The sequence below is a fragment of the Trinickia dinghuensis genome, assembly GCF_003367175.1.
In the GTDB taxonomy this organism is placed as follows: domain Bacteria; phylum Pseudomonadota; class Gammaproteobacteria; order Burkholderiales; family Burkholderiaceae; genus Trinickia; species Trinickia dinghuensis.
On sequence record NZ_QRGA01000014.1, the window covers coordinates 172,262 to 229,932 of the forward strand.

Genomic DNA, 57,671 nt, shown 5'->3' on the forward strand with positions numbered 1-57,671 from the left:
TTGTCCGTCGCAGACGTCGGGCAGCGCGCGGCCCTTGACGACGCTCACGGCGTAGTCGAGATAGGCGCGCTCCGCGTAGTGGCCGAGCGTCAGCGACTCGCCGTCGGGCGCGGCGGCCGGTGCGAACAGATCGTCTTGTTGATCCATCGAGAATAGTGTCCGTGTTCAGGAGAGTGGGGGAAGACCGAGCGCGGCGAGGCAGTGCCTCAGATATCCGCTTCGACTTCGTTGCCTTTCTCTTCGAGCCAGCTGCGGCGCGCCGCGGCTTCGCCCTTTCCCATCAGCATCGTCATGCGCGAGACGGTGCCCTCGTAATCGAGTTCGCCGAGCGAGATCGGCATGAGCCGCCGCGTATCGGGGTTCATCGTCGTATCCCAGAGCTGCTCGGCGCTCATTTCGCCGAGGCCTTTGAAGCGGCTGATCGTCCACTGCGTTTCACGCACGCCGTCCTTGCGCAGCTTGTCGAGCGTGGCTTCGAGCTCGCCCTCGTCGAGCGCGTACAGCTTCTGCGCCGGCTTCTTGCCGCGCGCGGGAGCATCGACGCGAAACAGCGGCGGCCGCGCGACGCAAACATGCCCGCGTTCGATCAATTGCGGAAAGTGCTTGAAGAACAGCGTGAGCAAGAGCACCTGAATGTGCGCGCCGTCGACGTCGGCGTCCGACAAGATGCAGATCTTGCCGTAGCGCAGATTCGACAAATCGACGGTGTCGTCCGGGTTGTGCGGATCGACGCCGATCGCGACCGAGATGTCGTGCACCTCGTTGTTCGCGAACAGCCGGTCGCGTTCCGTCTCCCAGGTATTGAGGACCTTGCCGCGCAACGGCAGGATCGCCTGGAATTCCTTGTCGCGGCCCATCTTGGCCGAACCGCCGGCCGAATCGCCTTCGACGAGGAACAGCTCGTTGCGCGAGATGTCGGTCGATTCGCAATCGGTCAGCTTGCCCGGCAGCACGGCGACGCCCGAGCTCTTGCGCTTCTCGACCTTCTGCCCAGCCCGCGTGCGCGCCTGCGCCTGCCTGATGACGAGTTCGGCGAGCTTCTTGCCCTGATCGACGTGCTGATTGAGCCACAGCTCGAGCGCGGGGCGCGCGAACGAGGACACGAGCTTGACGGCGTCGCGGCTATTGAGGCGCTCTTTGATCTGCCCTTGAAATTGCGGATCGAGCACCTTCGCCGACAAAACGAACGACACGCGCGCGAAGACGTCCTCCGCCAGCAGCTTGACGCCCTTGGGCTGCAAGTTGTGCAGCTCGACGAAGCTCTTGACGGCTTGGAAGAGCCCGTCGCGCAAGCCCGATTCGTGCGTGCCGCCCGCCGGCGTCGGAATCAGGTTCACATAGGACTCGCGCATCAGCGGCCCTTCTTCGCTCCATGCGACAACCCACGCGGCACCTTCGCCTTCGGCGAAGGAGTCTTCGTTCGTGCGGGCGCTATCGGCATAGCGTTCGCCTTCGAACAGCGGGATCAACAGCTCGCTGCCGGCCATGCCTTCGAGCAGATAGCCGCGCAGGCCGTCTTCGTATTTCCAGCTCTGGCGCTCGCCCGTCTTTTCATTGACGAGCACGACCTCGACGCCCGGCAGCAGCACGGCCTTCGAGCGCAACAGACGCTGCAGTTCGCCGAACGGCAGATTCGCCGAATCGAAGTATTTCGGATCGGGCAACGCGGTTACGCGCGTGCCCGAGCGCTTCTCGCCTTTCTGGGCCGCGCGCACGGTCAGCGGCCGCACGACGTCGCCGTGCCCGAATCCGACCTCGGCCACCTTGCCGTCGCGCCAGACGGTCACATCGAGCCGCGACGCCAGTGCATTGGTGACCGACACGCCTACGCCGTGCAGACCGCCCGAAAACGTATACGCACCGCCGGCGGCCTTGTCGAACTTGCCGCCCGCGTGCAAACGCGTGAAGACGATCTCGACCACGGGCACGCCTTCGTCGGGGTGCAGGCCGAACGGAATGCCGCGCCCGTCGTCCTCGACCGACACCGATTGGTCGGCATGCAGCGTGACGAGAATCTGACGGCCGTGGCCGCCGAGCGCTTCGTCCGAGGCGTTGTCGATGACTTCCTGGATGATGTGCAGCGGATTTTCGGTGCGCGTGTACATGCCCGGCCGCTGCTTGACCGGTTCGAGCCCTTTGAGCACCTTGATCGACGCCTCGCTATACGCGGCGTTTGGCTTTTTCGTGGACATGGTCTCGTGTAGGTCGTTTAGTCGCGGCGTATTTTACTGGTTTCGTTTGTCTCGGCAATTCGACGGGACGGCCAATCCGCCGAATGGCCCGCTCGCCGGCCCCTATCCGCGGGACGCTAGCAACCGCCGAAGTGCCCGCAAGGCGAGCGCCGCCCTGGCCGCTTACTTACGTTTCGCTTCGAGCTCTTCCCAGCGTTCGAGCGCGGCGAGCAGTTCGTCGTCGATCGCCGCGTAGCGCTCCGTCAAGCGCGCGCCCTCCTTGGCGTCGCGCGCGAAGATCGAACCGTCCTCGAGTTGCGCTCCGATCGATTTTTGCTCCGCCTCGAGCGCGGCGATCGTCTCGGGCAGCGCTTCGAGTTCGCGCTGTTCCTTGAACGAGAGCTTGACCGTGCGCTGCGCATTGCGGCCGGCCGCGCTTTCCTTGGGCGCAGCCTCACGCGGGGCGGCCTTCGGCGCGTTCTTGTCGGCCGCCTCCTTCGCCAGACGCTCTGCGCGCTCGCTTTGCGTTTGCCAATCGGTGAAGCCGCCGACGTACTCGCGCCACAGGCCGCCCCCTTCGGACGCGATCACCGACGTGACGACATTGTCGAGAAACGCGCGATCGTGGCTCACGAGCAGCACGGTGCCGTCATAGTCGGCCAGCAGTTCCTCGAGCAGTTCCAGCGTGGGAATATCGAGATCGTTCGTCGGCTCGTCGAGCACGAGCACGTTCGCGGGCCGCGCGAACAACCGTGCCAGCAGCAGCCGATTGCGCTCGCCGCCCGAAAGCGACTTCACGGGCGAGCGCGCCCGTTCGGGCGCGAACAGGAAATCGCCGAGATAGCTCATCACGTGCTTGCGCGTGCCGTTGACCTCGATCCAGTCGCTGCCCGGGCTGATCGTGTCGGCCAGGCTCTTTTCCTGATCGAGTTGCGCGCGCATTTGATCGAAGTAGGCCACCTGCAGGTTCGTGCCGACGCGCACCTTGCCTTCGTCGGGTGCGATCTCGCCGAGAATGAGCTTGAGCAGCGTGGTCTTGCCGGCGCCGTTCGGGCCGATGAAGCCGATCTTGTCGCCGCGCATGACGGTGGACGAGAACCGATCGACGACCGCGCGCTCGCCGAAGCGTTTCGTGACGTCCGTGAGTTCGGCGACGATCTTGCCCGAGCGCTCGCCCTGCCCCACGTCGAGCTTCACGTTGCCTTGAACGTTGCGGCGCTCTTCTCGCTGCTGCCGCATCTCGACCAGCCGCGCGATGCGCCCGACGCTGCGCGTGCGGCGCGCCTCGACGCCCTTGCGGATCCAGACTTCTTCCTGTGCCAGCAGTTTGTCGAACTTTTCGTTCTCGACGCGCTCGACTTCCAGTTGCTGGGCCTTGCGCGTCTGATACGCCGAGAAGTTGCCCGGATACGACAGCAACCGGCCGCGATCGAGTTCGACGATGCGCGTGGCGACGCGATCGAGGAATGCACGGTCGTGGGTGATGAAGAACAAGCCGGCGCGCGAATTGACGAGCAGTTCCTCGAGCCAGCGGATGCCGTCGAAATCGAGGTGGTTCGTCGGCTCGTCGAGCAGCAGGACGTCAGGGTCTACGACAAGCGCCTGCGCCAGCGCGACGCGCTTTTGCATCCCGCCCGATAGCGCGCCGACGCGCGCATCGCCGTCGAGGTTCAACTGCGCGATCGTGGTCGAGACGCGCGTGCGCCAATTCCATGCATCGGTTGCATCGAGCGAGGATTGCAGGACGTTCATGCGCGCGAGCAGCGCGTCGTGCTCGGCACCCTCGGGCGTGGCAGCAAGGGCGTGCGCTACGGCATCGTATTCGTCGAGCGAAGCCCGCATGTGGGCCAGACCGCCCGCGACGGAATCGAAGACGGAGGCTTGCGGATCGAATTCGGGTTCTTGCGGTACGTAGACCGTGGACAGATCCTGCTGACGCGTGACGAGGCCGTCGTCGGGCTGTGTAAGGGCGGCAACGATCTTGAGCAGCGAAGACTTGCCGGCGCCGTTGCGCCCGATGAGCCCGACGCGTTCGCCGGCTTCGAGCGAGAAATCGGCGTGATCGAGCAATGCAACGTGGCCGAACGCGAGCTGCGCATCGACGATGGAATAAAGCGACATGAAAGAGCGCGCCTGCGAAAAATCAAACGCCCATTGTACCGGCGGCGGCGCTCGAGCCGGTGTGTGCTGGCCGTTCGGCATAATCGCGCCCGGCGCGAGGCCGACCGACACAGGTTGCCAAACAGTGAGACAATCCGCCCCGCCGCCTAGGCGGCCCGGGATCGAATCGGTTCGACGGGCCGCTAAGCAACGACTTTTCGAAATGAATTAGGGTAGGACGCCGTGAGCGACGTTATCGACTACAAGAGCTGGGTTTGCGTGATTTGCGGGTGGGTGTACAACGAAGAGGAAGGGCTACCTGACGAGGGCATCGCGGCAGGCACGCGTTTCGCCGATATTCCCGAGGACTGGCGCTGCCCGCTGTGCGACGTGAGCAAGGGTGAATTCGCCGTCGTCGAGTTTTGAGTTCGGGCCGGCGCTTCCGCCGGTTGCAGCACGATCCGCATAGGCAAACGCTCGGCTTTGATATACTCTGCGCGCGCCGGTACATCCGGGCTCACCGCCCGGAAAGCAGATCCTCCCCGTAGTTCAATGGATAGAACAAGTGCCTCCTAAGCGCTAGATACAGGTTCGATTCCTGTCGGGGGGACCATTTTCGGACTCAAGCCGGCCCGAAAGCTCGATCTCATAAGGCCCAAGGACTTTTCTGCTATTCGTGGTGTGCCCACAGCAGTTGGAGTTCCCAGGACGCACACCTGTAATGCCCTAAACGCCTGGCTCCAAGCGCGGAGCATCGCCGGATCACGCCACAGCATGCGCCATAGCATGTGGGACCTGCTGGTCCGTCACGTAGGTTCCGGGCATGGCTGTTCGCTTCTTGTTCGACGCGATCAGCCATCGTAAAACCCCGCTACTCCGGCGCCGCCGGTAGCTCGTCGTCTTCGGCGGCTACGCCGCCTCCGACTCATCGCCACCGGCCAAGGTAATTGTCGTCTAGCATGGCGAACAGAACGTCGCAGCGTCGACGTGCCAGTGCGATAAGTGCTTGGTTATGGCGCTTGCCCTGTTGGATTTTGCGAGCAAAGTAAGCCCGTGAGATGGGATCTCGCAAGACTGCGAAGGCGGATAGGAATAAGGTGCGCTTGAGCACCTTATTACCGCGTCGAGATGGATGCTCACCGCTGATGGATGAGCCTGAGCGCCGGGTGACCGGAGCAAGGCCAGCGTATGTGGGCAGCCGAGGCGAAGGCTTTGTGAGCAACTTCGGTCAGGAGTCGGGCCGCGGTCCTGACGCCTACTCCCGGCATGCTCGTTAGGACAGGCTGTCATCCTCCGGCACAGAGGGGCCTATCGACTTCGGGCATAAAGGAGCCGGAGCGTTTTCGGCATATAGGAGCCAGGCAGAACCGAGCCTCTCGATTGTGATACGCATTGCAGGCTTAGTTGTGGGGCGTGATACCCCAAGGGGGCTGCGATGGGCCAGCGGAGAATCAAGATGCACCAATATCGACAGGTTCTCGTGCGCATGCGCCACGGGGTAGCGCCCGTGAACTGGCGCGCTATGGCTTCATGGGCCGACGCAAGCTCGCAGCATTGCGCGAGTTGCCGGAACAACGCGGCTGGGTTAGGCGCGATGCGCCGCTACCGGATGACGCCGAGATCGCCGCGGCACTGGGGCCGCCGGTCGTGAATGCTGCGATCTCTGTCCTGACAACTGCCGATCTGAGCACGCATCTGTTCCTCGCAGCGCGGGGATCAGTCAGTAGCCAACGAAGCTCGACAGTTAGCTTTCGGCAACCGATAAAGCGAAAGTAAATACCTCGAACAACGTGCTCCGCTCCGCAATATACGAGATAGCCATCCAAGAATTGATGGACTTTCGCGATCCACTAGTTCACAACGCTTTGCTGTAGCGCCCTCAAAACTATTTGTGAGATGTGGCAGACAACCAGACCATGCATAGCACGTGGAGTGAGACAACGATCACTGGCATCTACAAAAAGATCGAGTAGAACATCACCAACTGAAGCTGCGCCTCCTCAAGTATAGATCACCAAAAACTAGCGCAACAATCGCGACGCCGGAGAATCAGACAGAATGAAGTGACGACAGAAATAATTTTCCATCAACCCACCAGATCACGACTTTCTGCTTCACAACTCAGCTAAACTATTCTCCACCAAAAAATAGCTCATTTTGAGCGGCGGAAGGTCCCCCGAATCGGGACACTGAGAGGAGCCCATGGATTACGTGGCGGCATTACGCGTCGGCCAAAACGACATCAAAGCATTGATCAACCTCGAGCCGGGGCGCAAGCAGCGGGTGGCCCCCTTACTAAGCATGCGAGGGACCGACGAGCGACATTTGGATTCATTTACAAATAATTGGGGGAGCACCCCCTTCTATCTCGATGTATCGCGATTTGATACAGATTCAAATGACCGCTATATAGTCGAACACGAACTAAATTTAGCCGCGAATGCGTTCATCGAAAAGCGAAATTTCTATGATGCAACGGCCGCAAAAAACTCTGCTTTGATTCCGGTGGTAGGGTGGGCGGATGCTGACTCTTCGCGCGACGTCGTGCAATGCGCGATCATGCTGTCAGCGCGCTATTCCAAGATCGCGGTCCGGATGGATGTGAATCGTGACAGTCCCAGGCAGTGGCCTATCGCTCAGAATGTGCTCAATTCAGTGCCGGATCCCAGTGCCGTCGATGTCATCGTTGATTTTCGCAAACTCACCGACTTTCCGCTGCTCACCCGCGGTGGCTGGCTCGAGAGTCTTGTCCAGCATATCCGACGATACGGCGTCGGCCGCATTGTTCTTGTCAGTACCTCATTCCCAGATGACAAACCACCATCTGGAAGCTCTCGCACGCGCGCTTGTTTAGACCTTGCGTGGCAGTTAGCATTCCGCGGCGCACTGCCCGACGTCGAACTGACCTACGGCGATTACGCCGGCACCAATCCGACAGGCGTAATGGACTTCATCCCTGGAATGCCGGTGATCCCGTTCGCCAATTACTTCACGCCAGTTGAATGGTGGCAAACGAGGCAAGGTGGAGACAAGGAATTTCACCACTACCCAGCGATCGCTCGAATGATAAGGGCGTTGCCGGGCTACCACGGCGACGAATTTTGCTGGGCGAACCGGGAAATAGCCCGCATTGCGAGTTCGGCGACGAACTACGGAAACAACGGGACGTGGAACGGCTTCAGGGTGAATCAGCACATCTGCGCTGTCCTCGAATATCTTGCGTCTCACCGCACCTTAACTGGTGGCGCCGGGCCAGACGACGACGACCTATAAGCTCGCTTCTCCATAGCGAGCTTTTAGCCTAACGAGAACCTCTTCCCGCAACGCTTCGAGCGGCACCGTATCAGCCACGCGGTGCCGCGCCTCACGAATTCTTTCGCGCCGAACGACGGGGACGCCTTGCTTGACACAGAGCGCATCCAACTCTTCCCGCCACAGAAGGCCACTTAAATCGTACGCGGCAACGTTCCGGTTCTTACCTGCCGGACGCAACACCGCGATAGAGGAATATTCGTCAACGATTAAGATACCGACGGTAGGCCCTGACTCGCCGAGTGCGCGAACAGCATGCTTCCTGTGGCAACACAACCAGACTTCGTCGAACACTCGCAAATACGCCTCCATCTGCTGAGGCCAACGTTTGAACGTGTCAGATTCCGACTTAACTTCGAACCCGCAGAGAAGCCCATTTGCATGGACGAGATCCGCCCGGCACGTCTTGTCGACGATACATAACTCATCGATAAAGACATCCCCAGGAAGGTGCTGCTTCGTCGTAGCAACCCACGAGCGCAGTAGTTGTCGAATGGTTTCCGGTGAATGCATGGCGGCGAAATTATAGCGACCGTCCAGATGGAATCAAGAGGTATTGCGGGGGCAAAAACCCGTCCCTACACCACACCTCAGCCGCTTCACCACAAGTATAGATGAGGCGAAGAAACGGGCCGGCCTACGAGGTTACCAACACCCCCGACGAAGGAAGCTCCTCGTAAGACGCCTTTGCAACGTGGTAAGCGCCATAGTAAGCACGGCTGCACACCGCGCGGTAGGATGCCTCCTCCGCGGCCGCCCCCAGCATGGCGCACGCACAATCGACCAAGTCCTTTGGCGTGGCGCTCATACTGCTCGTGCCTCGAACACAACATCGAAAACGACGTCTTTTTTGCACGCCCGGCCAGCGCCTCTTCTTGTGCCAGTTCGATATTCATTTCGAACGCCTCCGATTCCGACACGGGCACCGGAAACGCGAATGTTATACCTCGAAAGAAGCCTTCCACATTCGTCACACGCGGATGGACTTCCGGGCAAATATGATGCCGCTGCAATACGATGCCTGCTGCGTCCAAGTGCCGCGACATCCTCATGAGAGATGCCTGCCGCACGAAGCATCTTGCTGGCCTCTATCATTTCGTCCATGTCGCTTTCGTCGCAGCGGATGTTCATGTTGCTCGCCTTCTCCAGTCGCAAATCCGGTCGAGCCGAATGAACGTTGGGCAACGTCTTTCCCCCGATCGCCCGATCAGGGCGGCCTCGCGAACCTGTCGTTTCCTGATTTTCCAGCCACGTACCGATCTTCTCCCTAGTTGCGGCCGTGGCGCAAGCTACCCGGCCTTCGTTGACAGGGAATCTGTTAAAGCTGCTTCCGACATGCGTAGTCGCCATGCTGTGACTCCTTCCGATGTTTTTTTCCAGTCGTATGGAAGCTCCTTTTACGTGACTAACCTCCCGCCGCACAAATCACCGCAAAAAAATCAGACAAAATCCCCTCGCCCTCTCCGTGCTAGGATCACCCGATCACGGAAGCGCCTCATGAACCCGACGACAGCCCACCTATTCGACGCCGAATTCGCGCCCCGTATCGCGAAAGCGATTCGAGACGTCATCGGTCCCCAAGCCCGCATTCAGCTCGATGCGTACGGCGGCCCCAGCCAGCCGACCACGCTCAAGATCACCGCACCGATCGCCGATCGCGTGCGCGGAGCCCGCCATCCGCTCAACCTGCATATGACCTGGGACGAGTGCGAGATCGCCTCGCTGATGGAAAGCAGCGGCCCGCAGCGCTTCGCGCACTACCTCGAGGCACTGCCGCGGAAGCTGGGCGCCTGGCAAGCCGCGCGCGATTTCGACTTGGCCACGCGCTCGCAGGCCGAACCGTTGGTCTTGCTCGGCAACCTCGATTTAGAGGGTTAGAACGCTAGCGGATTGGAGGCGAACCGCATCGCCGAGCGACGCCGCGCCCCGAGCAGCAGCGAGCGCCCGTCGGATGCGGCAAGCCTTGGCAACCTAATGCCGATGGTGCAGCCAATCATGCGCTTGCGCCCAGCGCATCAGATCGGCGAGAGGATGGTCGGTGCGATAGCGTGTCGACACCGCCAGCGCGGCGCAGGCGAACAATGCCAGCACAAGCAGCAATCCGATCGACGAATCGAACATGGCGCCCTCCGCTTTGACCCTGACGCTCCCATTCTAGGCGCGCCGAGCCCATCCGCGAATGTGCACCGCCGCACGACCTGACGCCCATCGCTGCGATAATTGGGGCCCCCACCCCACTGAAACAAACGCCAAAGGAGCCGCCGTGAGCGAGCCGACTTCCTCTTCCGCCAGCGCCATCCGCCGCGTCGCCTTCATCGGCCTCGGCGTGATGGGCTATCCGATGGCCGGCCACCTAGCCAAGGCCGGGTTCGACGTCACCGTCTACAACCGCACCCAAGTGAAAGCCGAGCAATGGGTTGCCGAATACGGCGGCCGCGCCGCACCCACACCGCGCGAAGCAGCGCAGGGCGCGGAACTTGTGCTGACTTGCGTCGGCAACGACGACGACCTGCGCGGCGTGACGCTCGGCCAGGACGGCGCCTTCGCCGGCATGGCAAGCGGCGCGCTGTTTGCCGATCACACGACGGCATCGGCCAACGTCGCGCGCGAACTCGCGAAAGCCGCCGGCGCACTGGGCGTAACGTTCATCGACGCCCCCGTCTCCGGCGGCCAGGCTGGCGCCCAAAACGGCAAGCTGACGATCATGTGCGGCAGCGACGACATCCAAGCGTTCGAACGCGCAGCCGTCGTCCTCAAGCACTACGGGGTGGCCGTCACGTGCCTCGGCGCCGTCGGCGCGGGCCAATTGACGAAGATGGTCAACCAGATATGCATCGCGGGCATGATCCAAGGCCTATCGGAAGCGATCAACTTCGGCCAGCGCGCGGGCCTCGACATGACGCGCGTGCTCGAAGTCATCGGCAAAGGCGCGGCCGCGAGCTGGCAGATGGACAATCGCGGCAAGACGATGATCGAGGGCAAGTTCGACTACGGCTTCGCCGTCGATTGGATGCGCAAGGATCTCGGCTTCTGTCTCGACGAAGCGAAACGCACGGGCACGTCCCTGCCGGTGACGGCCCTCGTCGACCAGTTCTACGGCGACGTTCAAGCGCTCGGCGGCAATCGTTTCGATACGTCGAGCTTGATCTGGCGTCTACGCAAGCTGCACGAGCCCCGCTGAGACAGCGCGCCGGCCGAGCCGATCGTCGGGCTCGGCCGCCCGGCCTCAGGCCCGTCAGCCCCGCCGGCCCGCTCCGGCCAAATACACGGCTTCGCCGTACGCGGCGACATCCCTTGTAGTTTCGTTGGATCGATGGAACACCCATCCTAGCGGCGCCACACTCGCACAAACAGTTGCGTCGGCATACCGGTATCGGCGGTAACTGCCTAGTGAGGCCATACGCCCGAGGCAATACGCTTCGTGGTCCGATCCCTGCTCGAGCGCGGTGATAAACTCGGCACGCGAACCACCGCCGCATCGCGGCACATCGTGCCGCACCGCCCAACCCGTGAAGAATAAGGAGGCATTCGATGGCTGAGTTCAGAATTTGGTCCGACGACTTCCCGAGCAACGGCTTCATGCCGCGCGCTCAAGAGTGCAGCGACAAAGCGTTCGGCGTCGACGGCGACGGCGGCAACCTCTCGCCCTCGCTCCAATGGGACGCGCCGCCCGAAGACACCAAGAGCCTCGCGCTGACCGTCTACGATCCCGACGCCCCGACCGGCAGCGGTTTTTGGCATTGGGTCGTCGTCAACATTCCCGCCGACATCCGCTCGCTGCCGCTCGGCGCGGGCAAGGCCGACGGCAGCCTGCTGCCCGCGGGCGCCATTCAAGTGGGCAACGACTACGGCACGCAAGGTTTCGGCGGCGCGGCGCCGCCGCGCGGCGACAAGCCCCACCGCTATATCTTCCGGGTCCACGCGCTAAAGGTCGATCGCTTGCCGATCACGCCGCAAACGACGAATGCCGTCGCCCGCTTCATGACGCATTTGAACGAGATCGACTCGGCCACCTACACCGGCCTTTACGAATTGAAGTAAAGCCGCGCAAGTCGCCATGCGGGCGCGGTGTGCGGGCATAATCGTTGCGTCCGCAACCGAATCCGCCCGCCGCCGCGGGCGGTGCGCCCGCAAGCGCGGTCGCGGGTTGCGCGCTTAAAATGCGAGGCTCGTCCCCGCCGCCCGCTACCCGACTCTCTCCCCGATGGAAGCAGAACACGGAATACCCATTCCCCAGCGTTACTGGGCGATCGTCGTCATCGCGCTGGGCATCACGCTCGCCGTGCTCGACGGCGCCATCGCCAACGTCGCCCTGCCCACGATCGCGCGCGATCTCCACGCAAGCGCCGCCGATTCGATCTGGGTCGTCAACGCCTACCAGCTTTCGATCACCATTTCGCTGTTGCCGCTCGCCTCGCTCGGCGACCGCATTGGCTACCGGCGCATCTATACGGTGGGCCTCGCGCTGTTCACCGTCGCCTCGCTCGGCTGCGCGCTGTCCACTTCGCTGACAGCGCTCGCGCTCGTCCGTGTCGTCCAAGGATTCGGCGCCGCCGGCATCATGAGCGTGAACACGGCGCTCGTGCGCACGATCTACCCGGCCAATATGCTCGGACGCGGCGTCGCGATCAACGCGATGGTCGTCGCGATTTCCTCGGCCGTCGGGCCGACCGTCGCTTCGGCCGTGCTGTCCGTCGCCTCGTGGCCGTGGCTGTTCGCGATCAACGTGCCGATCGGGATCGTCGCCGTGATCGGCTCGCTGCGCGCGCTGCCGACCAATCCCGGGCATGACTCGCCGTACGATTATTTGAGCGCGGTGATGAACGCTATCGTGTTCGGCCTGCTGATTTTCACGATCGACGGATTCGGTCACGGCGAAGCGGCCGGCTGGATCGTCGCCCAAGTGCTCGGGCTCCTCGTCGTCGGCTACGTGTTCGTGCGCCGCCAATTGACGCGCCCGGCGCCGCTGCTGCCGATCGATCTGCTCAAGATTCCTGTTTTCGCGCTCTCGATTGCCACGTCGGTCTGCTCGTTTTGCGCGCAGATGCTGGCCTATGTCTCGCTGCCTTTCCTGTTTCAGAACGTGCTCGGCTTCGATCAGGTTCAGACGGGATTGCTGATCACGCCCTGGCCTTTCGTAATCGTCTTCGCGGCACCCGTCGCGGGGGTGCTGTCGGACAAGTATTCGGCCGGGATACTCGGAGGCATCGGGCTCATGGCCATGACGGCGGGCCTTGTGCTGCTCGCGACGATGGGCCCGCATCCGAGCGTTTTCGCCATCGTGTGGCGCATGGCGCTGTGCGGCGCGGGCTTCGGGATCTTCCAGTCGCCCAACAACCGGCAGATGCTGTCGGCCGCGCCGCGCGAGCGCAGCGGCGGCGCCAGCGGGATGCTCGGTACCGCGCGGCTCACCGGACAAACGGTCGGAGCGGCACTGGTCGCGCTGATCTTCGGCGTCTCGCCGAATCACGGGCCGGTCGTCGCGCTGGCGGTGGCAGCCGCCGTTGCCGGCGTCGCGTCGATCGTGAGTTTGATGCGCCTGCGCGCATCCGGCCCCGCCGAATCCGCGTGACATGAGACGACACGTCGCCGGGTACGCCGGCTAAGGCGCCGGCGCACGCGCAGGCATCGACGCCCCCGGGACAAACCCGCACCCCGCGGCACTTGCGCCAAAACCGGATGTCCAACCAGTTGGCCCGGGGCGCGTGTCGTGGCCGTCCGCGCCCGGTTCGTTCGCTTTCCTCATACGGCATGCCTACGTGCAACGCCGTGATGGAGCCGCCATGTCGCTCATCGTCGCTGGACGTTTTACCGCGTTCGCCGCCGCCGAATCAGCCGCCCGGCAGCTGTTCGCGCAAGGCTTCCTAGAAGAGGACGTGAGTCTGTTCTTCGTCAACCCGCGCGGGCAGCACGCGCACGCGGCCGCCGACAGCCTCCACGCCGTCCCGCATACCCTGCGCCCGGCCGCGCACCCGGGTCGCGGCGCGATCGTCGGCGCCGTCGCGGGCGCCGTCATCGGCGTCGCGATCTGCGCACCGCTGTCGATATCGTTCATCGCGACTGTGACGGCAGCGGGAGTAGGCGCTTACGTCGGCGCGATGCTCGGTGGCCTCGTGGAGGCACGCATGCGCACCGTGCCATCGCACGGCGCGGCAACCCAACACACCGCCCATCACGAAACGCGCGACTCCGGCGTGCTCGTCGCCGTGCACGTCTCGCCCGATAATCAAGCGCTGGCGGCCCAAGTGCTCGACGCCGCCGGCTCGCTCGCGGTCGAACGCGCCTCCGGCCACTGGCAGCAAGGCCGATGGGCCGACTTCGACCCGACGGTGCCGCCCGTGCCCCTGACCGAGTTCACGCACCGCCAAGCATAGGCGGTGCGCGCGGCACGCAGCAGACAGCACCCAGCGCCGGCATTGCTCCGCACCGCGCCGCGTCGGCGGTCACTCGGCGCTGCTGATTTTCAGGCGGTTCCTCACCGCATGGACGCCGGTCACGCCCTCGGCAACCTGCGCCGCGCGCGTCTTTTCGTCGCTCGACGGCACCGTGCCGGTCAACCAAACGGTGCCGCGCCGCGTCTTGACGTGAATGTGCGTGGACTTGACGTCCTTCGCCGTCACGAGCGCGGCTTTCACTTTCGTCGTCACGGTACCGTCGTCGATGTGCTGGCCGATCGACTCGGAACTCGACGACGGTGCCGCGGCACCCGTCGTCGAGGTATCGGACGCGGCAGTTTGTGCCGATACGCCGGCGGCAAGCGTCAAGGAAGCAACAACGGCGGCGATTTTGAGTAATGGGAGTGCTTTCACGGTTTCTCCTGCTCAAAGATGGAAGGAATTGCCGAACATAGACACGCAAAACCGGGAAGGGATACCGACCCGCGTTCCGCTCGTCCAAGGTGGTCCGCAAGCTACGTGCCGTGGGAACCGGCGCGCGCACGACTGCGTGTCGGCAGCCCTCGTCTTCGCAGTCGCAGCAAACCACGCCGCGCTTTTGCACTGCAGTCTGTAAAAGCTGCCGCGTTCACGCCGCCGCGGCACGCTTCCTGCGCTTCCGAATCGTCTGCATCGCCCGCGTGGCAACACCTGGTATGGCCGTTGCTTTAAAGCTAAGACTATTCCACTGGACTTTTGCCATGCCACCGACTCTTGAACTGCGCAGCAAACAACATGTGGCACTCACGCCGCGCCTGCAGCAATCGGTACGGCTTCTGCAGTTGTCCTCGCTGGAGTTTCAGCACGAGCTTCGTCAAGCGCTGGACAACAACCCCTTTCTCGAATACGACGATCCCATTGCCGAAGAGGGCGAAGCCCCGGCCAATGGCGCGCATGAAGGCGGCGCGGCGGAACTGCAGCCCGGCGTGGCTGCCGATGCGCCCGCGCCCGCCGAGGCCGTCGATCCGTACGACGGCATCTCGAACCCCGATACGACGACGGCGGCACCGGCCGACGATCCGATCGGCGATTTCGGACAGGACTGGACCACGCGCGGCGCTTCGCGCAACAACGATTCCGACGATGTCGATCCCGGCGCCTGGGCGCACGCGCAGCCGACGATGCATGAGCATCTGCATAACTTGCTGCAACTCTATCCGCTGAACGAGCGCGATCAAGCGGCCGCGCAGATCGTCATCGAGGCCCTCGACGACGATGGCTACATGCGCGAATCGCTCGACGAACTCGCCGGCGCCTTCGAAGCCGATCCGGCGCTCAGCGAGGAAGAATTGCGCGTGGCGCTACGGCTCGTGCAAACGCTCGATCGCCCCGGGGTCGGCGCGCGCTCGCTTTCGGAATGCCTTGGCCTGCAACTCGATGCGATGTCATCCGACACCCCGGGTCGCGCGGCAGCGCGTGAGATCGCCGAGCATCATCTCGAACGGCTGGCGCGACGCGAACATGCCGAGTTGCAAAAGCAGCTGGGGTGTTCGGCCGAGGAATTGCGCAAGGCCTGCGCACTGGTACGCCGGCTCGACCCGAAGCCGGGCCAGTTCTATTCACGCGCCGACGACAACTACGTCATCCCGGACGTCATCGTCCGCCGAGTGAAGGGCCGCTGGGTCGCGTCGATCAACCCCGCGGTGCTGCCGCGTGCGCGCATTCATCGCGTCTATGCGGAGCTGTTCGCGCAATCGGGCGGCACCGGCTCGCCGCTCGGACAGCAGCTGCAGGAAGCACGCTGGCTGCTGCGCAACGCCGAGCAGCGCTTCACGACCATACAGCGTGTCGCCCAGTGCATCGTCTCGTACCAGAAGGCGTTCTTCGACTACGGCGAAATCGCGCTGAAGCCGCTCGTGCTCAGCAAGCTCGCGGAAGAACTCGGTCTGCATGAATCGACGGTCTCGCGCGCTTCGAGCAACAAGTACATGGCGACGCCGCGCGGCATTTTCGAGTTCCGTCACTTCTTCCCGCGCGAGCTCGCGACCGAAACGGGCGGCCGCTGTTCCGCCGCTGCCGTGCGCGCGCTGATCAAGGAGATGATCGATCAGGAAGACGCACGCAATCCGTTGTCCGACGTGGCGCTGGCCAAGTTGCTCTCGCAAGAGGGGATGATCGTCGCGCGCCGCACCGTCGCCAAGTATCGCAATCTGCTCAAGGTGCCGCCCGCGCAATTGCGACGCCAGGCATAGCGAAAGGGCCGAGCCGAAAACAAGCCGAGAAGAGCGAACCTGAGAGAGAACGAAAAAGTAGAAAGAGACGGAAGAAGTAAGAAGGGCCGGCTAAGAAAAAGCCGGCCCTTTTCGTTCATGCTCGATGCGGCGTCAAGCCGCGATATCGGCCAGTTTGACGGCCTTGCGCGTGACCGATGCCGCCGTCGTGACACGCCGCAAGTCGACCAGGAACGCATCGCGCCAGGTCGATAGATCGCCCGAGCGCAGCTGCGCCATCATGTCGGCATGCCGTGCCTTGCGATCCGGGAGCGGCATCGACAGCGCGCGCTCGAGCGCTTCCGCCATCTGCGTGAGATCGAACGGATTCACGACCAGCGCGCCGGGCAACTGCTCGGCCGCGCCGGCGAACTGCGACAGCACGAGCACGCCGGGATCCTCCGGATCCTGCGATGCTACGTACTCCTTAGCAACGAGATTCATGCCATCGCGCAGCGGCGTCACATAGCCCACTTGCGATAGGCGGAACAGCGCCATCAGCAGATTGCGTTCGTATTTTCGATTCAGGTATTGAATCGGCGTCCAATCGAGCTGAGCGAAGCGTCCGTTGATGCGGCCGGCTTCCCCCTCCAGCGTTTGCCGGATGCGTTGATAGGTCTGCACGTCGGAGCGCGTAGGCGGAGCGATCTGCACGAGCGAGACGCGTCCATGCCAATTCGGCGAGGCGAGCAGCAACCGTTCGAACGCCTGGAAGCGCTCGACGAGCCCTTTGGAGTAGTCGAGACGGTCGACGCTCATGATGAGCTTGCGCCCGCGCATCGCATCGCGCAGCGTATTCACTTGCTTGCGATCGGCGAATTGCTGCGCGGCGCTGGCAATCGCATCGGGATAGATCCCGATCGGATACGCACCGACCTTCAGCACGCGCCCGAACGCGTGGATCATGCCGTCGTCGCTCGCAGTGCCGAAGCCGCCGCGCTCGATGTAGTCGACGAACGATTGACGGTCCGCCTGAGTCTGGAAACCGAGCACGTCGTAACTGCACATCGCTTTGACGAGTTCTTCGTGCGGAGGCACCGTGCGCAGCATCTCCGGCACCGGAAACGGAATGTGCAGGAAGAAGCCGATTGGATTGCTCACGCCGAGTTCGCGAAGCGCACGCGCGAACGGCAACAGGTGATAGTCGTGAACCCAGATGATGTCGTCGGGTTCGAGCATGGCCTTCAGCTGCTTGGCCAGCGTCGTATTGACGCGCAGGTAGCCGGCGTACTCTTGCCGGTCGTAGCGGGATAAGTCAGTGCGGTAGTGAAACGTCGGCCATAAGGTCGCGTTCGAAAACCCTCGGTAATACTGATCATAGTCGCGTCGTGTGAGGCCGACGGTCGCATACGTGACCTTGCCTTGTTTCTCGATCTCCGGCGCCTGCGATTCGCCGATGATCTCTCCGCTCCACCCGAACCAGACGCCGCCCGTTTCCTTCAGGGCGTCCAGCACGCCGATCGCGAGCCCCCCTGCCGCGGGGCGGCCCTCCTGCGTCGGCGCGACGCGGTTTGACACCACGATAAGTCTGCTCATTGCGGCTCCACCTCTTCGGTTGGCATTCTCTTGCGCGGCGAACCGTCTCGCCGTCGCTCGGTGTAGGGCATGCAAGGTGCGTGCCGCATCTAACGTCTAATGAATGCGATTGCGATTCGCTTGCCATTCGTGCGATCGACGCGAGCCGGCAGCGCGGCCCCATGCGCAACGCCGCGCTACGCCGTTCCGGCAAGCGCATGCGAGCGAATCGCGCGATACGGACCGCTAGGCGCGAATGCGACGAACGCACGAACGCACACCGCGCGAGCGGGAGCGCGCATGCGGGCAGAACCTCGGCGATGCGACGTCTAGGCGTCTTGCTCGGAGCCTAGGTCCCGCTGATAGTCGAGCCCTTCGGCTCGAGCGCCGCCCTGGTTGTGATCGCCGTCGGCCGGCGTGTCGGGCGCGGCGCGGTTTTGCCCCGATGGATCGTGTTCGGACTGTGATCGAGCCGGAAAACTGCCATTATTTTTTGCTTCGCGCTTGAGCGAATGGCGCGCAGAGCGCCGCAACGCGGGGTGTCTCATGGATCGATCTCCAAGAGCTAGGGCAATGCCCGGGCAGGCAAAGCAGTTTTCATTTAAGTCTAGGATGCCGAACGGGCGAACGCGCGGTAACAATTGCGACAGATTTGTAACCGGTACAGCCGCAGGGTGTTTCCTCAGTGCAGCGGAGGCACGTCGGTCGGCACGGGCGGCGGATCGCCGATAGGCGGATGCCGCGGCTCGGGCGGCTCGCGTTCGGGGACAGGCCCCGGAACGGGCGGCTCTTGCGGCGGCACCACGGGCGGATCGGGTTCGGGGGTGTGCAGATGAATCGGAGCGCTGCGCAATACGGGCATCGAAACGTCCCTCGTCGAGCAATCAAGAAGTTAGGTGTGCTGACGAGCAAGTTTTTTGCCAACTAGGCTGTGATGCGGCGACGGCTATCCCGCCGCCGCGCGGGCGTTCGCGCATGGCGCATCGCGTGTCGCGCCGATCGGCGGCGTCAGTTGCCCGCCGCGGCATCGCCCGTTTCGCCGGCCGCATCGCTCTCGCTCGCGGCCGATTTCGCGTCTTCGCCGTACTCGACGAGCCGGTTATAGAGCGTCTTCAGGCTGATTCCGAGAATCTCGGCCGCACGCGTCTTGACCCCGCCGCACTGCTCGAGCGTCGCGAGAATCAGTTGGCGATCGGCATCGGCCAGCGACGTGCCGAACGGAATCGTCACGGCCGTACCCGTCGACGGCTTCGACAGCGAGATTTGCAGCGGCACCGCCGCCGTGCTGTCGGCATCCGGAGCGGCCATGATGAATGCACGCTGCACGTAGTTCTTCAGTTCGCGCACGTTGCCCGGCCACGGGTACGACTGCATCATGTCCCGCACTGCCGGCGGAAACTGCTTGCGCGAGCCGTGGCGCTCGTTGAGCTCGTCGAGGAACGCCTGCGCGAGCAGCCATGTGTCGCCGCCGCGCTCGCGCAGCGGGGGCAGGCTGATCGGAAATACGTTGAGGCGGTGATAGAGGTCGAGCCGCAGCTTGCCTTCGAGCACGGCCTCTTCGGGATCGCGGTTCGTGGCCGCAATGACCCGTACGTCCGTTTCGATTTCCTTGGTCGTGCCCACGCGCATGAACATGCCTGTCTCGAGCACGCGCAGAAACTTGACCTGCAATTCGGCAGGCATCTCCGTGATTTCGTCGAGGAAGATCGTGCCGCCGCTCGCGCGTTCGAAGTAGCCCTTGTGCTGGCGGTCCGCTCCCGTGAACGAACCACGCTCGTGACCGAACATCTCGGATTCGATCAGGTTCGGCGAAATCGCGCCGCAATTGACGGCAAGGAAAGCATGCTTGCGGCGCAAGCTCAACTCATGAATGGTCTGGGCCGCGACTTCCTTGCCCGTGCCCGATTCGCCGACGAGCAGCACGGATGCGGCGGTCGGCGCCACGCGCCCGATCTGATCGTAGACCGATTGCATGGCCGGCGAATTGCCGAGCATCAAACCGAAACGCCCCATGCGGCGCAGCTCGCCGCGCAGCGTACCGATCTGCGCCTTCAAGTCGCCCGCGCGCGGCAGACGGTCGAGCACCGACTTCACGCGCTGCATGTTGATCGGCTTGACGAGGTAGTCCGAGGCGCCCATCTTGAGCGCCGTCACCGCGGACTCGACCGTCGCGTGGCCGGTAATGACGATGATTTCGACGCCCGAGCGCGGATCGAGATCCTCGAACAGATCGACGCCGCTGCCGTCCGGCAACTGCAAATCCGTGAACACGACGTCGGGCGTCTGGCGCACGAGCTGAATGCGAGCCTCGCGCAGATCGCCGGCCGTCGCGGTCGTCAAGCCATCGGCGGCAATGATCGATACGAGGGCTTCACGGGTTCCAGGATCGTCGTCGACTATCAGCACATGTGGCATCTGTATTCGCTGGTCAGTGATGAATAACAGTTGAAAAACGGGGGCGTGATTCGACGTTCGGGGCAAACGCCGCCCGCCCGCGCGGCTCGTCACTATATTGTGCCTAGACGAGACGAGTCAGGCGAGCAATTCGGCACACCGAAATGAATCGAGCGCCGCCGGAACAGGCGGCGCCTTGGGCCGGCCAGCGGGTGCGAAACCGCGTCAGCTATGCCCGTGAGGGAAAATCCATGCGTCGCGCGTACCGCCGATATGTCCGAAAGTGCCGTGACCCACACCGTTAGGCACGACGCCGTGCGGCAATCCGCGCTCGGACATCGCGGGCGCGGCGGCCGCTCCCGCCGCTATCGCGACAGCGCCGCCTTCGCCCTCCCACCGGCTCAGTTCGCCCGCGAACCGCGCCTGCGACGCACGATGCTTTTGCGCCCAACGCCACGCAATCACACCGCCGACCGCGACAAGCGCACCAAAAATTCCAATTTTAGGACGAGCCATATGATCCCCCTAGCATTACCAATGCGAGGTAAAGCGGTGCCCTCGCGCCGTCCGGATACTAGTCGGATCGATCCGGGCCCACCGAGTTCCGCTTACCGTCGATTTCGGCCAGCCGCAGTTTTCATGCCAGCGGCGGAACCGGCCAAGCGGGTGCGCCAAGCCCGGGTTGCATGGTTAAATACCCTTTTGGAACTACCCACGCGCATTGGCGCCGAAGAAAGAAACGCATCTCTTTTCGTTTTTCTCAGGCGGCAATGCCCAACGGATTTCATTCACATGCCCGAGTCTACCGATGTTGAAACGCCGGCCGCGGCGCGGGACGATGACGCAGCGGCACGATTCGCGAAAAACCTCGCCCGCGATGCGGCGGGGCTCGAATCGTACGGCATGCTTTATGGTTCTTCGCCGTCGATGCTGGAGTTGTACGAGCAAATCGAGCGCGTGGCGTCCACCGACGCGACGGTGCTGGTGGTCGGCGAATCCGGCACCGGCAAGGAGCTCGTGGCCCGCACCATCCACGACCGCAGCTCGCGCAAGAACAGCCCGTTCGTCGCCGTCAATTGCGGCGCGATTCCCGACAGCCTGATCGAGGCCGAACTGTTCGGCCACGAGCGCGGCAGCTTCACCGGCGCCGTGCAGGGCCGCGCCGGCTACTTCGAGCACGCGAACGGCGGCACGCTGTTCCTCGACGAAGTCACCGAGATGATGCCCGTGCGCCAGGTCAAGCTGCTGCGGGCGCTCGAGACGGGCACCTTCTATCGCGTCGGCGGTACCGAACTGCAGCGCACCGACGTGCGCGTCATCGCCGCGACGAATCGCGACCCGCTGGTGGCCGTAAAGGAAAACGGGTTGCGCGAAGACCTGATGTACCGTCTCGCCGTCTTTCCGCTGCGGGCGCCGCCGCTGCGCGAACGCGAAGGCGATCGCGAATTGCTCGCCCAGCACTTCCTCGCCGAACTGAACGCGCAGGAAGGCACGAACAAGGCGTTCAGCAAGCGCGCCAAGGAGACGCTGCGCACCTATTCATGGCCCGGCAACGTGCGGGAGTTGAAGAACAGCGTCTACCGCGCATTCATCCTTGCGGAGAAAGCCGTCGAGATCGAGCATCCGCGGCTCGCCGCTCGTTCGAAGAAGGCCGTCACCCAAGGCGACGCGATGAGTATCTGGGTCGGCACGCCGCTCGCCGAAGCCCAGCGGCAGATCATCCTCGGCACGCTGAAACACTGCGGCGGCGACAAGCGCCGGGCGGCGAAGGCGCTCGGCGTGAGCCTGAAGACGCTCTACAACCGTCTCGGCGCCTACGAGGACGAAGACGACGGCCCCTCCTCGTCGGACACGTAGCCTGTTGCCTATAGCAGCGTAAAAAAACGAACGCGCCGCACGCGTGCCCTTGCAGTGGGACGCATGCGGCGCGTTCGGTACGTCTTCGCGATGTGCTTTCGCGCAGAGGCGCTTACGACTCGACGTCTTCGAGGCTGAAGATTTCGGTCTGGTCGTTGTACGAGAAAATCTCGCCGTAACGGCCCCAGTTGATGACGGCATCGAGCGTCTCCTCGGCGGCGCTGTCCGAGAGGAAATCTTCCAGCTCCTGCTCGAAGCGCACGCGCGGCGCGCGATGTCCGGGCCGCTCGTTCAGCACCTTCTTGACTCGCGCGGCCAGCGGCACGTGCCGCAGCAGATGCTCGGCGAACATCATCTTGCGCTCTTGCGTGCCGAATTCGGCGAACACGCGCGCGGGCGGCGTAAGGAAGATGTCGCCTTCGCGCACATCGGCGAACCCGAGATGCTGCAGCACTTCCGCGATCGGGAACAGATCGTCCACCTCGAGATGCAGCGACCGCGCGATTTCCGGCATGTCGGCACGGCCGTGGTACGGCGGCGCGGCCAGCGTTTCGATCAAGCCGGCCATCAAGTTGGTCGAAACGCTCGGCAGCCAGCTGCCGAGTTCGAGCCCCTTCTTCGTCGCTTCGTCGGTACGACGCGCCGTCATCTTCGCGTAGATCTCGTCGACGAGCCTTCTGAAGGCCGGGTCGAGACGGTTGCGCGGGTGCGCGAACGGCACCTTGATCTCGGCCAGCACGCGCCCCGGATTCGACGAGAGCACGAGAATGCGGTCGCACATGAACACGGCTTCTTCGATGTTGTGCGTGACGATCAACACGGACTTGATCGGCATGCGCCGCTGCGTCCACAAATCGAGCAAGTCGGTACGCAGCGTCTCGGCCGTCAGCACGTCCAGCGCCGAGAACGGCTCGTCCATCAGCAGCAGCGTCGGGTCCACCACGAGCGCGCGCGCGAAACCCACGCGCTGGCGCATCCCGCCCGACAGCTCGCGCGGATAGGCGTTTTCGAAACCGTCGAGGCCGATCAGGTCGATCGCTGCCAGCGCGCGTTCGCGGCGCTGGCGCGCGCCGACGCCGAGCGCCTCGAGCCCCGCTTCGACGTTTTGCAGCACCGTGAGCCACGGAAACAGCGCAAAGGTCTGGAACACCATCGCCACGCCTTCGGCCGGGCCGGACAGCGGCTTGCCGAGGTAGCTCACTTCGCCGGCGGTCGGCTCGATGAGGCCCGCGATGATGCGCAGGAGCGTCGATTTGCCCGAGCCCGAACGCCCGAGCAGCCCGACGATCTCCCCTTCGCGCAGCGACAGATTGACGTCGTCGAGCACGAGCAGCTCGCCTTGCGCCTTGGCGAAGCCGCGACGCACGCCGTTGACGTTGAGGACTTCCTCGCCCAGACGCAGGGCGGCCGGGGCCGTGCCGGCGAACGGTGCGGCGCTTAGGTCAGCTTTCGGATTTTGCATTGCGCTTCACTCTTCGGAATTGAGCACTGGGTGGGCGCGCCGCCGAGGGACGGCGCGCCTTGACGGCATAGGGTCAGTCGAGGCGCAGCTTCGCTTCCGCATAGGCGTACATCGGACGCCACAGCAGACGATTGAACAGCGTCACGAACAGCGACATCACGGCAATGCCGAGAATGATCTTCGGAAAATCGCCGGCGGCCGTGTACCGCGCGATATAAGCGCCGAGCCCGTGCGCGGCGACCTTCGTGTCGCCCCACTGCACCAGCTCCGAGACGATGCTCGCGTTCCACGCGCCACCCGATGCCGTGATCGCCCCCGTCACGTAGTACGGGAAGATGCCCGGCAGCATCGCCTGGCGCCACCACTGCCAGCCGCGGATACGGAAGTTCGTCGCCGCTTCGCGATAGTCGTTCGGATAGGCCGTCGTGCCCGCGATAACGTTGAACAGGATATACCACTGGGTTCCCAGCACGATGAGCGGCGACAGCCAGATGTCGGCGTTCAGGTGGAACCGCACGATGACGATGACGAACACGGGAAACAGCAGGTTCGCCGGAAAGGCGGCGAGAAACTGCGCGACCGGCTGGACCTTCTCGGCCAGGGCCGGCTTGAGACCGATCTTCACGCCGATCGGCACCCAGATCAGCGACGACAGCACGATCAGCACGATGACGCGCGCAAGCGTAATGAAGCCGAGGACGAAGACATGCCCGACCTCCGCGCCCGTTACCCCCGTACGCACGTAAGCCACGACGCGCCATACGACGTAGACGGTGCCGACGAGCAGGATCACGCCCCAGACGATATCGCCGACGAGCGAGCGCTTGCCGCTGCCCGCCAGGCGCTTGAACCGCCCGGTGTCGACGCGCGGCACGCGCAGCGGCAGACGCGCCACCTTCGCGAGGATCCAGCCCGCCGGCACGAGCAGCCGGTGGATGAGCCGCGTGCGGCGCACGAGGTCGAGCACCCACGATTCGGGGGCATCGCCCGAGCTCGTCGTTTCCATGCGGAATTTGTCGGCCCAGGCGACCAGCGGGCGGAACATCAGCTGGTCGTACGCGAGAATCACGACCGTCATCGCCAGGATCACCCAGCCGATCGCGCCCAGATTCTTTTCCGAGATCGCTTGCGCAAGATAGGCGCCGATCCCGGGCAGCGTGATCGTGTTGTTGCCGACCGTGATCGCCTCGGAGGCGACGACGAAGAACCAGCCGCCCGACATCGACATCATCATGTTCCAGATGAGGCCCGGCATCGTGAACGGCACCTCGAGCTTCCAGAAGCGCTGCCACGCCGTCAGGTGAAAGCCGCGCGAGACTTCATCGAGATCGCGAGGCACTGTACGCAGCGACTGGTAGAAGCTGAACGTCATGTTCCACGCCTGGCTCGTGAAGATCGCGAAGATCGCCGCGAGTTCGGCGCCGAGCACGCGCGCCGGGAAGAGTGCGAGGAAGAACGTCACCGTGAACGAGATGTACCCGAGCACCGGCACGGACTGCAGGATGTCGAGGATCGGAACGAGCACCATCCCCGCGCGACGGCTCTTGGCCGCCAGCGTCCCGTAGATCAGCGTGAAAACGAGCGACGCGACCATGGCGGCCAGCATGCGCAGCGTCGTTCGCAGCGCGTACTCGGGCAGCATTCCGGGATTGAGCGAGATGACTTGCGTCTTGAGCGTCGAAATCGGCGCCATCGTCTGGTGGAAGCCGATCGCGGTCATCGCGATCACGCAGATGATGAGCGGGAACGCGACGAAGTCCCAGCGGTTCGGCGCCAGCCGCCACGCGGACGCGTTGGCGGTGCGGTTCAGATTGAAGCCGAAATCCATTAGTAGGTCCCTTTTACGCCGCGCGGCGAACGGTAAGCGGACATAGGCAGGCCGACTGCGCAGCCGGGCATGGCCGGCGAGCCGGCGCGGCGGTGCGCGCACGGGACGGCGGAACGATCCGAGACACGGAATACAGGCATGAGCGTATGGTTGCGGTGATGCGCTTTTGAGCGCAAATCGTTGACTGCCGAGCCGCCTAACCCTTACTGTCGGCCCTTGCTGCCCTTTCGACGGCACGACACTACTACAACCTATGTTTCAGGCACAACCGCGCCGGCCACAAAATTCGCCCAGGCGCAAAAAATGCGTGTCGACGCCGAGGAAACGCGAAATTATGCCGCGAAGAGGCGGTGCCGGGAACCCGCCGCGGTCGAGGGCCGAGACCGCGCTCGCGACGAAATCGGCGAACGAACGGTACTTCGGCAAGAGCGCGTATGATCGGTTTCTCGTGGCGAGTGAACCTACCGATCGACAAGGGAGATGCGCATGAAAGGAAATCTGGTCATCGTCTGTCGCGACCAGGATGCGACCGCCTTCGACGAACTCATGGCCGAATACGGCGCGTTCCAGACCAGGCTGTCGTCCACCTCATGGTATTTGAAGCTCGATACCGAGCCGGAAGAGATCCAGGAGGAAATCCTCGCTCGGCTCGGCAAGTACACGACGCACTACATCTTCGAAGCGAACAGCGTGACCTACAACACGGTGGACAGCGAGGCGGCCGCCGCGCTCGACTCGTTGTTCGCCGAGTGACGGCGGCGGCATAGCGTTCCAGCACGGGGCCCGCCGGCCAGCCGGCGGGCCGGCGCTACCAGGCGCTCGCCGATTGGGCCGCGGAGCGCGCGGCGGCGGTATGCGGGAACGTCATCGCCACGCGCAGCCCGCCGTCTTGCGCATTGCCGATCTCGCACACGCCGCCCTGCCGCCGCACGAGCCGCTCGACGATGGCAAGGCCCAGGCCGCTGTGGCCGTTGCCGCCGCGTGCCGGATCGAGCCGCACGAACGGCCGGCTCGCGTTGACGAGGTCCTGCGGCGCGATCCCGCGGCCGTGATCGCTGACCGACAGTTCCCAGCCGGCCGGCGTGCGCGCCGTCGCCACGACCACGGGCGGCGCGCCGTAGGCGTGGGCGTTATCGAGCAAGTTCGAGAGAATCCGTTCAAGCGTCGCCGTCGGCAGACGGAAGCCCTTGCCTGCCGCCAGTTCGGTGCGCACCGCCGGATTGCCCGGGGCGACCGCGCGATAGGTCCGAGCGATGCGCGCGCATTCCTCGTCGACCTCGACGGGCTCGCTGCGGTCGGAGCCGTCATGCGCGAACACTAGGAACTGATCGACGATGTGCGCGAGCGCGTCCACGTCGCGCACGACGCCGTCGCGCAGCTTCGCTTCCTCCATCATCTCGGCACGCAGCCGCAGACGCGCCAGCGGCGTCTTCAAGTCGTGCGCCACGCCGGCGAGCATGACGGCGCGGTCCTGTTCGGTCCGCGACACCTCCCTCACCATCTGATTGAAGCCGCGCGTGAGTTCGCGCAGCTCGCGCGGCCCGCGCTCGACGATCGGCGGCACGCTCTGCCCGCGCCCGAACCGTACGACGGCCTGCGCCAGCGCAGTCAGCGGCTCCTGCAGACGCCAGGCGACGAACAGCGCGCACATGACCGCGAGGGAGAAGATGATGCCGAGCCATTCGAGCATCTGATCGCGCGGGCGAGGCGGATGAAGCGACGTCATCGGCACGACGATCCAGTCTTGATCGGCGGCCTCGTGCACCCAGAGGGTCGGCGGATGGTGCGGCGGCCCGATCCGCACCATCGAGCCCTGCGGCAAGCGATCGCGAATCTCTTGGGCGAAACGCTGAAGCGGTTTCGGCAGATCCTGATTGGCGGGCGGCACTTCGGGGCTGGCGGGATCGACGAGCCGCACGCGCGAGGGCAGCGGCACCGACGGCGTCCGGACGACGTGCTGGCGCACCGCGTCGATCAAAAACGCCTCTTCCTCGACGGCATAGCGCGCCTGCGACTGGCTGCGCTCGACGCGTATCAGCACGAACCAGGCGAAGTGCGAGATCAGCAGAACGGCGACGACGAGCAGCGCGAGCCTGCCGAACAACGAATCAATTGGGCGCCGCATTCGGTTCGCCGTTGGGGACGAAAACATAGCCGCGGCCACGCACGGTTTGGATGAAGCGCGGCGTCGACGGGTCCGATTCGAGGATACGCCGCAGCCGCCAGACCTGGACGTCGATACCGCGATCGGTACCGTCGTACTCGGGCCCGTGCAGCAACTCGAGCAGCCGCTCGCGGGTGAGCGTGCGCATCGGGTGGTTCACGAAGATCTTCAGCAGCGCGAATTCGCTGCCCGAGAGCGTCAACGGACGCCCCTCGAGATTGAGCGTGCGCGCCTGGAAATCGAGCTGGAAGCGGCCGAACACGAACGGCTCGCGCTGCTCGGGGGCCGCCGAGGGAACCGTCCGGCGGCGGCGCAGCACGGCCTGAACGCGCGCCAGCAGCTCGCGCGGATTGAACGGCTTGCCGAGGTAGTCGTCGGCGCCCAGTTCGAGCCCGACGATGCGGTCGACGTCGTCGGCGCGCGCGGTCAGCATGATCACGGGGATGTCGTCGCCCGTCGCGCGCAGTTTGCGCAGCGCGGTGAGACCGTCCACGCCCGGCATCATCAGATCGAGCACGATAAGGTCCGGCCGCTCGCGTTCGAGCCGGCGCTCGAGCGAGGCGGCGTCATGCAGCACCGAGACCTCGATGCCTTGACGGACAAGGTAGTCGCGCAGCAGATCGCGCAGTTCGGCGTCGTCGTCGACGACCAGGATTTGGGTAGCCATGGACGAAAGTTTAACGCGAGCGGCCCCCTCGCTGGGGTGGAGGCCGGGCCAAAGGGTTACGGACCGTTACCGCGAAAGTCGCCCGTAATGGTGCGTAATAGGGGGGCTGCTCGGCGTAACACGCCTCCCGCTCCGGAAGTCTAGCCTGACGTTACCGAGCCCCACCCCTGGTTGTCGGGCTCTCCGTTTCACTTTTCCGGAGCATGAAATGAAACAACACTCGATTTCCCGCCTGTCGTCGCGCTGGGTGGCGCTTGCCGCCGCAGCGCTCGCGCTCGGTTTCGGCACGGCCTACGCCGCCGAAGGCGCCATGGGCGCCGGCGGCTGGCATCACGGATGGCACGGCCGCCATCACGACGACGGCATGATGCTCATGATGGAGCTCGGCAAGCTGCACAACGAACTCAAGCTGACGCTCACGCCCGCTCAGGAACAGGCTTGGCAGAGCGCGTTGCAGACGATGAAGCAGGCTCACGAGGCCGCGCGGGCGGATCACGAGGCGGCGCGCAAGCAGTTCGAGGCATTGAGCCGGCAAAGCGTGATCGATCTGAACGCGATGCACGACGCGCACGAAAAGCTCGAGAGCCAGCAGCACGAACGGCGCGAGCAAGTGACGGCGGCCTGGCTGAAGGTTTACAACAGCCTGAACGATCAGCAAAAGAAGGTGGTCAGCGACGACATCAAGTCGCGCTTCGCCCGCATGGAGCATCGCCGCGAGTGGATGAAGCAAGGGCATGACGGCGCCGCCAAGCCGGCGCCTTCGCAAAACTAGCCGGGCAAAAGCAGCACGCTCCACGGGCCGCACCGGCTCTCGTCTACCTCTCTCTTTACCCCTAAGTGCGCGGCCCCCTGTCGCACACCTTTCGTCGCCGCGCCTTCCCTCGAAGCGCGCGGCTTTTTTCGCTCCGCATCGCACGCGTTCACGCCGTCGGCCTCGCGGCACCGGAATCCCGCCAGGGGTTTGCCGAGAGTGGCACCGCAGCCGGCTTCAGGTAAAATCCGCGCTTTTCCCGGCCTGCCGTCCAAGGACCGCACTTTTCCACCATGTTCTTACAAGGCTACGGCCCGCTGATCCTCGCCGGCACTTGGCAGACCGTCAAGCTCTCGGTGCTGTCGCTCGCGCTGGCCTTCGTGCTGGGGCTCGTCGGCGCGGCCGCGAAGCTTTCGAAAAACCGGCTCTCCCACGGGGTCGGCACCGTCTACACGACGCTCGTGCGCGGCGTACCCGATCTCGTGCTGATGCTGCTGCTGTTCTACAGCATCCAGATTTGGCTCAACAATTTCACCGACCTCGTCGGCTGGGACGAAATCGACATCGACCCGTTCGTGGCGGGGGTCATCGTGCTCGGCTTCATCTACGGTGCGTATTTCACCGAAACCTTCCGCGGCGCGTTCCTTTCCGTCCCGCGCGGCCAGCTCGAAGCGGGCACGGCATACGGCATGACGCCCTGGCAGACGTTCTCGCGCATCATGTTCCCGCAAATGATGCGGTTCGCGCTGCCGGGCATCGGCAACAACTGGCAGGTGATGGTCAAGGCCACCGCGCTCGTGTCGATCATCGGTCTGGCCGACGTCGTCAAAGCCTCGCAGGACGCCGGCAAGGGCACGCTGCGCTTCTTCTTTTTCACGTTGATCGCCGGGGCGATCTATCTCGCGATCACGACGGTTTCGAATCTCGTGCTGCTCTGGCTCGAGAAGCGGTACTCGATCGGCGTGCGTAAAGCCGAGCTATAACCATGATCGAGCTGATTCACGACTACTGGCGCAACTACCTTTTCACCGACGGCTATCAGACGACGGGCCTCGCCATCACGCTCTGGCTGCTCGCCGTATCCATCGGCATCGGCTTTTGCCTGTCGGTGCCGCTCGCGTGCGCGCGCGTGTCGAAGAACAAGACGGTCTCGGGCGCCGTCTGGCTCTATACCTACATCTTCCGCGGCACACCGCTCTACGTGCAGCTGCTGTTGTGCTATACAGGTCTGTACAGTCTCGACATCGTGCGCAATCACGAATTGCTGAACGCGTTCTTCCGCCAGGGCATGAACTGCACGCTGCTGGCCTTCACGCTCAACACCTGCGCTTATACGACGGAAATCTTCGCCGGCTCGATCAAGGCGACCGCCTATGGCGAAATCGAAGCGGCGCGTGCATACGGCATGTCGACGTTCACGCTCTACCGGCGCGTGATTCTGCCGTCGGCGCTGCGGCGCGCCTTGCCGTTGTACAGCAACGAAGTGATTCTGATGCTGCATGCGACGACGGTCGCGTTCACGGCCACCGTGCCCGACATCCTCAAGATCGCGCGAGACGCCAATTCGGCCACCTATCTGTCGTTCCCAGCGTTCGGCATCGCGGCCCTGCTCTACCTGTGCATCTCGTTCGCGCTCGTCGCGCTGTTTCGCCGCGCCGAAAAGCGCTGGCTCGCCTACCTGCGCCCGCAAGGCAAGTAACTCATGCATAAGCTTTTCATCGACGATCTGCACAAGCACTACGGCAGCAACGAAGTCCTCAAGGGCGTTTCTCTCGAGGCCAAGGCCGGCGACGTGATCAGCGTGATCGGCTCGTCGGGCTCGGGCAAGAGCACGATGCTCCGCTGCATCAACTTTCTCGAGCAACCGAGCGCCGGGCGCATCTACGTCGACGGCGAAGAGGTAAAGACGAGCAAGGACAAGGCAGGCGGGCTGCGCGTGTCCGATCAGAAGCAACTGCAGCGGATTCGCACGAAGCTGTCGATGGTGTTTCAGCACTTCAATCTTTGGGCGCATATGAACGTGCTCGAGAATGTGACCGAAGCGCCGATGCACGTGCTGGGCCTTGCCCGCAAGGAAGCCGAGGAACGGGCCCGCATGTATCTCGAGAAAGTGGGGCTCGCGCCTCGGCTCGAGAAGCAGTACCCCTCGCATTTGTCGGGCGGCCAGCAGCAGCGTGTCGCGATCGCGCGCGCGTTGGCGATGAACCCCGACGTGATGCTGTTCGACGAGCCGACTTCCGCGCTCGATCCCGAACTCGTCGGCGAAGTGTTGAAGGTCATGCAAAAGCTCGCCGAGGAAGGCCGCACGATGATCGTCGTCACGCACGAGATGGGGTTTGCGCGGAACGTGTCGAACCACGTCATGTTCCTGCATCAAGGGCGCGTGGAAGAAGAAGGCGCGCCGCAGGAAGTGTTCGGCAACACCAAGAGTGAACGGCTTCGGCAGTTCCTGGCGGGAAGTCTGAAGTAGGACGCGCGTAAGCGCGACAAGCGAGTTTGCCGCTCAATCACGGCAAACTCGCGGAAACGATGAGCAAGCCTTCCAGGAATTCGCTAGCCGCGAGCGAGTCGCATCCCTGCGTCGTACCGGTGACAGCCGTCACCCTCCAACTATCCCCGCATCCCCACTCGAAACGTCAAACGTATCGGCCCCCCCCGCCGACGCCCCCGCTCGGCCATGTCGAGGATCCGCACCGGCGCCCGCACCATTCGCGATCATCATCCGAATCGCTACCGCACATCGGTACCTTCTCCAATATTTCCCGTCAATCCACAAATTCCTCGACGATAACTTCACGCAACATGTGCGTCCTTTGTGGGACTACGGCCCGCAAGGCCTCGCGGGCCTCCGCGTCAGCCTGTCCCAGCATATGAATATGGCAATTAAGAGACATCTTCTAGCAAGACTACGATTTGCTTGGCCACCGGGATGTATTTTTGCTAAATTAGTAACCAAAGTAGCAAAACAAAGTTCTGCAAATGTAGTTTTACTTCAAACGAGGAGACACCGCCCCACGAGCGGCCTCGGACCAGAGCGCAGCCCGTCCGGCCCACCAAGCCAGCAGCCCGCCCTCGCGCGTTCCGATGGATCTCCCTGATACCGATTCCCGCCCGGGCGATGCTCTCGCGCCCGGGCGCTATTAGCAGTAGTGGCATCACACTTGACAGGGTAAATGGAGGAGAAGATGAAGAAAGTTATGCTCGCCGCAGCGCTCATGTCGGCTGGCGTCATCGCTCACGCGCAAAGCAGCGTGACGTTGTACGGCCGTATCGATGCAGGTCTCGAGTACATGTCGGGCATCCCCAACGCCACCGGCGGCGGTTCGAGCTCGCGTTTCCGCGCGGAAAGCGGTGACTGGGGCACGAGCCTGTGGGGCATGAAGGGCGTGGAGGACATCGGCGGCGGCAACCAAGTCGTGTTCAAGTTGGAAAACGGCTTCAACGCGATGACCGGCGGCCTGCAGAGCACTCTCTTCAATCGTTGGGCGACGGTCGGCCTGTCCAATGAGAACTACGGCACGTTCACGATGGGCCGTATGCTCTACATCTCGAACGGCGTGTGGGACTTCGATCCGTTCGGTCAATCGAGCTGGTCGTCGGCATCGCTCGTGCGTGGCCGCAACTGGCCGCAGTCGAGCAATAACGTTGCGTATCAATCGCCGAAGTGGAACGGCTTCGACTTCTACGGTCAGTACTCGCTGTCGAACGACACGAACTGGAACGGCAACAACGCAGCGGGCCAAGGTCGTGAAGACGGCCTGCAACTGACGTACACGAACACGCTGTTCCAAGTGCGCGGCATTTACGACGAAATCCGCAACCCTGCAAACGGCACGCTCAACGGCACCGACGGCGCATTCTCGTACTCGCGCGAGTACACGGCCGCCGCGAACGTGTTCCTCGGTCAATTCAAGCTGCAGGGCGCATACCAAGCGATCCGTACGTCGGGCGCCAAGGGTCTGGGCATCGGCACGCCGTCGTCGCTCGATCACGAATGGGGCGGTGTCGTGTGGCAAGCCACGCCTGCTCTGGCAGCGATCGGCGCGGTGTATCACGTCAACGGCAACAACGGTGCCGGCAACGCGACGATGTATACGATCGGCGGCTCGTACAACCTGTCCAAGCGCACGCTGCTCGACATCCAAATCGCATCGGTCCACAACAGCAAGAACGCCAACTTCAGCTTGGAAGCGAACGGTGTCTCGAACCCGGACAACCCGCTGGCCGGTCACAGCCAATCGGGCGTCTACGCCGGCATTCAGCACTCGTTCTAAGCGAGCGGCGTAGCCTAAAAGAACAGACTTAATCGAGTTTTACAGTTTCAAGTTTCACGCTGCTGCGAGAGGCGCGTATCGGTGCGGTGTCCCGTCAGGGCATCGCACCGTTTTTTTTGTGTCTTCGTTTTTGTGTTGTGCTGTTTTGTTTGGCGCCGTTGTGCCGGCTTGTGCCGTTGTACCGGCGCACAGCGGCGCGGTCGGTGCGGCTACCCGCAGATCCTCGCGCAAACCGAGGCGAGCGAACGCCATCCGCACGCGCGGCGGCCGCCCCTGCTCGTCGACGTCACGTTACGGCACGGCTCATCAAAGAGCCTCGCCCGTCAAACCGCCGCTTCGTTTTCCTCGCCCGTACGGATCCGGATCACGCGCTCGACTTCGGTAACGAAGATCTTGCCGTCGCCGATCTTGCCCGTGCGCGCCGCGCCGATGATCGCGTCGATGACCTGATCGCATTGCGCCGCCGCAACGACCACCTCGATCTTCACCTTCGGCAGGAAATCGACGACGTATTCGGCGCCGCGATACAGCTCGGTATGCCCCTTCTGACGGCCGAAGCCCTTGACCTCGGTGACGGTCAGCCCCGTCAGGCCGACCTCGGCCAGCGCTTCACGGACTTCGTCGAGCTTGAACGGTTTGATGATGGCGGTGATGCGTTTCATGATGGTGCCTCGTAGGAGTCCGACAGACAGGTATAGATGCGAACGATTGGATCGATTCTACCCCGCGGAGCCGACGGCCCCGCGGCGCCGCAGGTTCATTGAATCGGTTCGGTGAAGCGCGAGGTGATCGGATAGCGCCAGTCGCGCCCGAACGCGCGATGCGTGACGCGGATGCCGATCGGCGCCTGGCGCCGCTTGTATTCGTTGAGCTTGATCAGGCGCGTGACGCGCGCGACGTCTTCGCGCGCATAGCCGGCCGCGACGATCTCGGCCAGCGACTTGTCCTCTTCCATGTACATGCGCATGATCGCGTCGAGCACTTCGTAAGGGGGCAGGCTGTCCTGGTCGGTTTGGTTCTCGCGCAACTCCGCCGACGGCGCGCGCGTGAGAATCCGCTCGGGAATCACGTCGCGCTTGGCGAACGACGCCGCACCGTTGCGGTAGCGGCACAGCCGATAGACGAGCGTCTTGGCGATATCTTTGATGACGGCGAAGCCGCCCGCCATGTCGCCGTAGAGCGTGCAATAGCCGACCGCCATCTCGCTCTTGTTGCCCGTCGTCAGCACGAGCGAGCCGAATTTGTTCGAGAGCGCCATCAACAGCGTGCCGCGAATGCGCGCCTGGATGTTCTCCTCGGTCGCGTCCTCGGGCAAGCCTTCGAACTCGTTCGAGAGCGCGCCGCGAAACGCATCCATCATCGGCGCGATCGCGATTTCGTCGTAGCGCACGCCGACGCGCCGCGCCATCTCGGCGGCATCGGACGTGGAGATATCGGCCGTATAGCGCGACGGCATCATCACCGCGCGTACGCGCTCCGCACCGAGCGCATCGCAGGCAACCGCGAGCACGAGCGCCGAATCGACGCCGCCCGAGAGCCCGATGATCGCGCCGGGAAAACCGTTCTTGCCGATGTAGTCGCGCACGCCGAGCACGAGCGCAGCATAGACTTGCGCTTCGAGCGATTCCGCCGCGGCCACTTCCGCGGCGAGCGGACGGCCGTCTTCGAATTCGACGATCGCGTGGCCCTCGACGAACTGCGGCATCCGCGCAACCATCCGGCCTTGCCCGTCGAGCACGAACGAGCCGCCGTCGAAGATCAGTTCGTCCTGCCCGCCCACGAGGTTCACGTAGGCGACGGGCAGGCTCGTTTCCGCGACGCGGGAGCGCACGATGTCGACCCGCGTCGCGTCCTTGTTCATATGGAACGGGGAGCCGTTCGGGATCAGCAGCACCTGCGCGCCCGCCGCTTTCGCGAGTTGCGCGGCCGAAGCGTGCCACGCGTCTTCGCAAATGATGACCCCGTACTTCACGCCGTCGAGCGAGAAAACGAACGGCGTAATGGCCGATGCGAAATAGCGCTTTTCGTCGAACACCTCGGTGTTCGGCAAATCCTGCTTCATGTAGGTGCCGGCGATCTTGCCGTCGACGATCAGCGAAGCCGCGTTGTAGGTATCGACGGGCGCCGCCCCGCGCTCGATCGGCCGGTTTGCATTACCATGACCGCTCGCCGCATCGGCGCTGCGGTGCGGATGGCCGACGAGTACGTGAAGCCCGGCGAGCGGCTGCAGCTGCCGCGCCAGTTCGGCGAGCGCCGCGGCACTCGCCGCATAGAACGCCGGGCGAAGCAGCAAATCTTCGGGCGGATAGCCCGAAAGCGAGAGCTCGGGCGTGATCACGAGTTTGGCGCCGTCGCGGTGCGCGGCGCGCGCACAATCGACGATCTTCGCCATGTTGCCGGCGAAATCGCCGACGGTAACGTTGATTTGAGCTAAAGCGATACGGGTCTTCATAGCAGTGAGCGGCAAGCGGCCGGTACGGCCGGATGACTCGGCGGAACGAACAACGGGCGAGCGGCAAGGCATAGGCGTCGCGTCGTCCCGAAGAACACGGTTAGAGAGTTGAAACAGGAACGCATCGATTATCGCATGGGGCTTCTCGACTCGCCGCACGACGTCGACGCGCGCGAGTGGAACACGCTCGTCGCGCGCCAGGATCAGCCGACGCCGTTTCTGCGCCACGAGTTCTTGAGCGCGCTGACGAGCACCCAGTGCGCGACCGACGAAACGGGCTGGGGGCCGCGCTTCGTCACGCTCGTCGAGCCCAGAACCGGCGCGCTGGCCGCCGCGGCGCCGCTTTACGTGAAGAACCACTCCTACGGCGAATACGTCTTCGACTGGGCTTGGGCCGATGCCTATCAGCGCAACGGCCTCAACTACTACCCGAAGCTCGTCTGCGCCCTGCCGTTCACACCCGTGCAGGGCACGCGTCTGATCGCCGTCGACGATGCCGCGCGGCGGCAACTCGCTGCTACGTTAATTGCGCTCGCCGAGCAATCGGATGTCTCGTCGCTGCACGTGCTGTTTCCGACCGAACAAGACGCCAGCACGCTCAGTGAACTCGGCATGATGCGGCGCGAAGCGATCCAGTTTCACTGGCTCAACGACGGCTATCGCGACTTCGACGCGTTTCTTTCGACGCTGGAACAGAAGAAGCGCAAGAATATTCGCGCCGAGCGGCGCAAGGTACGCGAGGCCGGCGTCACGTTCCGGCGCGTGCGCGGCGAGGACGCGAGCGATGCCGATTGGCGGTTCTTCAGCCGCTGTTATCGGCAAACGTACCGCGAGCATTTTTCATCGCCCTATCTGAATCTCGATTTTTTCCGCGCGATCGGACAATCGATGCCGGAGAACCTGCTGCTCGTCGTCGCCGAGCGCGCGGGGCGGCCGATCGCGAGTTCGCTGCTCGTCTATCAGCGCGACGACAAAACGGGCGGGACGCTATACGGCCGCTACTGGGGCGCGCTCGAACACGTGCCGTGCCTGCACTTCGAGACGGCCTACTATCAGCCCCTCGAGTTCTGCATCGAGGAGAAGCTCGCCGTATTCGAGGGAGGCGCCCAAGGCGAGCACAAGATGGCGCGCGGCTTCATGCCGACGGTCACGCATTCGGCGCATTGGCTCGCGCACCCGGCGTTTTCCGATGCCGTCGCGCGCTTTCTCGACAACGAAGCGAATCAGATCCACGCGCATGTCGACGAATTGCGCGAGCACGATCCCTTCAGAAAACGCGTTTAGCGCTCGTCGGCGCGCCCGCGGACCGGCACGAAGGATCGATTCGAAGATGACCTGGTTTCTCTACCTGATCGAATGCGAGGACGGCAGCGTCTATACGGGCATCGCCACCGATGTCCAGGCGCGCTACGCCAAACATGTGTCCGGCAAGGGTGCGCGCTACACACGCTCGCGCAAGCCCGTCGCGCTGCTTGCGTGGTTCGAACTCGCCGACCGTTCGAGTGCGTCGCGCGCCGAATATCGGGTCAAGCAGCTCTCGCCGGCCGACAAGCGTGCGCTTGCGGCCGGCACGCGCACGCTGGCGTCGGTGCTGACGCTGACTTCCTGACTTACTTCTTGAAGTTCGCGACGCCTTCGGTGATTTCCTTGTGGGCCGCGTCGATGCCAGCCCAGCCTTCGACCTTCACCCACTTGCCCTTCTCGAGCGCCTTGTATTGCTCGAAGAAATGCTTGATCTGATCTTTGAGGTAGCCGGGCACGTCGTCGATCGACTTCATGTGCGCCGTCATCGGGCACAGCTTGTCGTGCGGCACGGCGACGAGCTTCGCGTCGACGCCCGATTCGTCGGTCATCTGCAGCATGCCGAGCGCGCGCGAACGCACGACGCAGCCCGGGATCAGCGGGAACGGCGTGATGACGAGCACGTCGACGGGATCGCCGTCGCCCGAGAGCGTCTGCGGAACGTAGCCGTAGTTCACCGGGTAGCGCATGCCCGTGCCGATGAAACGATCGACGACGAGCAGGCCCAGTTCCTTGTCCGCCTCGTACTTGACCGGGTCGCTTTGCGCCGGGATTTCGATGACGACGTTGAAGTCTTGCGGAAGATCCTTGCCCGCGGGGACGTGATTGAAGCTCATAGCGTTCTCTTGAGGTCTTGAGGAAATGGAAAGGGGAAACGGGAAATCGCCTGGCTCGCGCCGCCGGATGCGGCAGCGGTGCATGGATGCTCGGACAACGCTCCGCAATGGGCGAGCGCGCGGCAAGCAGCCGGCAAGAAGCATTGCCCGCCATTATAGCCGAGCGACGGACACCACTTTACGTAGAGATAGCGCCATAATCGCCCCTGGTAACGTTTCGACTGACGGTTCTGACTCAAAAACGAGGGGCCTGGCATGGAAGAAGCGAAGCATTTCATCGGCGGTAGCTGGGCGGCGCCGGCCGGCGGAGAGTCGATCGATATGATCGATCCGTCCGACGGTCAGCCCTTCACCCGCATCGCGCGCGGCAACGCCGCCGACATCGCAACGGCCGTCGCCGCGGCCCGCGCTGCTTATGACGGTGCGTGGGGACAAATGAGCGCAGCCGAGCGCGGGCGCGTCATGGCCGGGCTTTCGATGCTCGTGGCGGCCCGCGGCGACGAACTCGGCCGGCTCGAGGCGCGAGACACCGGCAAGCCGCTGCGCGAGGCGCGCGCCGATGCCGCGGCCCTCGCCCGCTACTTCGAGTTCTACGCCGGCGCGTGCGACAAGCTGCACGGCGCGACGCTGCCCTACCAGTCGGGCTACATGGTGATGACCGTGCGCGAACCGCACGGCGTCACGGGCCACATCGTGCCGTGGAACTATCCGATGCAGATCTTCGGGCGCAGTGTCGGCGCCGCGCTCGCCGCCGGCAACGCCTGCGTCGTCAAACCCTCCGAGGACGCCTGCCTGTCGTTGCTGCGCGTGGCCGAACTGGCGGCCGAAGCCGGCTTGCCCGCCGGTGCGCTCAATATCGTCACCGGCTACGGCACGGAAGCCGGCGCCGCGCTCGCGCGCCACCCCGGCATCGATCACGTTTCGTTCACGGGCTCGCCGAGCGTGGGCACGCTCGTCTCCCAATTGGCGGCCGAACACCACGCGCCCGTCACACTCGAACTCGGCGGCAAATCGCCGCAAATCGTCTTCGCCGATGCCGATCTCGATGCCGCCTTGCCGACGCTCATGGCCGCCATCGTGCAAAACGCCGGCCAAACATGCTCGGCCGGCAGCCGCGTGCTGATCGAGCGAGGCGTCTACGCGCCGCTCGTCGAGCGGCTCGCCGCCGCATTCAGGGCGCTGAAAGTCGGCCCGAGCACGAGCGATCTCGACTGCGGCCCGCTCATCAACGCGAAGCAGCACGGACGCGTTGCGCAATTCGTCGCCGACGCCGAACGCGACGGCATCCGCCTCGCGGCTCAGGGCGAGATCGTGGCCGGCGCGCCGCGGGACGGGTTCTATCAACCGCCGACGTTGTTCGTCGACGTGCCCTCCGAGCATCGCATCGCCCAGGAAGAAATCTTCGGGCCCGTGCTCGCCGCGCTGCCTTTCGACGATGAGCAGGAAGCCTTGGCGCTCGCGAACGGCACGCGCTACGGGCTCGTCGCCGGCGTGTGGACGCGGGACGGCGCGCGTCAATTGCGCCTCGCGCGAGGCCTGCGCGCGGGCCAAGTCTTCGTCAACAACTACGGCGCGGGCGGCGGCGTCGAATTGCCGTTCGGCGGCACGGGACGATCGGGCCACGGGCGCGAGAAGGGGTTCGAAGCGCTGTACGGTTTTACGACGCTCAAGACGATCGCCATTCGGCACGGTTAAGGCACCCGCAGGCTCACCGGGTAGCGGCATGGGCGGCCGGAGGGCGATGACGCCGGCCTCGCAAGGACGAAACTCAGCGGAACGCATCGACATCGCTAAAGGCCCACGAGGCCAGGAGGAGGACACCATGCGGTTGCAAGGCAAAACGGCTATCGTCACGGGCGCCGGCTCGGGCTTCGGCGAAGGCATCGCCAAGACGTTCGCCCGCGAAGGCGCGAGTGTCGTCGTCAATGATTTAAACGGCGCCGCCGCCGAGCGTGTCGCGAGCGAAATCGCATTGGCCGGCGGACGTGCGATCTCGGTCACGGGCGACGTCACCCGGATCGACGACTGGCATGCGCTGCGGCAGGCCGCGATCGACGACTTCGGCACGGTGCAAATCGTCGTCAACAATGCCGGCACCACGCATCGCAACAAGCCTGTCGTCGAAGTGACCGAAGCCGAGTTCGACCGCGTCTACGCCGTCAACGTCAAAAGCATCTACTGGAGCGTGCAGACGTTCGTGCCGTACTTCCGCGAGCAAGGCGGCGGCGTGTTCGTCAACATCGCCTCGACCGCCGCCGTGCGGCCGCGCCCGGGCCTCGTTTGGTACAACGGCAGCAAGGGCGCCGTGGTCGTCGCGAGCCGCGCGCTCGCCGCCGAGCTCGGACCCGACCGCATCCGCGTGAACTGCGTGAACCCCGTCATCGGTGCAACGGGGCTGCTGACCGAGTTCATGGGCTGCGAAGACACCCCCGAAAACCGCCGGCGCTTTCTCGCCGGCATCCCGCTAGGCCGCTTCTCGACGCCGGACGACGTCGCGAATGCCGCGCTCTATCTCGCCTCCGACGACGCGGCGTTCATCACCGGCGTCAGTCTCGAGGTCGACGGCGGGCGCTGCGTCTGACTTCACCCCACTATCACAACGAAGAGGAGACAACGAAGATGGCTAGTCCCAACCCCATCGATCCGCTCGCGATGCCCGGCGCCGGTGCCGGCGCGGCGTCCGCAAGCTTTGAAGCCGCCACCTACCGCAAAGTCTCGTGGCGGCTCCTGCCGCTCTTGCTCATCTGCTATCTCGTCGCCTACCTCGATCGCGTCAATGTCGGCTTCGCCAAGCTGCAGATGGCTCAAGCGCTCCATCTGAGCGATGCGGTCTACGGCCTCGGCGCGGGGATCTTCTTTCTCGGCTACTTCCTGTTCGAGATTCCGAGCAACCTGATCCTCCATCGCGTCGGCGCGCGGCTCTGGGTCGCGCGGATCATGGTGTCGTGGGGCGTGATCTCGATCCTGACCATGTTCGTCACGACGCCGGCCATGTTCTATACGATGCGCTTTTTGCTCGGGCTCGCCGAAGCCGGCTTCTTCCCCGGCATCATCCTTTATCTGACCTACTGGTACCCGGCGCATCGGCGCGGGCGCATGACGACCTGGTTCATGACGGCGGTGGCGCTGTCAGGCGTCATCGGCGGCCCCGTCTCGGGCTACATCCTGAAGACCTTCGACGGCACCAACGGCTGGCAGGGCTGGCAGTGGCTGTTCTTGCTCGAAGGGTTGCCCTCGGTGCTGGCCGGCGTGCTCGTCTTCTTCCTGCTCGACGATCGGATCTCGAAGGCGAGCTGGCTCAGCACGGAGGAAAAGCAACTGCTCGAACGCAACATCGGCGCCGAGGACGCCGGCAAGGAAGACATGCCGCTCGGCACGGTACTTTCGAGCGGGCGCGTCTGGCTCATGAGCGCCATTTATCTGTCGTTCGTGATGGGCCTGTACGGCGTGAGCTTCTGGCTGCCGACGATCATCAAGGCAACGGGCGTGAAAGACCCGTTCCAGATCGGCTTGCTGGCGGCTATTCCGTTCGCGGCCGCCGTCGTGGCGATGCTCGTCGTCGCGCGCAGCGCCGACAAATACCGCGAACGACGCTGGCACGTCGCCATCCCGGGCCTCGCCGGAGCGCTCGGGCTCGTGCTGTCGGTCGGCTGGGCGCACAACACGACGTTGGCGATGGCCGCGCTCACGCTCGCCACGGCCGGCATCATCACCGCGCTGCCGCTGTTCTGGAGCCTGCCGACGGCTTTCCTGGCGGGCGCCGGCGCGGCGGCCGGCATCGCCATGGTCAACTCGATCGGCAACCTCGCCGGCTTTTTGAGCCCTTATGCGGTGGGGTGGCTCAAGCAGACGACGGGCGCGAACGACACCGGCATGTACATGCTCGCCGCCTTCATGGTGCTCGGCGCCGTGCTCGCGCTCAGCGTGCCGGCGCGGCTCGTCGACAAGTAGGCACCGAGCAAAGCAGACAGACTCCTCTTCGCCGCCGGAGCGCGGTTTTCGCCCGATGCCGCGAATCGGCGGCATGGCCGCGAGTAGGCTGCGATCGTACCCACGATCTCGGCTCAGAGGAGTCATGCGACATGCCCGGAATCAATAGAACGCCCCATACCCATTCGCCTTCACCGGAGCGCGTCGGCAACGAAACGCCGACGCGCAGCCCGGATGCGTCCAGCGGCGGCAGATCTTCCGGCGGGCGCAGGCGGAGTTCCTTTTTCAATGCTTTGACACGCCCGTTCAGGGGAGCGAGCTCGTCGGCGGAAGGCACCGGCACGGACAGACAGCAAGAACAGGCACCGCCGCCGTCCAGATCGCCGGCCGCGCCGCCCCGGGCAGCGGCTGCGCTGCTCGAAAGATCGCCGGCGCTATCCCGAGGCCAAGGGGAAGAAGTGATGGCGCGGATAGACGCGTCCCGGGCTCAACCACAGCCCCGGGCAACGGGGCGCTCGTCGCAGCGCACCGCCACGCCACCTCCCCGGACCTTGGCACAAAGCCGTGCAGCGGGCAGCACCCCGCCAAGTCCGGCCACGCTGCGCGCCACGCCGTTGCCGGCGCAACGTGGGTCCGCGGCGCACGCCAGCGACATCGTTCGGCAACTCGAGAATGCCGGTGCCGATCTTGCCGAGGTCCATCAAACGATCGCCAACATCATGGCGGGCCGCAGGATACGTCTTCATACGAGCACGAACCGTATCTTGAGCGAGCACTTTCCCAATATGCTGGCGGTGGGAATCGACGAGAACGATCCGCTTGCCATTGCGCTGCGCGACGCCCTTGGCCAGCGTGCGCCTGCCCCGGCCCCACCCCGCGCGGCAGCCGCGCCATCGAGCCCGCCCGTGCAGCCTCGGCTTCGGGCAACGGGTGGCTCCTCGTCGCGCACTCCCACACCACCGCCTCGCAGGGCCGGGACGAGCACGCCGGCACTCCAGCGCCAAGCGTCCCGAGCCAACGAACGGCCGAGCGGTGAGTTGCTGGGGCGGCTAGCGGACTCGGGCATCAGTACGCGCCGGCTGCACCGCGCACTCCGGTCATACTTGGTGGATCTGCTGCCCTTGCCCCCCGATATCCTGAGCGCCCTAAACCGCGCCGGAATCGAAACTCACATCCCGGAACATATTGCGATCGTTAGCCATCCTTTGTTCGACCTGAACAGAGAGCTCAATGCGCAAGCGAGCGCTCGAGCGCAAGCCTCATCTTCCGGCGCACAGGCAAGCGGCGCCGCGACCCGGGATGCGATCGTATTGCCCGAGAGAGACGATTCGGAAAGCAATCTGCACTATGCATGGCGAGTGCGTAGCCAAAACCCCGGGATCTCGCTACGAGACATTGCGAACGCTGTGGTTCGCGGCCGCGGTGGACGTGCGGGAGACGTGATGACCGACCTCCGTACGCAACTCGATGCCTATGAGGCAGTCAACGCAAAGTTCAGCGGATTGCGTCCGATTTCGAGAGCCTATGCCGAGGAACATATGCAGTTCAAGGATGCGGCCATCTACAACCAGGACGACGAGGGGCCCTTCAGCAAGGATCTTGCGACCGCGTGCATGTTCGGAGAGGATCTGTCATTGAGCAATCCGAATCAGCGCGTGATCGGATTGGCTACGGTTCGGTCGAGCCGTGAGCAAGCGTTCGACCCGGACGTCAACAAGGAAATCGTGTTCATGGACATGAACAAGCTGGCGGAATTCCTCGTCAACAATCCGAAACATCCGCACAACAACCAGCCGCTCAATGTCAACAACATCGCCGACTACGCTTTTAAGATTTCGTGACATCAGCGACCTCGGAGCGCATTCCCTAAACGCGCTCCGAGACATCCGGGGCAGCTACACGATCTTCATCGCCAGCGCACTCGCGCGATAATGCTCGGCCGCGCGCTCGGTATCGCCGAGCTGTTCGAACAACCGCGCGAGCGCGCGGTGCGTACGAATGACGAGCGCATCGTTATCCTCGGCTAGCCGCAGCGCCGATTCGAGAAACGATTGCGCCTTGCCCCATAGCTGCTGGTGCAGGCACAGACGCCCGAGCGTGAACATCAAATCCGGATCCTCCGGGCGTTCCTTGCGCCACGCTTCGGCCTTCTGAATCAACGGCAGCGCATCGTCCTGCGCCGTATCCGGGTACCGGCGCAACAGCCGCGCGTCCCAGTTGTGGGCCAGCGCTTCCTCGACGATCTTGCGCGCTTCCTGATGCCGGTTCAGCGCGATCAGCAGCTCGGCGGCCAAATCGGCCAGACGCGGCGATTGGCGCTCGGCCGGCGCCAGCGAATTCCATAGCGCGAGCAGCGCGTCGGGATCGTGGCGACGATCGCGCAGCAGGCTTTCCGCCGCTTGCTGGCGCAGACGCACGGCGACGGCCGGGTGCAGTGCTTCGCGCTTTTCGAGCGTCTTGACGAGCTTGAGCACCTCGGCCCAGTTCTTCAGCTGCTGCTGCGCGCGCAGGGCGATCTGCTGCGCGTGGATGCGCCGCGTGCCTTGCGCCTGCATCTCCGTCAGCGCGTTCAGGGCGCCGTCCGGGTCGCGGCCGTCGGCCCGCATATCGGCACTGGCCATCAACCGCGCATCCTGCCAGTCGGGCGCGTCGATCGCGCCGAGCCATTCGTCGCGGCGCACGTACTCGCGCATCCGATGCGCGGCCACCGCGGCGACGAGCCCCGCCGCGCCCTTGTTCGATTCGAGCGACAACGCTTCGCGGGCCGCCTTCTCGGCGCGCGAAAACCGCCCCGCGTAGAGATTGCCGATCGCTTCGCGCAAGGCGTTGTGCGCTTTCGTCTCTTTCGCGCGCACGCGGTAGCGGGCCACGCGCTGCGGCATCGTCCAGACATTGCGCACGATTCGGATCACCGCATACAGGGCGATGAACACCGCGATCACGCCCACCACGGCTAGATTGAGCGAAACGTCGATGCGATACGGCGGATAGACGATCAGCACCTGGCCGGCGTCGAAGTGGCCGACCGTGGCCAACACGACCGCGAGCACGAAGAGCAGCGCGAGCCACAAGAGTCCCTTGAGCGCCATCGTCAGCCTCGGCTCTTGTAGTTGTGCACGGCCTGCAGACTCGTGTTCAAGTTCGGCACTTCGACCGTCGCCGCGCCTTGCGACACGTCCTTGATCAACGCACGCACCGTTTGCGTCCGCTTGGATGCGCCGTCGAAATAGCGTGCGAGCGCCGCGTCGGCCGCGTTCAAGTCCGATTCGAGCGTGGCCTGATTGCGCGACAGCAATCCCAAGCGCGCCGACAGCAGCCGCAGCTTCACGTTGTCGCGGATGAACTCGCCCTGCTGCGGCGAGTTGAGCATCGCATCGGCGTTATCGAGCCGGCGCACTTGGACCAGGCTCTTCAGTTCGTTGCCGGCCGCGGCCGAGAACACCCGCCACCAGTGCACGACGCGCGATTCGCCGGCGACGGCGGCACTCGCCGAGACGGGCGCGGAAGCACCGGATGGGGCCGCATGCCCGCTCGGCGCCTCGCCGAGCAGCGGCAGCGTGTCGACCTGGCCAATGGCATCGTCGAGCTTGATGGCGAGCCCGGTCAGATCGGTCGACGGTGCGGTCTTGAGCTTGTCGATGTCCTGCGCGATCGCGCGCCGCACGACGAGCGCCTGCGGATTCGACGAGGCGGCCAGGCGCGTGTCGGCGCTCTGCAGCGCGAACAGCGCAAGCTGCGTGTTGCCCGTGAGCTGCAGTTGCTCGCTCGCGCTGGAGAGCATCTGCTCGACTTCGGCGAGCGTCCAGTCGTCGCGATTGCTCGCGAGATCCTGGTACTGCTGCTGCAAGGCCTGCTGCGCCGTCTGCGCATCGGAAAGCTTGCCTTGCAACTGCTGCAGTTCGACGTCGGCCTGATGCGCCGTCGCCACGGCCTGCTCGGTCTTCACGCGCAAGTCGGCCGCCTGCGAGTCGAGCGCCCGCTGCCGCGCGGCGAGCCGGGTATCGATCTGATCGAGCTTGCGGTTGAACGCGTACGCGGCAATACCCGTCGCCAAGGCCAGCAAGATGACGAAGAGCCAGACCCAACCGCCGCCGCGGCGGCGCGGGGGGTCGTAGACCGGCGGCATCGGCGGCGGAAACGGCGGGTTGACTGCCGGATGGAACGGGGCGGAAGACGATTCTTGGTTCGTATCAGTCATGCGCGGATGCGTCGAGGAAGAGGCTTGAGCCATGGCGGCCCCGGCCGGTTGTTCGAATGAGGCGCGAGACGATGCCGATAAAGCGCGCAAGGCCGCGAGGATGCGCGCATCGCCGGGGCCGGATGCCGTAATCGTATCAAAACCTGCAGCGCGCGCCGTTTCGGCGATACGCGGGTGCGGCGCGACGAGCGGCGCGTGCAGCAGCGCCTCGCGCTCTGCCGCGTCGAGCGATGCACGGGCAAGCGCGTCGAGATTGCGCACGCCCTCCGAACTCGTGACCAGCCATGCATGCGGCGCGCCGCGAAGCAACGCCCGCAGGCGAGCCCAGGCGTCGGCGGACGGCTCGGGCACCCTCCTTCGATACGCGCAGACGGCTTCGACCTGCGCGCCCGCCTCGCTCAGGCGATCGGCCAGCCATTCGCGGCCGCCGTCGCCACGCACGATCAGCACGGGCCGGCCGCTCAACGCGGCCAGGCCGAGCCGCTCCGACAGCGCGGCGAACAGCGCCTCGGAGTCGAACCGGGTGCCGGCGTCGCCGTTGGTGCCGTTGGTGCCGTGATTGCCCTCGCCCGCCGCGGCGGACGCATCCGCGCCGGCGGGCGCGATGACCCGATGGGTCGGCGAGGCGATGCCACGCCTCGCCAATTCCGCGACACTCCCGGGGCCGACCACGCCGATCGGGACCGTCGTGGGCCAGACGAAACCGGGGACGGCGCCAAGCGCGCGTTCGATCGCGTTCGGCGAAACGAAGACGGCGAGCGCATAGCGCTCGATCGACGCGAACGCCGCGCGCAGCGGGCCATCGTCGGCCGCGGCCGCGATTTCGATCAGCGGGAAGTCGAATACGTCGATGCCGTCGCGCTCGAGCGCGGCGGCAAGGGCTAACGACTGCCCGGCCGGGCGCGTGAGCACGGCCGCGAATCGCCCGGCACCGGCGCGTTCGCTTGGAGACTGGCCGTCGGGCTCGACGCTCGCCATCGATTCGCGCGGGCGGATCAGGCCGCCGGCTCGGCGCCGCGCGCGGCCGCGAGTTCGGCCACGACGTCGAGCGCGCCTTGCGCCACGAGCGAGCGCGCCACTTGATCGCCGAGCGCGACCGCGTCGGCCACGCTGGCTACCGCCGCCGAGGCTTCGGCCACCGCGGGGCGGCTGCCGTCGGGCATCGACACGCGGCTCGCGAGATGCATCCGGTCGCCCTGCCAGTTCGCATGCGCGGCGAGCGGCACCTCGCAACTGCCGCCGAGCGCTCGCGAAACGGCGCGCTCGGCCTCGACGGCCAATCGCGTCGGCTCATGCTTGAGCGGAGCAAGCCAGGCTTCGAGATCGGGCCGGCCGGCACGGATCTCGATACCGAGCGCCCCTTGGCCCGCGGCGGGCAGGCTGTCGTCGACGTCGAGCAGCGCGCGGATGCGGGAAGCCAGCCCGAGACGCTTCAACCCGGCGGCGGCAAGAATGATCGCCGCGTAATCGCCGCGATCGAGCTTGCCGAGCCGCGTATCGAGATTGCCGCGCAGCGGCTGCACGACCAGATGCGGATAGCGCGCGCGCAAGATCGACTCGCGCCGTAGACTCGATGTGCCGACGACGCTGCCCGCGGGCAGCGCGGCAAGCGAATCGTAATCGTTCGACACGAACGCATCGCGCGGATCCTCGCGCTCCATCACGGCGGCGAGCTCGAACCCTTCGGGCAGCGACATCGGCACGTCCTTGAGCGAATGCACCGCCAAATCGGCCCGGCCGTCGGCCAGCGCATTCTCGAGTTCCTTGACGAACAGGCCCTTGCCGCCGACCTTCGACAGCGTCCGATCGAGGATTTGATCGCCTCGCGTCGTCATTCCTAGAATACGGACGTCGCAAGATGGATATAATTTCCGCAGCGCATCACGCACGAACTCCGCCTGCCACATAGCGAGACGACTCTCGCGGGAGGCAATGACGAGTTCGGTAGGCGGTGCGGCTGAAAGCGTCTCGGAATTCATGAGTCAACACTTGGAATGACGGGATCGAACATCGAGAAATGGTAGCACGCACGCCTTGCCCCATTTTTCGCGCTTGCCGGCGGCACCCCTCGCGCTAATCGAGCGCGCCCCGGCATCCGGCGCGATCGCCACGAGCGCTTCGCCGACGGAAAACGAAGCGCAAGCCGGCATCTTTGCAGTCGTTTGGTCAGTTTTGTGTAGCTGTCAGCAGTAGCCCCCCTTTCACCTGGCTTCACTGAGGAACCCACCGTGACGTCTTCCGGATCGGCGCGCACCGCCCGCCGCAACGATGCATCGCCTCGCTCGTCCAAAAAACAATCCGCCGCGCTAGCCGGCGCGTCCCCCGCGGCCAGCGCCAGCGCCCGCGCCACCGGCGCCGCGCCGGCCAAAACGGCCGCCCGCGGCCGCGAGGACAAAGATCAGCCTCTGTTCCAGGACATCCGCTACCTCGGGCGCCTGCTCGGCGACGTGGTACGCGAGCAGGAAGGCGATGCCGTCTTCGACGTCGTCGAGACGATTCGCCAAAACGCCGTGAAATTCCGGCGCGAGGACGACACGAGCGCCGCGCAATCGCTCGAAAAGCAGCTGCGCAGGCTCACGCCCGAGCAGAGCGTCAGCGTCGTACGCGCGTTCAGCTTCTTCTCGCACCTGGCCAACATTGCCGAGGATCGCCATCACAACCGGCGCCGCCGCATCCATGCCCTGGCAGGCTCGGCGCCGCAGGCCGGCACGATCGCCTATGCGCTCGGCCGCCTCGCGCTCGGCGGCAACCTCGACACCGCGACGCTCAAGCGCTTTTTCGACGACGCACTGATCGTGCCCGTGCTGACCGCTCACCCCACGGAAGTGCAGCGCAAGAGCATTCTCGACGCGCAGCACGACATCGCGCGCCTGCTGGCCGAACGCGATCAGCCGCTGACGGAGCGCGAGCGCGCCTACAACGAAACGATGCTGCGCGCACGCGTGACGACGCTCTGGCAAACGCGGATGCTGCGCGACTCGCGCCTGACCGTCGCCGATGAAATCGAGAACGCGCTGTCGTACTACCGCGCCACGTTCCTGAGCGAGCTGCCGGCGCTCTACGACGACATCGAAACCGCGCTCGCGGAGCATACCGGCGAGCCCGTGCACGTGGCCCCGTTCTTTCAGATGGGCAGCTGGATCGGCGGCGACCGCGACGGCAATCCGAACGTCACCGCCGCCACCCTCGAACACGCCATCACGCGCCAAGCCACCGTCATCTTCGAACACTACCTCGAGCAAGTGCATGCGCTCGGCGCCGAGCTGTCGGTCTCGAATCTGCTGGCAGGCGCGAGCGAGGCGCTGCAGACGCTCGCCTCGGCCTCGCCCGATCAATCGCCGCACCGCGTCGGCGAGCCCTATCGCCGTGCCCTGATCGGCGTCTACGCGCGGCTCGCCGCGACCGCCCGCACGCTGCTCGGAGAAGGCACCGCGCATACGCGCAGCGGCGTGCACCGCGACGCCGCCCCCTATGCCGACGCGCAGGCGTTCGCGAACGATCTGAACGTGCTCGTCGATTCGCTGGCGTCGCATCACGGCGCCTCGCTCGCCACGCCGCGCCTCGCGCCGCTCGCGCGCGCCGCGCAGGTGTTCGGCTTCCATCTGGCCTCGATCGATCTGCGCCAAAGCTCGGACATCCATGAAGCCGTGATTACCGAGCTTCTCGCGCGCGCCGGCGTGGAGCCCGATTACGCGTCGCTTTCGGAAGAGGACAAGCTGCGCGTGCTGCTCGCCGAACTCGCGCAGCCGCGGCTCTTGCGCTCGCCGTACATCGAGTACTCGCCGCTCGTGCAAAGCGAGCTCGCCGTGCTCGAAACGGCCCGGGTCACGCGCGAGCGCTTCGGCGCGCGCGCCGTGCGCAACTACATCATTTCGCACACGGAGACGGTCAGCGACCTCGTCGAAGTCCTGCTCCTGCAAAAGGAAACGGGGCTGCTCGAAGGCACGCTCGGCAGCGGCCACGCCGCGCACGCGAAGAACGCGCTGATGGTGATTCCGCTGTTCGAAACGATCGCGGACTTGCGCAACGCCCCCGTCATCATGCGGGAGTACTTCGCGCTGCCCGGCGTCGAGACGCTGCTCGCGCATCAGGGCGGCGAGCAGGAAGTGATGCTCGGCTACTCCGACAGCAACAAGGACGGCGGCTTCCTCACGTCGAACTGGGAGTTGTATCGCGCCGAGCTCGCGCTCGTCGCGCTGTTCCGCGAACGCGACATCACGCTGCGCCTGTTCCATGGCCGGGGCGGCACGGTCGGCCGCGGCGGCGGCCCGACCTACCAGGCGATTCTGTCGCAGCCGCCCGGGACGGTGAACGGCCAGATCCGCTTGACGGAACAAGGCGAAATCATCGCGAGCAAGTTCAGCAATGCCGAAATCGGCCGGCGCAACCTCGAGACGGTCGTCGCGGCCACGCTCGAGGCCTCGCTCGTGCCGCAGGGCAATACGCCGGCCAACCTGGCCGCGTTCGAAGAGACGATGAGCGCGCTGTCGAATGCCGCAATGGCGGCCTATCGCTCGCTCGTCTACGAGACCCCGGGCTTCACCGATTACTTTTTCTCGTCCACACCGATCTCGGAAATCGCCGAGTTGAACATCGGCAGCCGGCCGGCGTCGCGCAAGCTGCAAGATCCGAAGAATCGCCGCATCGAGGATTTGCGCGCGATCCCCTGGGGCTTTTCGTGGGGGCAGTGCCGTCTGCTGCTGACGGGCTGGTACGGATTCGGCAGCGCCGTCGCCGCGCATCTGGAAAGCGCGGCGAACGATGCCGAGCGCACGCGACGGCTCTCGACACTGCGCAAGATGTACAAGACCTGGCCGTTCTTCTCGACGCTGCTGTCGAACATGGACATGGTGCTCTCGAAGACGGACCTCGCCGTCGCGTCGCGTTACGCCCAGCTCGTCGAAGACAAGAAGTTGCGCAAGAAGGTGTTCGACCGCATCGTCGCGGAATGGGAGCGTACGTCGCAAACGCTGGCGGAAATCACGGGCAAGAACGAACGCCTGGCGGACAACCCGCTGCTCGCGCGCTCGATCAAGAACCGCTTCCCGTATCTCGATCCGCTCAATCACTTGCAGGTCGAACTGCTCAAGCGCCACCGCGCAGGCGATTCGAACACGCGTGTGAGGCGCGGTATTCACTTGACGATCAACGGCATCGCCGCCGGCCTGCGCAACACAGGCTGATTGCGGGCCGCGCCGAGACCGAAGCCGCCGCTCGCGCGGCTTCGCAACAACGAAGGCCGTCGCGAATGCGGCGGCTTTTTGTAATTGCATACATAACTAATTAAACATCGAACGGCGGGAGCCAATCCCCTCTTAAGTGTTTACCCCGCATCCGGCGGCTCAAGTTTCCCCAGGTTTCGGCCGATAAAAAAATTAGAACGTCCGGTTTGCCGTTCCTACCTAATATGTCGCTTGTTCGCTATGCGGTCGATTCGAGTCGTGCGGGTGCGCCAATCCGTGCCTGCTCCGTGGCTCTTGGCTTCGAGCCTTCGCAACAGGGGGTAATCCGGTAAGGGGTACCTGCCCACCATGAACAAGGTTTCGCGTCTATTGCGATCACGATCGCCGTTTAAAATCCCGCGCCCATTGCGTACGAATCACGCGGTGGCGCTCGGATTGATTTTCGCCTTGTGGATCGCACTCGCGGCGTTTTCGACTTGGGACGCGAAAACCGAATTGACGAACGAGCGGCTGCAAGCCGATACGCTGGCCGATGCGCTTGCCGCCCATACCTCGCGCGTCATGCGCGAAGCCGATCAAGTGGCTTCGGTCGTCGCGTGGCTGGTGCGCCGGGACGGTATCGCGCCGCCGCTCGACGATTACGTCCACTCGGGCTTGCTCGATCTCGACGTGTTCACCCGGGTTGCCGTCATCGACAAGCACGGCATGGTGCGTGCGTCGACGAACCCCGATTTCGAATTGACCAGCCTCGCCGGCAGCGACGACTTTCGCGTCCATATCGACGATCCGAGCACGCGGATCGTCATCGGCCGCCCGCCGATCGGCCTCGCGCCCGATCAGGCATCGATCGAACTCTCGCGCCGTATCGACGATCCGCAGGGGCGCTTTCTCGGCGTCGTCCTGATCTCCATGCCGCCCGCCTACCTCACCGATCTCTACGATGCGCTGCATGCAGGCCAGGGCGGACTCGTGTCGGTCATCGGCGCCGACGACTATGCCATTCGCGCCCGCCGCAGCGGCGAGCGCGAGGACGTGGACGGGCGCACCCTGCCGCGCGGCGCCCCGCTGCGCATCGCGCTCGCGAAAAGCCCGCGCGGCCACTTCGATGCGATCAACTGGGTCGACGCCGTCCGGCGCACGATCAGCTATGAAACGCTGCCCGAATATCGGCTCGTCGTGCTGGTGGGCATCTCGAACGGCGATTACCTATCGGCGTTCCGGTTGCGCGCGCTTGCGCTGTTCATCGCGGGGCTCGTCCTGACGGCGTTGATTCTCGCCGCCGAAGCGCACCATCGGCGGCTGTTCCGGCGCCTGCAAGCCGCATCGGAACGCGAACGCGAAGCGCACGAACGCAAAATCGTGGAAGCCAGGCGTGCCGATGCCTTGTTCAAGGCGATTCCCGACTGCGCCCTCGGCTTGTCGGCCGACGGCCAAATCGACGGCTACAATCCGCGCCTCTTGGAACTGCTCGGCTGGCAGCGTGAAGACGTCTCGACCGCGACGCCGATCCAAGTCGCCCACGCGTTTTTCCGCGACGACCGCGGCGACGACCGCGACCACAAAACGGAGCAGTTCGCGGCCATGCTCGCGGGTACGGCGGTTGGCCGTTCGGCCAGCGCGGTGTTCCATCTCGAGACGCCCTTCGCGAGCGTCTATGAAATGCGGGTGGAGCGGCGCGGCGCCGATTCCAGCGGCGTAGTCGCGCTGATCCGCGACGTGAGCCGCGAGCATGCGAACGAGCAGGCGCTGATGCAAAGCGAGGCGCGCTACCGCCAATTGATCGAACTCTCGCCGTACGCCGTGTTCCTCATTCAGGAATTCACGATCGCGTTCGCCAATCCCAAGGCGCTCGAAATGCTCGGCGCCTACTCGGCGGCGCAGATACGCGGGCTGTCGATCGCGGAGTTCGTCCATGCGGGACACCGCGAAGTGATCGAGGAGCGCATCGGACGCCTGCTGCGCCGCTATACGGCCGCGCCGGCGCGCGAGGCGAAGTGGCTGCGGCTCGACGGCAGCGCCTTCATCGGCGAAATGACGGCCGTGCCCTACGAACTCGACGGCGTGCGCGGCGCGCTCGTCATGCTGCAGGACGTCACGAGCCGCAAGGAAGCCGAGGCGCAGCGCGAGCAAGCCCGCGCCGAGGCCGAGGCGGCCTCGCGCGCGAAGAGCGCGTTCCTCGCCACGATGAGTCATGAGATCCGCACGCCGATGAACGGCGTCATCGGCATGATCGAGGTGCTCTCGCAAACGCCGCTGTCGCCCGATCAGGGGGACATGGTCACGACGGTCCGCGAATCGGCGAACGCGCTGCTCACACTGATCGACGACATCCTCGATTTCTCGAAGATCGAGGCGGGACGGCTCCATATCGAACGCGTGCCCCTGTCGATCACCCACCTCGTAGACGGACTGTGCCACTCGCTGACGCCCGTGGCCGAGCGTGCCGGCGTCAAGCTCGCGAAATCGCTTTCGCCCGATCTGCCCAAGGTCGTGCTGTCCGACGATACGCGGCTGCGGCAGGTCCTTTACAACTTGGTCGGCAACGCGATCAAGTTCTCGGGCGGACGCCCGGACAAGCCCGGCGTCGTCGGCGTGAGCGTCGATGCGTCGCCGCATCCCTCGGGCCCGGGCCAGATGCAGATCCACTTCAAGATCAGCGACAACGGCATCGGCATGTCCGCCGACACGCTGCCGAAACTGTTCAAGCCGTTCACCCAAGCCGAGGCGTCGACGACGCGCCGCTTCGGCGGCACCGGTCTCGGGCTGGCGATCTGCCGGCGCCTGTGCGAACTGATGGGCGGCGACGTGACGGCGCAAAGCGAGCCCGGCTCCGGCTCGACGTTCACCGTAAGCCTGCCGTTCGAAATCGGCGAGCCGGAGGACGACGTTCACCGCGCCCTCTCGCCCGCGAATGCCGGGGCGCGCGGCATGCAGCGCATAGGCGGGGCCGGCCCCGCGCCGTCGATCGCGCAGGCCCGCGAACTCGGGCGTCTGATTCTCGTCGCCGAAGACGATGCGATCAATCAGAAGGTGATCCTGCGTCAGCTCGGACTGCTCGGCCACGCCGCCGAGATCGCCGCCGATGGGCGCGAGGCGCTCGCGCTGTGGCGAGCCAATCGCTACGCCTTGTTGCTGACCGATCTGCACATGCCCGAGATGGACGGCTATGAACTCGTCGAGACGATACGGCGCGAAGAGCCCGCGGGCACGCGATTGCCGATCGTCGCGCTGACGGCGAACGCCGTGCAGGGCGAAGCGGCTCGGGCCAAGGCGGTCGGCATGGACGGCTATCTGACCAAGCCGCTGCAGCTCGCGCGCCTGCAAGCGGTGCTCGATTCGCATTTCCCGATGCGCGAAGCCCCGGCCGTCCCCGCGGCGCCCCCCGCCCGGGAGGCGCCGCCTCGGCACGCCCAGGCCGTCGACGTCGATGTGCTCAAAGGCATCGTCGGCGACGATCCCGAGATCGTGCGAGAGCTGCTCTCCGACTATCAGCAGTCGGTCGGCCGGCTCGCCGCGGAATTGCGCGCGCATTGCGACGCCGGCCGCGGACGGGAAGCCGGCGCGATCGCGCACAAGCTCAAATCGTCGTCGCGCTCGGTCGGTGCGCTCACGCTCGGCGATCTGTGCGCGGAACTCGAAAATGCCGGCAAAGCCGGCGACCTCGCTCTGCTGGCCAATTGGGCCAAGCAGTTCGATGCCGCGTTGGCGGCCGTCGAGCAAGCGCTCGACCGGCTGCTCGCCGTGGAATCGAAGTGACCAAAGAAACGAGCGTTTGTTCAGCCCCTAGGACGGATCAATCATGACGGAACTCAACGATCTGACTCCCAAGCGCGCGGCGGTCCTCGTCGCCAGCCAATCGGTAGCCGATGCGGAACTCGTCGGCAAGCTGCTGCAAGACGAATTCCACAATGTGCGGCTATCGACGAAACCCGATTTCGCCGTGGAGGACTTCGAGCAGCACCGGCCCTCCGTGCTCGTGCTCGCGTTCGATACGCTGGAGGCGGCGCAGCGCTATTACATCGGACTTTACCGGCTCAGCACGGTCGTGCACGAGACGCGCCATCGCGTCGTCGTGCTTTGCAACAAGCACGACGTATGGACCGTCTACGACTTGTGCAGCTTGGGGCACTTCGACGATTACGTGCTGTTCTGGCCGGCAACGAACGATGCGCCGCGCATCCGCATGTCCGTGCACCAAGCGCTGCGCATCATGACCGCCCAGGAGCAAGCGGGCGATGTCACGCCGCGCGCGGCGCCCATCGGGGTCAGCGCGCCGAAGCCGCCGCATCCGGCACCGGCCGAAACCGCCCCGGATGCGGCAGCGGCCGAGGCCGCGGCGCGCGCGGCGAAGCCTGCGCCGGGCGTTCCGCAAGCACAGCCGGCGGCGGCTCAAACCGCGCCGGGCGTCGCACCGCAGCGCCTGGCCGTGCTCATCGTCGAGGACGACGGGTTTCAACAAAAACTGATCGGCCGCCTGATGAACGGGCTCGATATCGATGTGCTCTTCGCCGACACCGGCGCGCGAGCACTCGAGCAGATGTGGGAACACAAGCCCGACCTCGTCCTCATGGACGTCGGACTGCCCGACACGAACGGCGTCGAAGCAACGCGCAAGATCAAGTCGATCGGCCAGTTCGGGCATGTGCCGATCCTCATGGTGACGGGCCATAGCGAGCGCAACATCGTGGTCGAAAGCCTGAAGGCCGGCGCCGCCGATTTTCTCGTCAAGCCGTTCGACAAGAACACGCTGCACGAAAAGCTGCGCCAATTCCTGCCGGCCTTGGCGACGTCTTGAACGCGCGTCGCGGGGCAAGGCAACGTACCGATCGGCAATCAATGGGGTAGTACATGGAGCAAGGCACACAACCCCGCAAGATCCTCGTCGTGGACGACGAGCCCTTCGTTCTCAAGGTGCTCGTGCGGCAACTGACTCAGCTCGGCTACGAGGAGATCCTCTCGTACGAGCACGCGCAAGACGCGCTCGCCGTCTTGGAGCGCGGCGATCACAGCGTCGACGTGGTCTTCACCGATCTGCAGATGCCCGGGATGGACGGCGTCGAGTTCTTGCGCCAACTCGTGCAGCGCGGCTACGACGGCCAGGTCGTGCTCATCAGCGGCGAAGATGCGCGCATCCTCAAGAGCGCCGAAAAACTCGCCTATTCGCGCGGTCTGCGCGTACTCGGATCGCTCTCGAAACCCGCGACACGAGAGCAACTGCGGCGGCACCTGCACGGCGCCGAGCGGCCCGAGCCCGCAAGCGAAACACACACACCCTATCCCCCGGAGGAACTGCGCAACGCGATCGCGACAGGCCAAATCGTGACTTGCTATCAACCGCAAGTCGCCTTGGCCACGGGCGAGATCGTGGGAGTCGAAGCGATGATCGGCTGGCAGCATCCGCGCGATGGACTCGTGCCGGCCGATCGGCTGCTTGCCAGCGAGCACTACTACGGGGTGCTCAACGATCTGACGCGCACGATGCTGCCTCGCACGCTCGAACAGGCGGCACGGTGGCAAACCTTGGGCGACGACTTCCGCATCGGCATCAACCTCTCGATGGACGATCTGGCAGCGCTCGATTTCCCAGATTTCATCGTCGACGCCGCCGCGCGAGCGCATTTCCCGCTGTCTCGGCTCGTGCTCGAAATCAACGTCGCACGGATGACACGCGATCGGCTGCTCTCGCTCGATGTATTGACGCGGCTACGCTTGAAGCGCATCAGCCTGCTCATCGACGATTTCGGCGCGGGGCAATCGTCGCTGGCGCATTTACGCGACGTGCCGTTCGACGAGCTGAAGCTCGACGGCGGTTTCGTGCACGGAGCGAGTCGAGACCCGTCGCGCGATGCCATCGTCAAAGCGAGCCTGCTGCTCGCCCGGCAATTGAACATGCGCACCGTCGCGCAAGGCATCGACGATCTCGAGGACTGGACCGTGCTGCGAGACTTGTCCTGCGATGTCGCGCAAGGCAGCTTCGTCGGTGCGCCCATGCCCGGCGAGGCGCTGGCCCAGTGGGCGCTAACGTGGGCGGCGCGGTATGCGGCGCTCGTGCGTTGACGACTCGCCGCAAGCCGCCGCAAGCACGCCCGCCCCTGCCTCGTTCGCGCGCCGCCGCAGCCACCGTCGCAAGCATCGGCTCGGCGATATCGTAGGCAACGACCGAACGCGCGTGCGCAGCGATGGCGAAACTCGCATGGCCGGCGCCGCAGCCGAGGTCGAGCACGTCGTCGTCCGGGCCGTCAAAGCAGACTGTTCGACGACGCGTACCGCTACAATATGACCAGCCCAGTACCGGTACAAGGCAAGCAAATATCCTGGTATCGGATTTACCCGATTCGATTGCGTCCCGCGTTCGCGGGATTCATCCGGTTTGCCTGATTCACCCGATGCACCTGCCTCGCCCGATCTTTCGACTGCCATCATGACCACCGCCGAGTCGTCCCGTCCCCGCGCGAGCGCGCATCGCGCCGATCCGGCGCAGCCCGAGAGCGCTGCGTCGCCCTTGGAGGCGACACCCGCCCGCGCCCTCGGCGAGTTCATCCGCGCGCATCGCGAGCGGCTGACGCCGCAGGCCGTCGGGTTGCCGCCGGGCCCGCGACGCCGCACGCCGGGGCTGCGCCGGGAGGAAGTC

The 57,671-nt window shown here is 64.7% G+C and carries 48 protein-coding genes, 1 tRNA gene and 2 pseudogenes (2 of these 51 running past the window's edge); 27 read left to right on the forward strand and 24 right to left on the reverse strand.

Annotated features, from left to right (window positions below):
- The 3 genes from parC to DWV00_RS23350 all read right to left on the reverse strand — a co-directional run.
- Positions 1-147, reverse strand: partial view of a DNA topoisomerase IV subunit A gene (gene parC / locus DWV00_RS23340; protein WP_115535982.1) — the start only. It extends 2,169 nt beyond the left edge of the window; only the first 147 of its 2,316 coding nucleotides appear in the window; its start codon is at positions 145-147; its stop codon lies beyond the left edge, outside the window.
- Positions 148-206: 59 nt separating this feature from the next.
- A complete protein-coding gene (locus DWV00_RS23345) occupies positions 207-2,192 on the reverse strand; it encodes a DNA topoisomerase IV subunit B (RefSeq protein WP_115535983.1) in 1,986 nt (661 codons plus the stop codon).
- Positions 2,193-2,354: 162 nt separating this feature from the next.
- Positions 2,355-4,292 carry an ATP-binding cassette domain-containing protein gene (locus DWV00_RS23350; RefSeq protein ID WP_115536076.1) on the reverse strand — a complete coding sequence of 646 codons (1,938 nt, stop codon included), beginning with the start codon at positions 4,290-4,292 and terminating at the stop codon, positions 2,355-2,357.
- A gap of 222 nt (positions 4,293-4,514) precedes the next feature.
- On the opposite strand from DWV00_RS23350, the gene DWV00_RS23355 reads away from it, so the two are divergent.
- Entirely contained in the window at positions 4,515-4,697 is a 183-nt protein-coding gene (locus DWV00_RS23355) for a rubredoxin (protein ID WP_115535984.1), read from the forward strand.
- Positions 4,698-4,809: 112 nt separating this feature from the next.
- Positions 4,810-4,884, forward strand: a tRNA-Arg gene (locus DWV00_RS23360).
- Positions 4,885-5,196: 312 nt separating this feature from the next.
- On the opposite strand, the pseudogene DWV00_RS23365 reads toward DWV00_RS23360, so the two are convergent.
- A pseudogene (locus tag DWV00_RS23365) lies at positions 5,197-5,554 on the reverse strand (transposase); the annotation flags it as partial.
- Between the two features lie 919 nt (positions 5,555-6,473).
- On the opposite strand from DWV00_RS23365, the gene DWV00_RS23375 reads away from it, so the two are divergent.
- Entirely contained in the window at positions 6,474-7,544 is a 1,071-nt protein-coding gene (locus tag DWV00_RS23375; RefSeq protein ID WP_115535985.1) for a beta family protein, read from the forward strand.
- Here DWV00_RS23375 and DWV00_RS33770 read toward each other — a convergent pair.
- Together DWV00_RS33770 and DWV00_RS33775 are read right to left on the reverse strand one after the other, a co-directional pair.
- Positions 7,539-8,096 (reverse strand): sce7726 family protein, encoded by a 558-nt coding sequence (locus DWV00_RS33770; RefSeq protein ID WP_147297964.1) that lies wholly within the window; start codon positions 8,094-8,096, stop codon positions 7,539-7,541. The genes DWV00_RS23375 and DWV00_RS33770 overlap by 6 nt on opposite strands.
- A 291-nt stretch (positions 8,097-8,387) precedes the next feature.
- A complete protein-coding gene (locus DWV00_RS33775) occupies positions 8,388-8,933 on the reverse strand; it encodes a hypothetical protein (protein ID WP_147297965.1) in 546 nt (181 codons plus the stop codon).
- Positions 8,934-9,080: 147 nt separating this feature from the next.
- Here DWV00_RS33775 and DWV00_RS23385 point away from each other — a divergent pair, with 147 nt between their 5' ends.
- Complete coding sequence (locus DWV00_RS23385; RefSeq protein WP_115535986.1) at positions 9,081-9,461, forward strand: DUF5594 family protein; 381 nt, start codon at positions 9,081-9,083, stop codon at positions 9,459-9,461.
- Positions 9,462-9,554: 93 nt separating this feature from the next.
- Here DWV00_RS23385 and DWV00_RS34175 read toward each other — a convergent pair whose 3' ends face one another.
- Positions 9,555-9,704, reverse strand: a complete 150-nt coding sequence (locus DWV00_RS34175) for a hypothetical protein (RefSeq protein ID WP_181885567.1) — start codon at positions 9,702-9,704, stop codon at positions 9,555-9,557.
- Between the two features lie 142 nt (positions 9,705-9,846).
- Between DWV00_RS34175 and DWV00_RS23390 the strand changes: the two genes are divergently transcribed.
- The 4 genes from DWV00_RS23390 to DWV00_RS23405 all read left to right on the forward strand — a co-directional run bounded on the left by DWV00_RS23390 (position 9,847) and on the right by DWV00_RS23405 (position 13,957).
- Positions 9,847-10,764 (forward strand): NAD(P)-dependent oxidoreductase, encoded by a 918-nt coding sequence (locus DWV00_RS23390; protein WP_245965001.1) that lies wholly within the window; start codon positions 9,847-9,849, stop codon positions 10,762-10,764.
- Positions 10,765-11,114: 350 nt separating this feature from the next.
- A complete protein-coding gene (locus DWV00_RS23395) occupies positions 11,115-11,624 on the forward strand; it encodes a YbhB/YbcL family Raf kinase inhibitor-like protein (protein WP_115535988.1) in 510 nt (169 codons plus the stop codon).
- A gap of 163 nt (positions 11,625-11,787) precedes the next feature.
- Positions 11,788-13,155 (forward strand): MFS transporter, encoded by a 1,368-nt coding sequence (locus tag DWV00_RS23400; RefSeq protein ID WP_115535989.1) that lies wholly within the window; start codon positions 11,788-11,790, stop codon positions 13,153-13,155.
- Positions 13,156-13,366: 211 nt separating this feature from the next.
- Positions 13,367-13,957 carry a hypothetical protein gene (locus DWV00_RS23405; protein ID WP_115535990.1) on the forward strand — a complete coding sequence of 197 codons (591 nt, stop codon included), beginning with the start codon at positions 13,367-13,369 and terminating at the stop codon, positions 13,955-13,957.
- A gap of 69 nt (positions 13,958-14,026) precedes the next feature.
- On the opposite strand, the gene DWV00_RS23410 is transcribed toward DWV00_RS23405, so the two are convergent.
- Positions 14,027-14,392 carry a BON domain-containing protein gene (locus tag DWV00_RS23410; protein WP_115535991.1) on the reverse strand — a complete coding sequence of 122 codons (366 nt, stop codon included), beginning with the start codon at positions 14,390-14,392 and terminating at the stop codon, positions 14,027-14,029.
- Between the two features lie 326 nt (positions 14,393-14,718).
- On the opposite strand from DWV00_RS23410, the gene DWV00_RS23415 reads away from it, so the two are divergent.
- A complete protein-coding gene (locus tag DWV00_RS23415; RefSeq protein WP_115535992.1) occupies positions 14,719-16,209 on the forward strand; it encodes an RNA polymerase factor sigma-54 in 1,491 nt (496 codons plus the stop codon).
- 132 nt (positions 16,210-16,341) lie between these two features.
- Here the strand turns inward: DWV00_RS23415 and otsA are convergent, their stop codons facing one another.
- The 5 genes from otsA to DWV00_RS34390 all read right to left on the reverse strand — a co-directional run bounded on the left by otsA (position 16,342) and on the right by DWV00_RS34390 (position 20,652).
- Entirely contained in the window at positions 16,342-17,763 is a 1,422-nt protein-coding gene (gene otsA, locus DWV00_RS23420) for an alpha,alpha-trehalose-phosphate synthase (UDP-forming) (RefSeq protein WP_115535993.1), read from the reverse strand.
- A 308-nt stretch (positions 17,764-18,071) separates the two neighbouring features.
- Positions 18,072-18,290 carry a hypothetical protein gene (locus DWV00_RS23425; RefSeq protein ID WP_115535994.1) on the reverse strand — a complete coding sequence of 73 codons (219 nt, stop codon included), beginning with the start codon at positions 18,288-18,290 and terminating at the stop codon, positions 18,072-18,074.
- Positions 18,291-18,424: 134 nt separating this feature from the next.
- Positions 18,425-18,604 carry a hypothetical protein gene (locus tag DWV00_RS23430; protein ID WP_115535995.1) on the reverse strand — a complete coding sequence of 60 codons (180 nt, stop codon included), beginning with the start codon at positions 18,602-18,604 and terminating at the stop codon, positions 18,425-18,427.
- A 146-nt stretch (positions 18,605-18,750) separates the two neighbouring features.
- Positions 18,751-20,157, reverse strand: a complete 1,407-nt coding sequence (locus DWV00_RS23435; RefSeq protein ID WP_115535996.1) for a sigma-54-dependent transcriptional regulator — start codon at positions 20,155-20,157, stop codon at positions 18,751-18,753.
- A gap of 204 nt (positions 20,158-20,361) precedes the next feature.
- Entirely contained in the window at positions 20,362-20,652 is a 291-nt protein-coding gene (locus DWV00_RS34390; protein ID WP_115535997.1) for a hypothetical protein, read from the reverse strand.
- Between the two features lie 276 nt (positions 20,653-20,928).
- On the opposite strand from DWV00_RS34390, the gene DWV00_RS23445 reads away from it, so the two are divergent.
- A complete protein-coding gene (locus DWV00_RS23445; RefSeq protein WP_115535998.1) occupies positions 20,929-21,993 on the forward strand; it encodes a sigma-54 interaction domain-containing protein in 1,065 nt (354 codons plus the stop codon).
- Between the two features lie 112 nt (positions 21,994-22,105).
- Here the strand turns inward: DWV00_RS23445 and DWV00_RS23450 are convergent, their stop codons facing one another.
- Both DWV00_RS23450 and DWV00_RS23455 read right to left on the reverse strand, forming a co-directional pair.
- Positions 22,106-23,455 (reverse strand): ABC transporter ATP-binding protein, encoded by a 1,350-nt coding sequence (locus tag DWV00_RS23450; protein WP_115535999.1) that lies wholly within the window; start codon positions 23,453-23,455, stop codon positions 22,106-22,108.
- Positions 23,456-23,528: 73 nt separating this feature from the next.
- Positions 23,529-25,283 (reverse strand): ABC transporter permease, encoded by a 1,755-nt coding sequence (locus DWV00_RS23455; protein ID WP_115536000.1) that lies wholly within the window; start codon positions 25,281-25,283, stop codon positions 23,529-23,531.
- A gap of 486 nt (positions 25,284-25,769) precedes the next feature.
- Here DWV00_RS23455 and DWV00_RS23460 point away from each other — a divergent pair, with 486 nt between their 5' ends.
- The gene (locus DWV00_RS23460) at positions 25,770-26,036 is read left to right on the forward strand and encodes a double-stranded DNA-specific endonuclease (RefSeq protein ID WP_115536077.1); all 267 of its coding nucleotides are present in this window, start codon (positions 25,770-25,772) and stop codon (positions 26,034-26,036) included.
- Between the two features lie 55 nt (positions 26,037-26,091).
- Here DWV00_RS23460 and DWV00_RS23465 read toward each other — a convergent pair whose 3' ends face one another.
- Both DWV00_RS23465 and DWV00_RS23470 read right to left on the reverse strand, forming a co-directional pair.
- Entirely contained in the window at positions 26,092-27,408 is a 1,317-nt protein-coding gene (locus DWV00_RS23465; protein ID WP_115536001.1) for an ATP-binding protein, read from the reverse strand.
- The gene (locus tag DWV00_RS23470; protein WP_115536002.1) at positions 27,392-28,114 is read right to left on the reverse strand and encodes a response regulator; all 723 of its coding nucleotides are present in this window, start codon (positions 28,112-28,114) and stop codon (positions 27,392-27,394) included. The genes DWV00_RS23465 and DWV00_RS23470 overlap by 17 nt, the downstream gene beginning before the upstream one ends.
- Positions 28,115-28,322: 208 nt before the next feature.
- Between DWV00_RS23470 and DWV00_RS23475 the strand changes: the two genes are divergently transcribed.
- The 5 genes from DWV00_RS23475 (at position 28,323) to DWV00_RS23495 (ending at position 33,139) form a co-directional block, all read left to right on the forward strand.
- Positions 28,323-28,886: a Spy/CpxP family protein refolding chaperone gene (locus DWV00_RS23475; protein WP_115536003.1), complete on the forward strand. Its 564-nt coding sequence runs from the start codon at positions 28,323-28,325 to the stop codon at positions 28,884-28,886.
- A 272-nt stretch (positions 28,887-29,158) separates the two neighbouring features.
- Positions 29,159-29,848 carry an ABC transporter permease gene (locus tag DWV00_RS23480; RefSeq protein WP_115536004.1) on the forward strand — a complete coding sequence of 230 codons (690 nt, stop codon included), beginning with the start codon at positions 29,159-29,161 and terminating at the stop codon, positions 29,846-29,848.
- Between the two features lie 2 nt (positions 29,849-29,850).
- On the forward strand, positions 29,851-30,564 hold the full coding sequence (locus DWV00_RS23485; protein ID WP_115536005.1) for an ABC transporter permease: 714 nt from the start codon (positions 29,851-29,853) through the stop codon (positions 30,562-30,564).
- Between the two features lie 3 nt (positions 30,565-30,567).
- On the forward strand, positions 30,568-31,335 hold the full coding sequence (locus DWV00_RS23490; protein WP_115536006.1) for an ABC transporter ATP-binding protein: 768 nt from the start codon (positions 30,568-30,570) through the stop codon (positions 31,333-31,335).
- A gap of 715 nt (positions 31,336-32,050) precedes the next feature.
- Complete coding sequence (locus tag DWV00_RS23495; RefSeq protein WP_115536078.1) at positions 32,051-33,139, forward strand: porin; 1,089 nt, start codon at positions 32,051-32,053, stop codon at positions 33,137-33,139.
- Positions 33,140-33,462: 323 nt separating this feature from the next.
- On the opposite strand, the gene DWV00_RS23500 is transcribed toward DWV00_RS23495, so the two are convergent.
- Both DWV00_RS23500 and DWV00_RS23505 read right to left on the reverse strand, forming a co-directional pair.
- Complete coding sequence (locus DWV00_RS23500; RefSeq protein ID WP_102649078.1) at positions 33,463-33,801, reverse strand: P-II family nitrogen regulator; 339 nt, start codon at positions 33,799-33,801, stop codon at positions 33,463-33,465.
- Positions 33,802-33,896: 95 nt separating this feature from the next.
- Positions 33,897-35,591: an NAD+ synthase gene (locus tag DWV00_RS23505; RefSeq protein ID WP_115536007.1), complete on the reverse strand. Its 1,695-nt coding sequence runs from the start codon at positions 35,589-35,591 to the stop codon at positions 33,897-33,899.
- 108 nt (positions 35,592-35,699) lie between these two features.
- On the opposite strand from DWV00_RS23505, the gene DWV00_RS23510 reads away from it, so the two are divergent.
- On the forward strand, positions 35,700-36,875 hold the full coding sequence (locus DWV00_RS23510) for a GNAT family N-acetyltransferase (RefSeq protein WP_181885568.1): 1,176 nt from the start codon (positions 35,700-35,702) through the stop codon (positions 36,873-36,875).
- Between the two features lie 46 nt (positions 36,876-36,921).
- Positions 36,922-37,200: a GIY-YIG nuclease family protein gene (locus tag DWV00_RS23515; protein ID WP_115536009.1), complete on the forward strand. Its 279-nt coding sequence runs from the start codon at positions 36,922-36,924 to the stop codon at positions 37,198-37,200.
- Between the two features lies 1 nt (position 37,201).
- Here the strand turns inward: DWV00_RS23515 and ppa are convergent, their stop codons facing one another.
- On the reverse strand, positions 37,202-37,729 hold the full coding sequence (gene ppa / locus DWV00_RS23520) for an inorganic diphosphatase (RefSeq protein ID WP_115536010.1): 528 nt from the start codon (positions 37,727-37,729) through the stop codon (positions 37,202-37,204).
- A gap of 255 nt (positions 37,730-37,984) precedes the next feature.
- Between ppa and DWV00_RS23525 the strand changes: the two genes are divergently transcribed.
- The 4 genes from DWV00_RS23525 to DWV00_RS23540 all read left to right on the forward strand — a co-directional run bounded on the left by DWV00_RS23525 (position 37,985) and on the right by DWV00_RS23540 (position 43,500).
- Positions 37,985-39,424 (forward strand): aldehyde dehydrogenase family protein, encoded by a 1,440-nt coding sequence (locus DWV00_RS23525; RefSeq protein ID WP_115536011.1) that lies wholly within the window; start codon positions 37,985-37,987, stop codon positions 39,422-39,424.
- A 127-nt stretch (positions 39,425-39,551) separates the two neighbouring features.
- Positions 39,552-40,310: an SDR family oxidoreductase gene (locus DWV00_RS23530; protein ID WP_115536012.1), complete on the forward strand. Its 759-nt coding sequence runs from the start codon at positions 39,552-39,554 to the stop codon at positions 40,308-40,310.
- A gap of 38 nt (positions 40,311-40,348) precedes the next feature.
- Positions 40,349-41,680: an MFS transporter gene (locus tag DWV00_RS23535; protein ID WP_115536013.1), complete on the forward strand. Its 1,332-nt coding sequence runs from the start codon at positions 40,349-40,351 to the stop codon at positions 41,678-41,680.
- A 764-nt stretch (positions 41,681-42,444) separates the two neighbouring features.
- Positions 42,445-43,500, forward strand: coding sequence for a hypothetical protein (locus tag DWV00_RS23540; protein WP_245965006.1), 1,056 nt, complete (start codon positions 42,445-42,447; stop codon positions 43,498-43,500).
- A 54-nt stretch (positions 43,501-43,554) separates the two neighbouring features.
- On the opposite strand, the gene DWV00_RS23545 is transcribed toward DWV00_RS23540, so the two are convergent.
- From DWV00_RS23545 to hemC, 3 genes are read right to left on the reverse strand one after another with little or no spacing between them, the layout of a single operon-like run.
- On the reverse strand, positions 43,555-44,748 hold the full coding sequence (locus tag DWV00_RS23545) for a heme biosynthesis protein HemY (RefSeq protein ID WP_115536015.1): 1,194 nt from the start codon (positions 44,746-44,748) through the stop codon (positions 43,555-43,557).
- 2 nt (positions 44,749-44,750) lie between these two features.
- Positions 44,751-46,835 carry a fused uroporphyrinogen-III synthase HemD/membrane protein HemX gene (gene hemDX / locus DWV00_RS23550; protein WP_115536016.1) on the reverse strand — a complete coding sequence of 695 codons (2,085 nt, stop codon included), beginning with the start codon at positions 46,833-46,835 and terminating at the stop codon, positions 44,751-44,753.
- A gap of 17 nt (positions 46,836-46,852) precedes the next feature.
- A complete protein-coding gene (gene hemC / locus DWV00_RS23555) occupies positions 46,853-47,836 on the reverse strand; it encodes a hydroxymethylbilane synthase (protein ID WP_115536017.1) in 984 nt (327 codons plus the stop codon).
- Positions 47,837-48,085: 249 nt separating this feature from the next.
- Here hemC and ppc point away from each other — a divergent pair, with 249 nt between their 5' ends.
- From ppc to DWV00_RS23575, 4 genes are all read left to right on the forward strand, one after another.
- Positions 48,086-51,040: a phosphoenolpyruvate carboxylase gene (gene ppc / locus DWV00_RS23560; RefSeq protein WP_115536018.1), complete on the forward strand. Its 2,955-nt coding sequence runs from the start codon at positions 48,086-48,088 to the stop codon at positions 51,038-51,040.
- A 423-nt stretch (positions 51,041-51,463) separates the two neighbouring features.
- Positions 51,464-54,796, forward strand: a complete 3,333-nt coding sequence (locus DWV00_RS23565; protein WP_147297966.1) for an ATP-binding protein — start codon at positions 51,464-51,466, stop codon at positions 54,794-54,796.
- Between the two features lie 43 nt (positions 54,797-54,839).
- The gene (locus DWV00_RS23570; RefSeq protein ID WP_115536020.1) at positions 54,840-55,835 is read left to right on the forward strand and encodes a response regulator; all 996 of its coding nucleotides are present in this window, start codon (positions 54,840-54,842) and stop codon (positions 55,833-55,835) included.
- 53 nt (positions 55,836-55,888) lie between these two features.
- Positions 55,889-57,097, forward strand: a complete 1,209-nt coding sequence (locus DWV00_RS23575) for an EAL domain-containing response regulator (RefSeq protein ID WP_115536021.1) — start codon at positions 55,889-55,891, stop codon at positions 57,095-57,097.
- Between the two features lie 37 nt (positions 57,098-57,134).
- Here DWV00_RS23575 and DWV00_RS34670 read toward each other — a convergent pair.
- Positions 57,135-57,275 (reverse strand): annotated as a pseudogene (locus DWV00_RS34670) (class I SAM-dependent methyltransferase); the annotation flags it as partial.
- Positions 57,276-57,461: 186 nt separating this feature from the next.
- On the opposite strand from DWV00_RS34670, the gene DWV00_RS23585 reads away from it, so the two are divergent.
- On the forward strand, positions 57,462-57,671 hold the 5' portion of the coding sequence (locus DWV00_RS23585; protein ID WP_115536022.1) for a helix-turn-helix transcriptional regulator. Its footprint extends 660 nt past the window's final position; 210 of the gene's 870 nt are visible here — the first part of the coding sequence; its start codon is at positions 57,462-57,464; the stop codon falls past the right edge of the window.

Coding starts and splice junctions, on each gene's coding strand:
- DWV00_RS23405 (WP_115535990.1), top strand. CDS start 13,367: ATGTCGCTCATCGTCGCTGGACGTTTTACCGCGTTCGCCGCCGCCGAA.
- DWV00_RS23435 (WP_115535996.1), bottom strand. CDS start 20,157: ATGCCACATGTGCTGATAGTCGACGACGATCCTGGAACCCGTGAAGCC.
- ppa (WP_115536010.1), bottom strand. CDS start 37,729: ATGAGCTTCAATCACGTCCCCGCGGGCAAGGATCTTCCGCAAGACTTC.
- DWV00_RS23465 (WP_115536001.1), bottom strand. CDS start 27,408: ATGCGGCGCCCAATTGATTCGTTGTTCGGCAGGCTCGCGCTGCTCGTC.
- DWV00_RS23455 (WP_115536000.1), bottom strand. CDS start 25,283: ATGGATTTCGGCTTCAATCTGAACCGCACCGCCAACGCGTCCGCGTGG.
- DWV00_RS23545 (WP_115536015.1), bottom strand. CDS start 44,748: ATGGCGCTCAAGGGACTCTTGTGGCTCGCGCTGCTCTTCGTGCTCGCG.
- DWV00_RS23400 (WP_115535989.1), top strand. CDS start 11,788: ATGGAAGCAGAACACGGAATACCCATTCCCCAGCGTTACTGGGCGATC.
- DWV00_RS34175 (WP_181885567.1), bottom strand. CDS start 9,704: ATGTTCGATTCGTCGATCGGATTGCTGCTTGTGCTGGCATTGTTCGCC.
- DWV00_RS23375 (WP_115535985.1), top strand. CDS start 6,474: ATGGATTACGTGGCGGCATTACGCGTCGGCCAAAACGACATCAAAGCA.
- hemC (WP_115536017.1), bottom strand. CDS start 47,836: ATGAATTCCGAGACGCTTTCAGCCGCACCGCCTACCGAACTCGTCATT.
- DWV00_RS23425 (WP_115535994.1), bottom strand. CDS start 18,290: ATGAGACACCCCGCGTTGCGGCGCTCTGCGCGCCATTCGCTCAAGCGC.
- DWV00_RS33775 (WP_147297965.1), bottom strand. CDS start 8,933: ATGGCGACTACGCATGTCGGAAGCAGCTTTAACAGATTCCCTGTCAAC.
- DWV00_RS23475 (WP_115536003.1), top strand. CDS start 28,323: ATGAAACAACACTCGATTTCCCGCCTGTCGTCGCGCTGGGTGGCGCTT.
- DWV00_RS23350 (WP_115536076.1), bottom strand. CDS start 4,292: ATGTCGCTTTATTCCATCGTCGATGCGCAGCTCGCGTTCGGCCACGTT.
- otsA (WP_115535993.1), bottom strand. CDS start 17,763: ATGAGCAGACTTATCGTGGTGTCAAACCGCGTCGCGCCGACGCAGGAG.
- DWV00_RS23345 (WP_115535983.1), bottom strand. CDS start 2,192: ATGTCCACGAAAAAGCCAAACGCCGCGTATAGCGAGGCGTCGATCAAG.
- DWV00_RS23490 (WP_115536006.1), top strand. CDS start 30,568: ATGCATAAGCTTTTCATCGACGATCTGCACAAGCACTACGGCAGCAAC.
- DWV00_RS23515 (WP_115536009.1), top strand. CDS start 36,922: ATGACCTGGTTTCTCTACCTGATCGAATGCGAGGACGGCAGCGTCTAT.
- DWV00_RS23525 (WP_115536011.1), top strand. CDS start 37,985: ATGGAAGAAGCGAAGCATTTCATCGGCGGTAGCTGGGCGGCGCCGGCC.
- DWV00_RS23480 (WP_115536004.1), top strand. CDS start 29,159: ATGTTCTTACAAGGCTACGGCCCGCTGATCCTCGCCGGCACTTGGCAG.
- DWV00_RS23385 (WP_115535986.1), top strand. CDS start 9,081: ATGAACCCGACGACAGCCCACCTATTCGACGCCGAATTCGCGCCCCGT.
- DWV00_RS23430 (WP_115535995.1), bottom strand. CDS start 18,604: ATGCCCGTATTGCGCAGCGCTCCGATTCATCTGCACACCCCCGAACCC.
- DWV00_RS23470 (WP_115536002.1), bottom strand. CDS start 28,114: ATGGCTACCCAAATCCTGGTCGTCGACGACGACGCCGAACTGCGCGAT.
- DWV00_RS23505 (WP_115536007.1), bottom strand. CDS start 35,591: ATGAAGACCCGTATCGCTTTAGCTCAAATCAACGTTACCGTCGGCGAT.
- DWV00_RS23575 (WP_115536021.1), top strand. CDS start 55,889: ATGGAGCAAGGCACACAACCCCGCAAGATCCTCGTCGTGGACGACGAG.
- DWV00_RS33770 (WP_147297964.1), bottom strand. CDS start 8,096: ATGCATTCACCGGAAACCATTCGACAACTACTGCGCTCGTGGGTTGCT.
- DWV00_RS23535 (WP_115536013.1), top strand. CDS start 40,349: ATGGCTAGTCCCAACCCCATCGATCCGCTCGCGATGCCCGGCGCCGGT.
- DWV00_RS23495 (WP_115536078.1), top strand. CDS start 32,051: ATGAAGAAAGTTATGCTCGCCGCAGCGCTCATGTCGGCTGGCGTCATC.
- DWV00_RS23460 (WP_115536077.1), top strand. CDS start 25,770: ATGAAAGGAAATCTGGTCATCGTCTGTCGCGACCAGGATGCGACCGCC.
- DWV00_RS23570 (WP_115536020.1), top strand. CDS start 54,840: ATGACGGAACTCAACGATCTGACTCCCAAGCGCGCGGCGGTCCTCGTC.
- DWV00_RS23395 (WP_115535988.1), top strand. CDS start 11,115: ATGGCTGAGTTCAGAATTTGGTCCGACGACTTCCCGAGCAACGGCTTC.
- DWV00_RS23485 (WP_115536005.1), top strand. CDS start 29,851: ATGATCGAGCTGATTCACGACTACTGGCGCAACTACCTTTTCACCGAC.
- DWV00_RS23530 (WP_115536012.1), top strand. CDS start 39,552: ATGCGGTTGCAAGGCAAAACGGCTATCGTCACGGGCGCCGGCTCGGGC.
- DWV00_RS34390 (WP_115535997.1), bottom strand. CDS start 20,652: ATGGCTCGTCCTAAAATTGGAATTTTTGGTGCGCTTGTCGCGGTCGGC.
- DWV00_RS23445 (WP_115535998.1), top strand. CDS start 20,929: ATGCCCGAGTCTACCGATGTTGAAACGCCGGCCGCGGCGCGGGACGAT.
- DWV00_RS23415 (WP_115535992.1), top strand. CDS start 14,719: ATGCCACCGACTCTTGAACTGCGCAGCAAACAACATGTGGCACTCACG.
- hemDX (WP_115536016.1), bottom strand. CDS start 46,835: ATGGCGAGCGTCGAGCCCGACGGCCAGTCTCCAAGCGAACGCGCCGGT.
- DWV00_RS23540 (WP_245965006.1), top strand. CDS start 42,445: ATGCTGGCGGTGGGAATCGACGAGAACGATCCGCTTGCCATTGCGCTG.
- DWV00_RS23500 (WP_102649078.1), bottom strand. CDS start 33,801: ATGAAACGCATCACCGCCATCATCAAACCGTTCAAGCTCGACGAAGTC.
- DWV00_RS23450 (WP_115535999.1), bottom strand. CDS start 23,455: ATGCAAAATCCGAAAGCTGACCTAAGCGCCGCACCGTTCGCCGGCACG.